The sequence below is a fragment of the Tsuneonella flava genome (assembly GCF_002870965.1).
In the GTDB taxonomy this organism is placed as follows: domain Bacteria; phylum Pseudomonadota; class Alphaproteobacteria; order Sphingomonadales; family Sphingomonadaceae; genus Tsuneonella; species Tsuneonella flava.
Genome location: NZ_PHSO01000006.1, coordinates 227,994 through 285,664, shown reverse-complemented (window position 1 = coordinate 285,664; position 57,671 = coordinate 227,994). Strand labels below are relative to the sequence as shown.

General features: G+C 60.2%; 54 protein-coding genes (2 of these 54 cut by a window edge). 33 read left to right on the top strand and 21 right to left on the bottom strand.

Annotation, left to right across the window (positions count from 1 at the left end; all coding sequences use genetic code 11):
* Positions 1-1,882, top strand: partial view of a DNA topoisomerase (ATP-hydrolyzing) subunit B gene (gene gyrB, locus CV013_RS11165; protein WP_102155961.1) — the 3' portion only. Its footprint begins 659 nt before the window's first position; the window shows 1,882 of its 2,541 coding nt (coding positions 660-2,541); the start codon falls outside the window, past its left edge; it ends in the stop codon at positions 1,880-1,882.
* Between the two features lie 21 nt (positions 1,883-1,903).
* On the opposite strand, the gene CV013_RS11160 is transcribed toward gyrB, so the two are convergent.
* A complete protein-coding gene (locus CV013_RS11160) occupies positions 1,904-3,046 on the bottom strand; it encodes an acyltransferase family protein (RefSeq protein ID WP_123639908.1) in 1,143 nt (380 codons plus the stop codon).
* Positions 3,047-3,193: 147 nt separating this feature from the next.
* On the bottom strand, positions 3,194-3,889 hold the full coding sequence (locus tag CV013_RS15565; protein WP_123639909.1) for a hypothetical protein: 696 nt from the start codon (positions 3,887-3,889) through the stop codon (positions 3,194-3,196).
* Positions 3,890-3,987: 98 nt separating this feature from the next.
* Here CV013_RS15565 and CV013_RS11150 point away from each other — a divergent pair, with 98 nt between their 5' ends.
* Positions 3,988-5,733, top strand: coding sequence for a bifunctional metallophosphatase/5'-nucleotidase (locus CV013_RS11150; protein WP_190276481.1), 1,746 nt, complete (start codon positions 3,988-3,990; stop codon positions 5,731-5,733).
* A gap of 304 nt (positions 5,734-6,037) precedes the next feature.
* On the opposite strand, the gene CV013_RS11145 is transcribed toward CV013_RS11150, so the two are convergent.
* From CV013_RS11145 to CV013_RS11130, 4 genes are read right to left on the bottom strand one after another with little or no spacing between them, the layout of a single operon-like run.
* Positions 6,038-6,703 carry a TetR/AcrR family transcriptional regulator gene (locus tag CV013_RS11145; protein ID WP_123639910.1) on the bottom strand — a complete coding sequence of 222 codons (666 nt, stop codon included), beginning with the start codon at positions 6,701-6,703 and terminating at the stop codon, positions 6,038-6,040.
* Positions 6,704-6,719: 16 nt separating this feature from the next.
* A complete protein-coding gene (locus CV013_RS11140; RefSeq protein ID WP_102155655.1) occupies positions 6,720-7,355 on the bottom strand; it encodes a lysophospholipid acyltransferase family protein in 636 nt (211 codons plus the stop codon).
* A gap of 12 nt (positions 7,356-7,367) precedes the next feature.
* Positions 7,368-8,975 (bottom strand): carboxyl transferase domain-containing protein, encoded by a 1,608-nt coding sequence (locus CV013_RS11135; RefSeq protein WP_102155654.1) that lies wholly within the window; start codon positions 8,973-8,975, stop codon positions 7,368-7,370.
* Positions 8,972-10,138 carry an isovaleryl-CoA dehydrogenase gene (locus tag CV013_RS11130; RefSeq protein WP_102155652.1) on the bottom strand — a complete coding sequence of 389 codons (1,167 nt, stop codon included), beginning with the start codon at positions 10,136-10,138 and terminating at the stop codon, positions 8,972-8,974. Before CV013_RS11130 ends, CV013_RS11135 begins: the two co-directional genes overlap by 4 nt.
* 137 nt (positions 10,139-10,275) lie before the next feature.
* Here CV013_RS11130 and CV013_RS11125 point away from each other — a divergent pair, with 137 nt between their 5' ends.
* Entirely contained in the window at positions 10,276-11,790 is a 1,515-nt protein-coding gene (locus CV013_RS11125) for a PAS domain-containing protein (protein ID WP_223805212.1), read from the top strand.
* Between the two features lie 479 nt (positions 11,791-12,269).
* Here the strand turns inward: CV013_RS11125 and CV013_RS11120 are convergent, their stop codons facing one another.
* A complete protein-coding gene (locus tag CV013_RS11120; protein ID WP_102155649.1) occupies positions 12,270-13,331 on the bottom strand; it encodes a class I SAM-dependent methyltransferase in 1,062 nt (353 codons plus the stop codon).
* Positions 13,328-14,254, bottom strand: a complete 927-nt coding sequence (gene lgt / locus CV013_RS11115) for a prolipoprotein diacylglyceryl transferase (RefSeq protein WP_102155647.1) — start codon at positions 14,252-14,254, stop codon at positions 13,328-13,330. Before lgt ends, CV013_RS11120 begins: the two co-directional genes overlap by 4 nt.
* A gap of 129 nt (positions 14,255-14,383) precedes the next feature.
* Here lgt and CV013_RS11110 point away from each other — a divergent pair, with 129 nt between their 5' ends.
* Positions 14,384-16,075, top strand: coding sequence for a class I adenylate-forming enzyme family protein (locus CV013_RS11110; protein WP_102155645.1), 1,692 nt, complete (start codon positions 14,384-14,386; stop codon positions 16,073-16,075).
* A complete protein-coding gene (locus CV013_RS11105; RefSeq protein WP_102155643.1) occupies positions 16,072-18,834 on the top strand; it encodes a [protein-PII] uridylyltransferase in 2,763 nt (920 codons plus the stop codon). The genes CV013_RS11110 and CV013_RS11105 overlap by 4 nt, the downstream gene beginning before the upstream one ends.
* A gap of 61 nt (positions 18,835-18,895) precedes the next feature.
* Here CV013_RS11105 and CV013_RS11100 read toward each other — a convergent pair whose 3' ends face one another.
* Positions 18,896-19,558: a YggS family pyridoxal phosphate-dependent enzyme gene (locus tag CV013_RS11100; protein ID WP_102155641.1), complete on the bottom strand. Its 663-nt coding sequence runs from the start codon at positions 19,556-19,558 to the stop codon at positions 18,896-18,898.
* A gap of 1 nt (position 19,559) precedes the next feature.
* Between CV013_RS11100 and CV013_RS11095 the strand changes: the two genes are divergently transcribed.
* The 3 genes from CV013_RS11095 (at position 19,560) to CV013_RS11085 (ending at position 25,461) form a co-directional block, all read left to right on the top strand.
* Positions 19,560-20,132 (top strand): thiamine phosphate synthase, encoded by a 573-nt coding sequence (locus tag CV013_RS11095; protein WP_321196972.1) that lies wholly within the window; start codon positions 19,560-19,562, stop codon positions 20,130-20,132.
* A gap of 92 nt (positions 20,133-20,224) precedes the next feature.
* Positions 20,225-22,585, top strand: a complete 2,361-nt coding sequence (locus CV013_RS11090; protein ID WP_102155959.1) for an FtsK/SpoIIIE family DNA translocase — start codon at positions 20,225-20,227, stop codon at positions 22,583-22,585.
* Between the two features lie 164 nt (positions 22,586-22,749).
* Positions 22,750-25,461 carry a TonB-dependent receptor plug domain-containing protein gene (locus CV013_RS11085; protein ID WP_190276483.1) on the top strand — a complete coding sequence of 904 codons (2,712 nt, stop codon included), beginning with the start codon at positions 22,750-22,752 and terminating at the stop codon, positions 25,459-25,461.
* 133 nt (positions 25,462-25,594) lie between these two features.
* On the opposite strand, the gene CV013_RS11080 is transcribed toward CV013_RS11085, so the two are convergent.
* On the bottom strand, positions 25,595-26,638 hold the full coding sequence (locus CV013_RS11080) for a substrate-binding domain-containing protein (RefSeq protein ID WP_102155636.1): 1,044 nt from the start codon (positions 26,636-26,638) through the stop codon (positions 25,595-25,597).
* A gap of 94 nt (positions 26,639-26,732) precedes the next feature.
* Positions 26,733-28,109, bottom strand: coding sequence for a porin (locus CV013_RS11075; RefSeq protein ID WP_223805213.1), 1,377 nt, complete (start codon positions 28,107-28,109; stop codon positions 26,733-26,735).
* Positions 28,110-28,272: 163 nt separating this feature from the next.
* On the opposite strand from CV013_RS11075, the gene ald reads away from it, so the two are divergent.
* Both ald and CV013_RS11065 read left to right on the top strand, forming a co-directional pair.
* Positions 28,273-29,391, top strand: a complete 1,119-nt coding sequence (ald, locus tag CV013_RS11070) for an alanine dehydrogenase (RefSeq protein ID WP_102155629.1) — start codon at positions 28,273-28,275, stop codon at positions 29,389-29,391.
* A gap of 114 nt (positions 29,392-29,505) precedes the next feature.
* Positions 29,506-31,182: a GGDEF domain-containing protein gene (locus CV013_RS11065; RefSeq protein WP_102155627.1), complete on the top strand. Its 1,677-nt coding sequence runs from the start codon at positions 29,506-29,508 to the stop codon at positions 31,180-31,182.
* 19 nt (positions 31,183-31,201) lie between these two features.
* On the opposite strand, the gene CV013_RS11060 is transcribed toward CV013_RS11065, so the two are convergent.
* Positions 31,202-32,080, bottom strand: coding sequence for a zinc-ribbon domain-containing protein (locus tag CV013_RS11060; RefSeq protein WP_102155625.1), 879 nt, complete (start codon positions 32,078-32,080; stop codon positions 31,202-31,204).
* Between the two features lie 166 nt (positions 32,081-32,246).
* Between CV013_RS11060 and ftsE the strand changes: the two genes are divergently transcribed.
* Genes ftsE through CV013_RS11040 form a run of 4 tightly spaced genes read left to right on the top strand, consistent with a single transcriptional unit; the run spans position 32,247 to position 35,134 of the window.
* Entirely contained in the window at positions 32,247-32,969 is a 723-nt protein-coding gene (gene ftsE / locus CV013_RS11055; protein ID WP_102155623.1) for a cell division ATP-binding protein FtsE, read from the top strand.
* 2 nt (positions 32,970-32,971) lie between these two features.
* Positions 32,972-33,907, top strand: a complete 936-nt coding sequence (locus CV013_RS11050) for a cell division protein FtsX (RefSeq protein WP_232806589.1) — start codon at positions 32,972-32,974, stop codon at positions 33,905-33,907.
* Positions 33,904-34,434 carry a YdcF family protein gene (locus tag CV013_RS11045; protein ID WP_102155618.1) on the top strand — a complete coding sequence of 177 codons (531 nt, stop codon included), beginning with the start codon at positions 33,904-33,906 and terminating at the stop codon, positions 34,432-34,434. The genes CV013_RS11050 and CV013_RS11045 overlap by 4 nt, the downstream gene beginning before the upstream one ends.
* A gap of 1 nt (position 34,435) precedes the next feature.
* On the top strand, positions 34,436-35,134 hold the full coding sequence (locus CV013_RS11040; RefSeq protein ID WP_223805214.1) for a lysophospholipid acyltransferase family protein: 699 nt from the start codon (positions 34,436-34,438) through the stop codon (positions 35,132-35,134).
* Here CV013_RS11040 and CV013_RS11035 read toward each other — a convergent pair.
* Both CV013_RS11035 and CV013_RS11030 read right to left on the bottom strand, forming a co-directional pair.
* On the bottom strand, positions 35,128-36,033 hold the full coding sequence (locus tag CV013_RS11035; RefSeq protein WP_102155616.1) for a prephenate/arogenate dehydrogenase family protein: 906 nt from the start codon (positions 36,031-36,033) through the stop codon (positions 35,128-35,130). The two genes, CV013_RS11040 and CV013_RS11035, sit on opposite strands and share 7 nt — an antisense overlap.
* Complete coding sequence (locus CV013_RS11030) at positions 36,033-37,142, bottom strand: pyridoxal phosphate-dependent aminotransferase (protein ID WP_102155957.1); 1,110 nt, start codon at positions 37,140-37,142, stop codon at positions 36,033-36,035. The genes CV013_RS11035 and CV013_RS11030 overlap by 1 nt, the downstream gene beginning before the upstream one ends.
* A gap of 112 nt (positions 37,143-37,254) precedes the next feature.
* Between CV013_RS11030 and metX the strand changes: the two genes are divergently transcribed.
* The 3 genes from metX to gltX are packed head-to-tail and all read left to right on the top strand — an operon-like array spanning position 37,255 to position 40,306.
* Positions 37,255-38,352: a homoserine O-acetyltransferase MetX gene (gene metX / locus CV013_RS11025; protein ID WP_102155614.1), complete on the top strand. Its 1,098-nt coding sequence runs from the start codon at positions 37,255-37,257 to the stop codon at positions 38,350-38,352.
* Positions 38,349-38,939: a methionine biosynthesis protein MetW gene (gene metW, locus CV013_RS11020; RefSeq protein WP_102155613.1), complete on the top strand. Its 591-nt coding sequence runs from the start codon at positions 38,349-38,351 to the stop codon at positions 38,937-38,939. Before metX ends, metW begins: the two co-directional genes overlap by 4 nt.
* On the top strand, positions 38,936-40,306 hold the full coding sequence (gltX, locus tag CV013_RS11015; protein WP_102155611.1) for a glutamate--tRNA ligase: 1,371 nt from the start codon (positions 38,936-38,938) through the stop codon (positions 40,304-40,306). Before metW ends, gltX begins: the two co-directional genes overlap by 4 nt.
* Before the next feature lie 644 nt (positions 40,307-40,950).
* Here gltX and CV013_RS11010 read toward each other — a convergent pair.
* Both CV013_RS11010 and pyk read right to left on the bottom strand, forming a co-directional pair.
* Positions 40,951-41,685, bottom strand: coding sequence for an 8-oxoguanine DNA glycosylase OGG fold protein (locus tag CV013_RS11010; RefSeq protein ID WP_102155609.1), 735 nt, complete (start codon positions 41,683-41,685; stop codon positions 40,951-40,953).
* Entirely contained in the window at positions 41,675-43,144 is a 1,470-nt protein-coding gene (pyk, locus tag CV013_RS11005) for a pyruvate kinase (RefSeq protein WP_102155607.1), read from the bottom strand. Before pyk ends, CV013_RS11010 begins: the two co-directional genes overlap by 11 nt.
* Positions 43,145-43,195: 51 nt before the next feature.
* Between pyk and CV013_RS11000 the strand changes: the two genes are divergently transcribed.
* The 3 genes from CV013_RS11000 (at position 43,196) to CV013_RS10990 (ending at position 44,222) form a co-directional block, all read left to right on the top strand.
* Positions 43,196-43,519 carry a DUF1244 domain-containing protein gene (locus CV013_RS11000; protein ID WP_102155605.1) on the top strand — a complete coding sequence of 108 codons (324 nt, stop codon included), beginning with the start codon at positions 43,196-43,198 and terminating at the stop codon, positions 43,517-43,519.
* Positions 43,520-43,602: 83 nt separating this feature from the next.
* On the top strand, positions 43,603-43,839 hold the full coding sequence (locus tag CV013_RS10995; RefSeq protein WP_102155602.1) for a DUF2312 domain-containing protein: 237 nt from the start codon (positions 43,603-43,605) through the stop codon (positions 43,837-43,839).
* 65 nt (positions 43,840-43,904) lie between these two features.
* A complete protein-coding gene (locus tag CV013_RS10990; protein ID WP_102155956.1) occupies positions 43,905-44,222 on the top strand; it encodes a heavy metal-binding domain-containing protein in 318 nt (105 codons plus the stop codon).
* A gap of 36 nt (positions 44,223-44,258) precedes the next feature.
* Here the strand turns inward: CV013_RS10990 and CV013_RS10985 are convergent, their stop codons facing one another.
* A complete protein-coding gene (locus CV013_RS10985; RefSeq protein ID WP_102155598.1) occupies positions 44,259-45,032 on the bottom strand; it encodes a CPBP family glutamic-type intramembrane protease in 774 nt (257 codons plus the stop codon).
* A 33-nt stretch (positions 45,033-45,065) separates the two neighbouring features.
* On the opposite strand from CV013_RS10985, the gene CV013_RS10980 reads away from it, so the two are divergent.
* From CV013_RS10980 to CV013_RS10940, 10 genes are all read left to right on the top strand, one after another.
* Positions 45,066-45,809 carry a YebC/PmpR family DNA-binding transcriptional regulator gene (locus CV013_RS10980; RefSeq protein WP_102155596.1) on the top strand — a complete coding sequence of 248 codons (744 nt, stop codon included), beginning with the start codon at positions 45,066-45,068 and terminating at the stop codon, positions 45,807-45,809.
* Positions 45,809-46,003: a hypothetical protein gene (locus tag CV013_RS16045; protein ID WP_408057042.1), complete on the top strand. Its 195-nt coding sequence runs from the start codon at positions 45,809-45,811 to the stop codon at positions 46,001-46,003. Before CV013_RS10980 ends, CV013_RS16045 begins: the two co-directional genes overlap by 1 nt.
* Before the next feature lie 21 nt (positions 46,004-46,024).
* Positions 46,025-46,159, top strand: coding sequence for a hypothetical protein (locus tag CV013_RS16040; RefSeq protein WP_408057041.1), 135 nt, complete (start codon positions 46,025-46,027; stop codon positions 46,157-46,159).
* Positions 46,156-46,626 carry a crossover junction endodeoxyribonuclease RuvC gene (gene ruvC, locus CV013_RS10970; RefSeq protein ID WP_102155594.1) on the top strand — a complete coding sequence of 157 codons (471 nt, stop codon included), beginning with the start codon at positions 46,156-46,158 and terminating at the stop codon, positions 46,624-46,626. The genes CV013_RS16040 and ruvC overlap by 4 nt, the downstream gene beginning before the upstream one ends.
* Positions 46,627-46,751: 125 nt before the next feature.
* Entirely contained in the window at positions 46,752-47,066 is a 315-nt protein-coding gene (locus tag CV013_RS10965) for an antibiotic biosynthesis monooxygenase family protein (RefSeq protein ID WP_102155592.1), read from the top strand.
* Positions 47,063-47,410, top strand: a complete 348-nt coding sequence (locus tag CV013_RS10960; protein ID WP_102155590.1) for an ArsC family reductase — start codon at positions 47,063-47,065, stop codon at positions 47,408-47,410. Before CV013_RS10965 ends, CV013_RS10960 begins: the two co-directional genes overlap by 4 nt.
* A gap of 13 nt (positions 47,411-47,423) precedes the next feature.
* Complete coding sequence (gene pnuC / locus CV013_RS10955; protein WP_102155588.1) at positions 47,424-48,014, top strand: nicotinamide riboside transporter PnuC; 591 nt, start codon at positions 47,424-47,426, stop codon at positions 48,012-48,014.
* Entirely contained in the window at positions 48,011-48,520 is a 510-nt protein-coding gene (locus tag CV013_RS10950; RefSeq protein WP_102155585.1) for an AAA family ATPase, read from the top strand. The genes pnuC and CV013_RS10950 overlap by 4 nt, the downstream gene beginning before the upstream one ends.
* A 31-nt stretch (positions 48,521-48,551) precedes the next feature.
* Positions 48,552-49,586, top strand: coding sequence for a glycerophosphodiester phosphodiesterase family protein (locus CV013_RS10945; protein ID WP_102155583.1), 1,035 nt, complete (start codon positions 48,552-48,554; stop codon positions 49,584-49,586).
* Positions 49,583-50,110, top strand: coding sequence for a nucleoside deaminase (locus CV013_RS10940; protein ID WP_223805216.1), 528 nt, complete (start codon positions 49,583-49,585; stop codon positions 50,108-50,110). Before CV013_RS10945 ends, CV013_RS10940 begins: the two co-directional genes overlap by 4 nt.
* Positions 50,111-50,122: 12 nt before the next feature.
* Here the strand turns inward: CV013_RS10940 and ubiG are convergent, their stop codons facing one another.
* Positions 50,123-50,896: a bifunctional 2-polyprenyl-6-hydroxyphenol methylase/3-demethylubiquinol 3-O-methyltransferase UbiG gene (ubiG, locus tag CV013_RS10935; protein ID WP_102155581.1), complete on the bottom strand. Its 774-nt coding sequence runs from the start codon at positions 50,894-50,896 to the stop codon at positions 50,123-50,125.
* Between the two features lie 50 nt (positions 50,897-50,946).
* On the opposite strand from ubiG, the gene CV013_RS10930 reads away from it, so the two are divergent.
* Positions 50,947-52,215, top strand: coding sequence for an aspartate kinase (locus CV013_RS10930; RefSeq protein ID WP_102155579.1), 1,269 nt, complete (start codon positions 50,947-50,949; stop codon positions 52,213-52,215).
* A 147-nt stretch (positions 52,216-52,362) separates the two neighbouring features.
* Here CV013_RS10930 and CV013_RS10925 read toward each other — a convergent pair whose 3' ends face one another.
* On the bottom strand, positions 52,363-54,159 hold the full coding sequence (locus tag CV013_RS10925; RefSeq protein WP_102155577.1) for an SLC13 family permease: 1,797 nt from the start codon (positions 54,157-54,159) through the stop codon (positions 52,363-52,365).
* 124 nt (positions 54,160-54,283) lie between these two features.
* Between CV013_RS10925 and CV013_RS10920 the strand changes: the two genes are divergently transcribed.
* Positions 54,284-55,294: an NAD(P)H-dependent flavin oxidoreductase gene (locus CV013_RS10920; protein WP_102155954.1), complete on the top strand. Its 1,011-nt coding sequence runs from the start codon at positions 54,284-54,286 to the stop codon at positions 55,292-55,294.
* A 48-nt stretch (positions 55,295-55,342) separates the two neighbouring features.
* Here the strand turns inward: CV013_RS10920 and CV013_RS10915 are convergent, their stop codons facing one another.
* Positions 55,343-56,125, bottom strand: coding sequence for a hypothetical protein (locus CV013_RS10915; RefSeq protein ID WP_232806588.1), 783 nt, complete (start codon positions 56,123-56,125; stop codon positions 55,343-55,345).
* Between the two features lie 104 nt (positions 56,126-56,229).
* On the bottom strand, positions 56,230-56,793 hold the full coding sequence (locus CV013_RS10910) for a TMEM165/GDT1 family protein (RefSeq protein WP_102155953.1): 564 nt from the start codon (positions 56,791-56,793) through the stop codon (positions 56,230-56,232).
* 394 nt (positions 56,794-57,187) lie between these two features.
* Here CV013_RS10910 and CV013_RS10905 point away from each other — a divergent pair, with 394 nt between their 5' ends.
* Positions 57,188-57,671, top strand: the 5' portion of a protein-coding gene (locus CV013_RS10905) for a dienelactone hydrolase family protein (protein WP_102155574.1). Its footprint extends 419 nt past the window's final position; the window shows 484 of its 903 coding nt (coding positions 1-484); its start codon is at positions 57,188-57,190; the stop codon falls past the right edge of the window.

Below are 57,671 nucleotides of genomic sequence, written 5' to 3'. Positions count from 1 at the left end.
CGAACTGGCGTTCCTCAATTCGGGTGTTCGCATCCTGCTGCGTGACCGTCGCGGGGAAGAGGCGGTTGAGCACGATCTGTTTTACGAAGGCGGCATCGCGGCATTTGTTAAGTACCTCGACCGCAACAAGGATGCTCTTATTTCGGAACCGATTTCGGTCAGCGCGGAAAAAGACGGGATCGGCATCGATGTCGCATTGGAATGGAACGATTCGTACTATGAAAACGTCCTCTGCTTCACCAACAACATCCCGCAGCGCGACGGCGGCACCCATCTGGCGGCATTCCGCGCTGCGCTGACTCGCACGCTCAACAACTACGCCACCGCTTCGGGCATGATGAAGAAAGAGAAGGTGTCTCTTTCGGGCGAAGATATGCGCGAAGGGCTGACCGCGATCGTTTCGGTCAAACTGCCCGATCCTAAGTTCTCTTCGCAGACCAAGGATAAACTGGTCAGTTCCGAAGTGCGTCAGCCGCTCGAAAGTCTGATGGGCGAAAAGATGACCGAATGGCTGGAAGAAAACCCGGCCGATGCCAAGGCGATCATTCAAAAAGTCATCGATGCCGCTGCCGCGCGCGAGGCCGCCCGCCGTGCCCGCGAAATGAGCCGCAAGGGCGCGATGAGCGTCGCCAGCCTGCCGGGCAAGCTGAGCGATTGCCGCGAACGCGATCCATCGAAGTGCGAACTGTTCCTGGTCGAAGGTGACTCGGCAGGCGGTTCGGCCAAGTCCGGGCGCGACAGCAAGTATCAGGCGATCCTGCCCTTGCGCGGCAAGATTCTGAACGTGGAACGCGCGCGGTTCGACCGGATCATCAGTTCGAAGGAAGTCGGCACACTGATTCAGGCGATGGGCACCGGCCTGCGCGACGAATTCAATCTGGAAAAGCTGCGCTACCACAAGATCGTCATCATGACCGACGCTGACGTGGACGGGGCGCATATTCGCACTCTGTTGCTCACCTTCTTCCACCGGCAGATGCCCGAAATCGTCAAGGCCGGGCACCTGTTCATCGCACAGCCGCCGCTGTTCAAGGTGAGCAAGGGGCGCAGCGAAGTCTATCTGAAGGATCAGGGCGCGCTCGATCGCTATCTGGTCGATGCCGGGCTGGCCGGTCGCATGCTGGAAACGCGCGGTGGCGCGCGTTCGGGTGCGGACTTGCGCGAACTGGTCGATCACGCATTGCGCCTCCGCAATCTGCTCGCCTTCATCCCGCGCAAGTACGATACTGGTGTGATCGAACAGATGGCACTGGCCGGGGCACTCGCCCCCGATCTTGATCGGGCCGGGCGCGAAGCCGCGCTGGCACAGGCCGCTCATCGGCTCGGCATGGGCGACCCGGAAGGCAAATGGTCGGCCGCCATGCTGGATGATGGATCGGTTCATATCGACCGGCTGTGGCGCGGTGTCACCGATGTGCATGAAGTCGATGCGAAGTTCCTCGACAGTGCCGAAGCGCGCAAGCTGCACAAGCTGGCGGGCGAGCAGGTCGATGCCTTCGCCGATCCGGCGCAACTGGTCCGCACCGCTGCCGATGCGGAGCAGGAAGCGGATGTCGACGCAGCAGCGACTGAAGATGGCGAGGAAGAAATCGTCGTCGCGCGCGAAGGTGCGGTCACGCGTCCGTCCGAACTGCTCGATGCGGTGCTGGCCGCAGGTCGCAAAGGCCTGTCGATCAGCCGGTACAAAGGGCTGGGCGAAATGAACGCGGAACAGCTGTGGGAAACCACGCTCGACCCGGAAAATCGGGCGCTGTTGCAGGTGAAGGTCGAAGATGCCGATGTGACGGACGAAATCTTCACCCGCCTGATGGGCGACGTAGTCGAACCGCGCCGCGAATTCATTCAGGACAACGCGCTGAACGTCGCCAATCTCGATATCTGATCGCGCGGCGAATTTACCGGGTCAGCTTTGAGCTGGGGCAACAACGCCCTCTGCCCGCGCCCGGCGATCCTTCGGTTTCACGCCGTTGAACAGATAGAGCAACAGCGGGCTGTGCCGCAGCAAGGCGTGAATGCCGTAGGACAGCACGAGTGTAATCATGCAGATCGCGGCCCATGCGGGAATTGGCGGCAGAGCCATTCCCGCGGTAAGTGCGACCAGCGCGATAATGATCGGGTGGTGGACGAGGTAAATCGTCAGCGAGGCATCGACCAGCTTCCTCACCGTGGCCGATTCGCGATCGAGAAACCGGGCAGCGGCGGCCATCGCGACTTGCACCAGGGCGACCGAAGATATTGCATCGAGTGCATATCCACGCGCGACATCGAAGTGCGATCCGTCGTTCGGCAGCCCGAGGTTCAAAGATAGAGCCAACAGGCCAATAATTGCCATTGCAAGGCTGGGCCGCAGCAACCGGGCAAACGCCTGGGGGTTGCGCCGCACGGCGACGCCCCACGCGAAGAATGGGCCATACATCAGCACGGCTGCCAAATCGATCAGACCACCGAATGGGCGCAAAACGCCGTGATCGTGATTGACTGCGTAAATGATCCCCAGCGTCCACGCGGTATAACCAAGGATCAGCCACCCGACAGCCACATCAGGCACCTTTGCCCGGCGGACAATCGGCCAGCAGACCGCCAGCAGCGCACACATATAGAGCAGCACCGGCAGGAACCACAGGTGCGACAGCAGCCCCTGCGACCAATCGCCATGATCGAGCGGATTGCTGCCTGTCGCATGGTTCAGCACCATGTTTTGCAGTGGAACGATCGTCACCATTCCGGCGATTAGCGGCAGACCGAGACGCTGCACCCGGTTTGCCATCCATTCGCGCGGTGCGCGCCGCTCCAGCAGGAGGGCAGCGAAGAAGCCCGCGATCAAAAAGAAGCCCGGCAAGCGGAATTCACTGAGAGTCAGCGGCACTACCTTCAGCGCATCGCTGTGGCGATCTGCATGGATTACCCACGGCAGCGCCGTGAATGCCAGGGCCGCGTGGAACGGTATTCCGAACATCATGAACATAGCGCGTGCCGCATCCATGAAATGGAAGCGCATCGCTTGCGTCGGCAGGCTTGCTGCGGGCTGGGATGAAGGTGTCGTCACATCCCATTATTACACTTTTGCCCCCGTCATGCGCGGCCAAGATTGTCGCTGTCCGGTTTGGGGACAGTCCTGTGGTAAAAATTACCGTCGCGAGAACTGGTAAGATGGGTGCGCGATGGCTCGGATCGCTCCTGATCGCGGAATCGATCAGTCCGCCAACGCCGCTATTTTCTTTCGGGAAACGGGCGCATTGGCGGCAGCCTCAGCATTGAACGCGACATTTGCATTTCTGTGCCGCAGATTGCTGTCGATCATGTATCCATAGGCGAGCAGTTCTTCGAACAGCACCTCGAAATGGATCATCGCCTGACGCAGATCTCCGGTCGAGGCTTCCCCGCTTGCGTGTTTGAGTACGATATCGTGACCGGCCCGATAATGGCGGGCAACCTCTCTGTGTCTGACAGTCAGTGCTTCGTAACGGGAGTTGAAATCGCCGATCGGATAACCGCACGCAGCCATTGCCGCGCCGATCGCTGCGTCGGCATCGCCAACCGCGAGTCTCGGATTGTCGACGAAGCGACTTTTCGCGGCGATCCATCGATTCGTAAAGTGTCTGCGTTCGCCTGCGTCGAGCGGGCGCAGCACCAGCTTTGCTACGCTCCTTTTACGTGCGACCAGATCGGCCTCTGCACTAGCTCGGGAGCCGCGGTGTTCGAGTATGCGGTCGTATTCGGCATCTCCAAACCGCTCGCGTAGCCCGGTAGTTCGGCGGGACCGATATACAGCAAACAAAATTAGTGCAGCGACAGAAAGTAACAATAATAAAGAAATAACAGTGCCTTGTGTTGGTTCCATGAGGCAATTCCTTTGAATGCCCCGCCCATGCATATTGAAATCAACCAAGTCAGCGGGTGCTGGTTCCCTGAGAGGTCAGCGGCCAAGGGACGGAAGCAGCAGGATTTTGTCTTGAAGCCGCAATCGTAGCGGTGCAGGTGCAGGAAATGCTGCGTCATTTCCTTGCGATTCCGCTCGCGCTTGGCCTCGCCGCCTGCGCCACCGTTCCCACCCATACGGCGACTGCGCCGACGCCTGATGCGCCTGTGACTGTGCGGCTGGTGGGGATCAACGATTTTCACGGCAACCTCGAACCGATCAAGCGGCCGCTCGAACTGGAAGACGGGCACGGTGGCAAGCAGACCGTCTATGCCGGGGGTGCAGCATGGTTTGCCGATGCCGTGGCGAAAACCCGCGCGCAGAACGAATACAGCATGGCGGTTTCGGCAGGCGATATGATCAGCGCCAGCCCGCTGGTCAGCTCGCTGTTTCTCGACGAGCCGACCATTGGCGTGATGAATCGTATCGGCATCGATTTCAACGCCGTCGGCAATCACGAATTCGACCGGGGCTGGCGAGAGCTGAAACGCTTGCAGGCGGGCGGGTGCGAGAAATATACGCTGCGCCAGCCATGCGCGGTCGAAAACCCATACAGAGGCGCGAACTTCCCGTTTCTGGCAGCGAATGTGACGATGCCCGATGGCGATACGCTATTCCCGGCTTACGGGATCAAGCGGTTTGGTTCCGGCGCGCGCGCAGTGGCAGTGGGGGTTATCGGCCTGACGCTGAAAGGTACGCCATCGATTGTCGATCCTTCGGGCGTGAAGGGCCTGACTTTCGGTGATGAAGCCGATGCGATCAACAAGGCGGTCGGTGCGCTGACGGGGCAGGGCGTCGATGCCATCGTCGTGGCAATCCATCAGGGACTGGTGCCCGAACCGGGTGCGAATTTCACAGGCTGCGGTGCTATCTCGGGCGATCTCAAGCCGATCCTCGAGCGGCTGGACCCGCGGGTCAGCATCGTGCTGTCGGGGCATACGCACCGCAGTTACGTCTGCGATTTCGCTACGGTCGATCCCTCGCGCCGCTTTCTGGTGACGCAGGCCGGCTATGGCGGGACCGAAATCACCGATATCGCGCTGAATATCGACCCGGCGACCGATACGGTCGTGAGCGTGAAGGCGAAGAACATTCCGGTGCAGAGCATCAGCCCGGCAGCGGGCGATGGACGCCCGGCGGACCCGGCCTTCACCACTTATACGCCGGACCCTGCTATTGCCGCTTATGTGGCCAAATATGCCGCGGCTGCGAGCGCCGCGACCAATCGCCCGGTGGGCAAATTGTCCGGTGCCGCGCTCAAGCAGGGCGTGGAAAATACGCTGGGCGATCTGATTGCTGACGCACAACTGGCGGCCACGCGCGAAGCAGGGGGGCAGATCGCGTTGATGAACCCCGGCGGCATCCGCGCAGACCTGCGCCCGGCGCCCGATGGCACAGTGACCTTTGGCGATATCTACGCGGTCCAGCCGTTCGGCAATACGCTGGTGACGATGACATATACCGGGCAGCAATTGCTCGACCTGCTCGAACAGCAGTATGGCGACAGCAGCGAAAACAAGGTGTTCTCCGTCTCGCACGGGTTTGCGATGACGCTCGACCCGGCAAAGCCTGTGGGGCAACGGGTGGTGCGCGCCACCCTCGATGGCAAACCGATCGATCCGGCCGCGCATTATCGGGTGACGATGAATTCGTTTCTTTCGACCGGCGGCGATGGCTTCACGCTGTTCAAACAGGGAACCGAACCGACTGTCGGCCCGCTCGATGTCGATGCGATGGAGGCATGGCTGCAACTGCCCGGCGGCGATGTGCGGTCCTTGCCCAAAGGCGGGCGAGTGACAGTCATCGGCAGCTAGGGGATGACTTTGGCTTAGGGACAGAGTTCATCGCCGTCAGCCGTCCCGCACCTGATCCGGGGCCCCGTTAATTTTCGGCCGTGCCACAGCGGAAGCTGGACCCCGGCTCGGGGGCTGGGGTGACGGCAACGGAGGTGGCTCACTGGAGAGGCGAATGAAGTGCACCGGTTCGGTACGTGCATATCGCATCTCCGCACCTACCTATAGCATCGCACAACGTCGCCCCGGATTTGATCCGGGGCCCAGCTATTCTTGTTAAGTGCGATTGTCAGGCGTGCGTTCTCAACGCGCCCTGCGCCCTAAGCTACCCGCTTCGCCCCTGCACAGCGGCGATCCGGGCGATCCCGCTGGCGCCGCGGTTTGCCGCCGACAGGCCAACGAACATCGTATCGACGATAGCGGCGAGCTTTTCCTCGCTCAGCCGGTCGTCCATATAAGTCAGCACTTCCGCCATAGTGTAAGGAAACACCATCTGGTTGATCAGCGACAGCGCCTGATCGATCTCCAGCCCCGGAAATGCCCCATCGGCCTGTGCCTGCGCGATCAGTTCGCACAGGTAATGATCGGCCAGATCAACGTAGCTTTCGACCCGCTCGAAATGCGCCGCGCCCAGTTCGCAATAAACTTCGAACGTCGCCGGATCGGCGCGGTAGCGGCCGCGATGGATACGAAACCGGCGGACGAAGAATTCATACATCTTGCGATTGGGTGGCAGATCGGCGGCCAGCACTTCTTCCATCGCGGCGATATGATCGACGAACCATGTCTCGACGATCGCATCGATCATTTCGTTATCGTCAGCGAAATGCGCCTCTACCCGTGCACGGGGGACACCGGCAGCGCTGGCGACCATGCCCAGCGTGATGCCGTCGCCGTTCTGCTCGACCAGCTTGCGCGCAACTTCCACAAAGCGCGCGCGTTCGGTGCTGTGGCTCGCATCGGGGGAGGGCAAGGATTCGGCTCCGCTCAAATGGTTCTGGCGCAATCTAGAGTGCGTCCGGCCCCGCGTGAAGCCCCGATTGTTCGATAGCCTGACGGGCAAGTTCTTCAAACCGCGGGCAATCGGGGCGGACCGAGCGATAGAATGCGGCGATTTTGGCCAGATCGGCGGCGAAATCGCCGGTCGGCATGATCGGCGGACCCAGCCCGCCGCGCTTCGTTGCATGATCGACCCAGCCGGGCACGATCGGCACCCCGGCGGCATGGGCGATATGGTAGAACCCGCTGCGCCAGCGCCCGTTCGAATTGCGCGATCCTTCCGGTGCTACGACCAGTGCCAGTTCGTCCGCCTCGGCAAAGGCCTGCGCCACCTGCCCGACATAGTTCGACTGCCGCGACCGATCGACCGAAATGCCGCCCATATCGCGCATGAACCGGGTCATCGGCCATTTGAACAGTGTGTGTTTGCCCATGAAACTGGGCTGCATCCCGAAATGGTGCACCCCGCCGAGGAAGAACACGAAATCCCAGTTCGACGTATGCGGCGCGCCGGTGATGACGCATTTGCCAACATCCGGATGGTGCCCTTCGACTTTCCAGCCTTTCCAGCGGTAGAGCGTCAGTAGCGTCCGCCACGCGATGCGTGACAGCCAGTGCGGCTTGCATTGTGTAGCGGTGGGCAAACGAATGGCGGCCTACATCCGGAACACCCCAAACGCGGGGCGTTCGGGGATCGGTGCTTCGAGAGCTGCGGCGAGGCTGAGGGCGAGGACATCCCGTGTCTGCACCGGGTCGATCACGCCATCGTCCCACAGGCGGGCGGTGGCGTAGTAGGGGTTGCCTTCGTCTTCGTATTTCTGGCGGATCGGGGCTTTGAACGCCTCTGCCTCTTCCGTCGACCATTTGTCGGCATCGCGGTGGACAGTGGCCAGCACGCTGGCGGCCTGTTCGCCGCCCATCACGCTGATTCGGGCATTGGGCCATGTGAACAGGAAGCGCGGGGCATAGGCGCGCCCGCACATCCCGTAATTGCCCGCGCCGAAGCTGCCGCCGATCACCACGGTGATCTTGGGCACGGTGGCAGTGGCCACGGCTGTCACCAGCTTGGCACCGTGCTTAGCGATCCCTTCCGCTTCGTATTTCCCGCCAACCATGAAGCCGGAGATATTCTGCAGGAACAGTAAAGGGATGCGCCGCTGGCAGGTCAGTTCGATGAAATGCGCGCCTTTCTGTGCGCTTTCGCTGAACAGTACGCCATTGTTCGCCAGGATCGCCACCGGCATTCCCCAGATATGCGCGAAGCCGCACACCAGCGTGCTGCCGTATTGCGCCTTGAACTCGTGGAACTCGCTGCCGTCGACAAGCCGGGCGATCACTTCGTGGACATCGTATGGCGCGCGCACGTCTTCGGGGATCAACGCATAGAGATCGTCGGTATCGTATCGCGGCGGGCGCGGTTCTTCGATCCGCACGGCAGCGGCGGCCTGCGGATTGTCGCCCAGATGCGACACGATATCGCGCACGATAGTCAGCGCGTGCTCGTCATTCTCCGCCAGATGATCAACCACGCCGCTCTTCTTCGCGTGCAGATCGCCGCCGCCCAGATCCTCGGCACTGATTTCCTCGCCTGTCGCGGCCTTTACCAAAGGCGGCCCGGCGAGGAAGATGGTGCCCTGATTGCGGACGATCACTGTCTCGTCGCTCATCGCCGGGACATAGGCGCCCCCGGCTGTGCAAGAGCCCATCACGCAGGCGATCTGCGGAATGCCCAGCGCGGACATATTCGCCTGATTGAAGAAGATGCGCCCGAAGTGATCGCGGTCGGGGAACACCTCTGCCTGATAGGGCAGGTTGGCCCCGCCGCTATCGACCAGATACACGCACGGCAGCCGGTTTTCCTGCGCGATTTCTTGCGCGCGCAGATGCTTCTTCACCGTCATCGGGTAATAGCTGCCGCCCTTTACCGTGGGATCGTTGCACACGATCATCACCTGACGGCCCGATACCCGCCCGATGCCGCAGATCATCGATGCGCCGCTGACATCGCCTTCGTACATCCCGTTGGCGGCAAGCTGGCCGATCTCAAGGAAGGGCGAACCGGGATCGAGCAACCGCTCCACCCGTTCGCGCGGCAACAGCTTGCCCCGCGCGACATGGCGCTCGCGGTGCTTCTCGCTGCCACCCAGCGCCGCCTCCGCCACTCTGGCGCGCAGGTCTTCGGCCAGCGCCCGGTTATGCGCAAACCGCGCTTTGGCTTCGGGGCTTTCGCGGTCGAGCTTAGTGGGGAGGATGGGGGCGGTCACCCCGCTGCCCCGATCAGTTCGCGGCCGATCAGCATCCGCCGGATTTCGTTCGTCCCCGCGCCGATATCGAGCAGCTTGGCATCGCGCAGATAGCGTTCGACCGGCCAGTCTTTGGTATAACCGGCACCGCCCAGCGCCTGCACCGCCTCTGCCGCGACCTTGAAGGCATTTTCGCTGGCCAGCAGGATCGCGCCCGCTGCGTCGAAGCGGGTGGTCTGCCCCGCGTCGCACGCCTTGGCCACCGCATATGTATAAGCGCGCGCCGATTGCAGGGCGACGTACATATCCGCCACTTTGGCCTGCATCAGCTGGAACGCTCCGATCGGCTTGCCGAATTGTTTGCGCTCGCGGATATAGGGGATCACCGTGTCGAGGCAGGCCTGCATGATGCCGAGCTGCAATCCGGCCAGTACCACGCGTTCATAGTCCAGCCCGCTCATCAGAACGCCGACCCCGCCGTGGAGCGGGCCCATCACGTTCTCTTCGGGAACGAAGCAATCGTCGAACACCAGTTCGGCGGTCGGGCTGCCGCGCATCCCCATCTTGTCGATCTTTTGCCCGATGGAAAAGCCGGGCATGTCCTTCTCGATCAGGAACGCGGTGATGCCCCGGCTGCCGCCTTCGGGCGCGGTCTTGGCATAGACCACCAGCGTATCGGCATATGTTGCGTTGGTGATCCAGAACTTGGTGCCGTTGAGCACATATCCGCCATCGACCGTATCGGCGCGCAGCTTCATCGATACGACATCGGACCCGGCGCTCGCTTCGCTCATCGCCAGCGAGCCGACGTGCTCGCCGCTGATCAGTTTGGGCAGATATTTCGCCTTCTGTTCCTCGTTACCCCAGCGGCGGATCTGGTTGACGCACAGGTTCGAATGCGCGCCATAGCTGAGCCCGACGCTGGCCGATGCGCGGCTGACTTCCTCCACCGCGATCACATGTTCGAGATAGCCCAGGCCAAGCCCGCCCCATTCCGGCTCCACCGTCATGCCGTGCAGGCCCAGTTCACCCATCGCAGGCCACAGGTCGCGCGGAAACCAGTCTTCCCGATCCGCCCGTTCCGCCAGCGGCGCGATCTGCTCGTCCGCGAAACGAGCCGTGGTTTCGCGAATCATTTCCGCATTCTCGCCAAGCTGAAAATCAAACTCCGGGGTCGCGCGCAATGTCTCTCTCCTCTGGCCGACCCGCATAGCCGAGGGATGGTTACAATGGCAATCAGTGCGGTGGGGGCAGTGTGCAGGCGAGTGAAATTGTATTGAAGGTACACGGATTTAGTCTAAAACGACCACCGGATCGATACATGGACAAATTAGCAAAAAACGCATGGCCAACCGGCTTGGCCCCCGACGCGACGATGTGTGGCGAGGGGCAACGCGCAGCCGTTATGGCATCGTATGGCATCGACGTACTGACCGGCGATAGCGAACTGACGGAAATTGTCCGGTTCGCGGCCAGATTGTGCGACGCGCCGATTGCTCTGGTCAGTCTGGTCGAACAGGAACGGCAGCGCTTCGTCGCGCGCGAAGGGCTGGAAGAAACCGAGACTCCGCGCGATGTCAGCTTCTGCGCGCATACCATGCTTCAGGCCGAACAGATGGTTGTCACCGATGCGACAACCGACCCGCGCTTTGCCGACAATGCGCTGGTCACCGGACCGATGCATCTGCGGTTCTATGCCGGGGTGCCGCTGGTATCGGAAGAAGGCGCACCGCTGGGCGCGCTGTGTGTGATCGATCGGGTCGCGCGGCCCGATGGGCTGACCGATCTGCAGGCCGAAGGGATGCAGGTGCTGGCGGCGGCGGTGATGCGCCGCCTGCGCGCGCGGCGTTCCAATTTGGAGTCGCTGCGTCAGTTACAGATCAGCGAAGAGCGTTTTCGCCTGCTGGCGGATTCGATGCCCGACATCGCCTTCACCTGCACGGACGACGGGGCGTTCGATTATTATAATCAGCGATTTTACGAGTATGCCGGGCAGGGGGCCGGATTCTACGACGGCGAGGCGAGCGCACTGGTTCATGAAGACGATCATGACAGCGCCATCGAACATTGGAATCGTGCGCGGGAAATCGGTGAGCCGTATCAACACGAACATCGCCTGCGCCGGGCTGACGGCAAATATCGCTGGATGCTGGTACGGGCCTTGCCGTTGAAGGATGAAAGCGGGCAAATTGTGCGCTGGTCGGGCACAATGACCGATATCGACGACAACCGCCGCCTGTCGGACAATCGCGATCTGCTGGCCCGTGAACTGTCGCATCGGATCAAGAATATCTTTGCGGTGGTTGCAGGGCTGGTGTCGATTCGCGCGCGGCGGCACCCGGAAGCGGCGGCATTTTCGGAAGATTTGATCGCAGCAATTCGTACTCTTGGGCGTGCCCACGATTTCGTGCGCCCGATAGAGGGGGTAAAAGGCGATAGTCTGACCGGGCTGCTGAATGAATTGATGGCACCGTATGCCGACGAAGGTGTCCGGGTGGCGATTGCGGGCGACGACTGCGCGATTGGGCACCGGGCAGCCACTCCGCTGGCGCTGGTGTTTCACGAACTGGCGACCAATTCAGCGAAATACGGATCGTTATCGGCGCCAGAAGGTCGCATCTCGATTCACGTCGATTGCAGCGAAGGCAGCGAAACGACGCAGATTGCCTGGCGCGAATCCGGTGGCCCGGCAACTCAGGCGGGCAGCGAAGGTTTCGGTTCGCGGCTGGTGCAAATGGCTATCGAAGGGCAACTGAACGGTTCGATGGAACGGCGCTTCGAACCGGCGGGGCTGGAAGTCGATCTGACGATCCCCACTGCCTCCATCCACGCCTGAGCGCTGGCTACTTACCTCCTCGCTCGTCATGCGAACGACGGGAAGCATCCGTGGTGTGAGGGTTCTGCCTGTCGCGGGGGCCGAAATGATGAGCGGCATTCCATCATCATCGTCACCCCGGCCACTGAGTCGGGGTCCGGCTTCCTGCAGCGCCGCGCCCGAAGAAAAGCGGGGCCCCGGATCGGGTCCGGGGCGACGTTGGTGCGTGGAGCTGGCGTTGGTGCCGCTTGGGTGACGTTGGTAGCGCCGAGGGGTGCGGGCGCTGGTTGAGAGCGGTGCGGCGGTCTGTGGCGATCTGCGATATGCCCGTCACTCACGCCCCTCCACTCGTCATTGCGAACGCAGTGAAGCAATCCATGAACTGACGGTTCCGCCCATCGCGCCGGTTGTGGTGGGGGAGAGGGCGGTGCATGGATTGCCACGTCGCGATGCTCCTCGCAATGACGAAGGGCGGAACCGGAGCCCGATGCGCCACCCTGTTATCCCTCGAACCCGGCGCCCTCTGGCCAGCCCGATGCGGCAAGGCCCATCACCTTGAACAGATTGCCCATCTGATCTTCCGCGATCAGCCGGTCGCGCGCGGCGCACAGCTCTTCGCGATATTGCGGCGCGCGTTCGGACAGGGCCTGCGTGCGCGCTTCGATCCCTAATGTGCGTAGCCAGTCGCCCTGCGTGGCTGTGCCGAGCCAAGCGATGTCGCGCGATTGCGCCACCCGCGCCAAAGTAGCGAAATCGACCAGAGCCGTCAGATCGGCTTCGCCCGGTGCAGCGAAAGGATTGACCTTCGTGTGCGCGTGGACGGCCTGCAAAGTGCTGCCGTCACGCTCGTCGGAATGGCCGTAGTCGATCAGCAAAGCGGTGCCTTTCTGCTTCGCCAGCCGTCCGGCGATTTCGTAAACCACCGATGCGGCGGCAGGGCACGTTTCGACGATAGTCCCTTCGCCTGCATCCTGCCGGTCGGGGGGCAGGGCGGCGTCCATCGGTCGATCCCCGGCGACGAAAACGAAATCGTCTCCGTCCAGCCCGATCATCCGTTCGCGCCAGCCGTCCGCCGTTCGCACCAGTTGCCGCACCGGCAGGGCATCGAGGAATTCGTTGCCGACGATCAGCAGCGGCCCATCGTCGGGCAATGTGCTCAGATCATCGTGAAACCGCGCATTGGGCACGGAATGCAGCTGAACGTCCCTGAGAAGGGGCGAGGTTTCGACAAAGTGGACAGTGGGCATCAGCCCGTATTGCTTCATCGAACGCAGCGCGTCGCCGGCCAGTGTCCCGCGGCCGGGACCGAGTTCGACATAGTGTACCGGGGCAGGCCGACCGGCGCGCAGCCATATGTCGGCCAGCCACAGCCCGATCAGTTCGCCGAACATCTGGCTGATTTCCGGGGCGGTGATGAAATCGCCGCCGCTGCCGAACGGATCGCGCCCCGCGTAATAGCGCGCGTTGCTTTCCGCCATATAGTGCGCGAGGCTGATCGGGCCGGTCGTGCGGATCAGACGTCGAAATATTTCGGCCTGACTGGTCGGAACCTGCCCGGTCATGCCGCCTCTGTGCTGGTGGCCCCTTCGCCCTTTGCCGCCGGGGTCGTGCCGAGCGGCGGACGGACCAGCGCCCGGATGACCAGCGCGATGCCGATCAGGATCAGCGGCAGCGTGAGCCATTGCCCCATGCTCAGCCCCGTCTGGCGTGCAAATTCGCTGAGCTGTGCGTCTGGCTCACGGAAGAATTCGACAGTGAAACGCGCCGCGGCGATACAGGCGGTGAACACGCCCACCAGCAGGCCGGGTCGCCAGCGCGCGCGCGTCTTCCAGAACAATGGCAGCATGATGATGATGATCAGCAGGCCTTCCAGCGCCGCTTCGTAAAGCTGGCTGGGGTGGCGCGGCAGTTGCAGCGGGTCGGAAGGGAAAATCATCGCCCATGGCACATCGGTGGGGCGGCCCCACAGCTCGCCGTTGACGAAGTTCGCCAGCCGTCCGAACAGCATTCCGAAACCGACGTTGACGGCGATATAATCGGCCACCCGGATGAAGCGCAGTTTGTTGCTGCGGCATACCCATGCAATCGCCAGCAGCACCCCGATGGCGCCGCCGTGGAAGCTCATCCCCCCGTCCCACAGGCGCAGCAGATCCCAACTGGGAAATGCGCCGGGGGTGAAGTGCGTGAACATGCTCGGCTCTGTGCTCGATCCACCGGTATAGAATGCGGCATAGCCGATCCGACCGCCCAGGATGATGCCCAGCGTGCAATAGAAGAACAGATCGTCGACATGGCGCTGTGCCAGCGGGCTGCCGGGAGCCTTGATCATCTTCGAAAGATGCCAGTAACCCAGCACGATTCCGGCCAGATAGGCCAGCGAATAGAACCGTAGTTCGAAAAATCCGAGATCGATTCCCCTACGGAGTCCTAGGTCTTCGAAACGGATTGCCTGAGATGCATCGGCCAGTAGTGACAGCAGCACGATTGGTCCTTAATTATGGGCGCAAGCACAGCGCGCCGGATTCCGCCGCGCTTTTGGCATAGCCCGCGTTCAGGCGAAACCCCGGACAGGTGCCGGATCGGGCAAAACCGCTGGAGAGAGGGAAAATCGTCGATGGCCACAGAGCTCGATAACGCACTGGAAAAAATCATGGACATGATCAGCGGGCCCGGCGGTCCGTTCGAAACGGTCCCGTTCGAGCGGTATGGTATGGCGATTCCGGCCTTCAAGAACGCACCGCCCAGTCTGGCGCATTATTTCGCGGCCTATTGCACACAACACGCCGACAACACGTTCCTCGTCGATGGCAAGACCCGGCTGACTTTCGCGCAGACCTATGCCGCGGCGCAGGCAGTGGCGGCGGGGCTGATCTCCCAACATTCGATCGAGCGGGGCGACCGCGTGGGTCTTGCCGCGCGTAATTCGGCCAACTGGATCATCGCCTATATGGGCATCGTGATGGCAGGTGGCTGTGCCACTTTGCTCAACGGTTTCTGGACCGGGGACGAGCTGGCCTATGGCATCGATCTGGCGGGCTGCAAGATGGTGCTGGCCGATGCCCAGCGGGCCGAGCGGCTTGAGGGAACAGATCACAAAGCGAAGATCGTGGTGTTCGGCCACGGCGGCGAACCGGCGGACGGGCTGGCCCGCGTGTGGGCCGATCCGGCAGGGACCACTCTGCCCGAACTGGGGCCGGACGATCTGGCGACGATCCTCTACACTTCCGGCTCTACCGGCAGTTCGAAAGGGGCATGGTCCGATCATCGCGGCGTTGTTCACGGTACGATGAGCTATGTCGCGCAGTCTGCGATGGCGGCTCTGCTGCTGCAACAACGGGGCGAAGCCTCCGACTCTCAGCCGAGCGCGCTGGTCGCGGTGCCGCTGTTCCATGTTACCGGCGAAGTGCCGCTGTTCCTTCAGTCGTTCGCCATCAACCGCAAGCTGGTGCTGATGCCCAAGTGGAGCGCCGAAGAAGCGATGCGGCTGATGGAAGCGGAAAGCGTCAGCTACTTCGTTGGCGTTCCGCTGATGAGTTACGAGATCGCAACCCATCCCGACCGCGAGAAATACGACCTCTCCGCTTGCAAGAGCTTTGCCGCCGGCGGTGCCCCGCGTCCGGTCGAACACGTCAACAAGATCAAGGAAGCCTTCCCCGGCGGCTTCCCGCTGCTCGGTTATGGTCTGACGGAAACCAACGGCGTCGGCTGCGGCAACTTCAACGAGAACTACATGGCCAAGCCCGGCAGCACCGGCCGCGCCAGCCGACCCATCGTGCAGATCGCCATTCTGGATGACGACGGCAATCAACTCGATCAGGGCAAAGTGGGTGAAGTGTGTTTCCGCTCTGTGGCCAATTTCCGTGGTTATTGGGAAAATGACAAGGCTACAGCGCAGGCTATCAGTAAAGATGGCTGGTTTCGCACAGGCGATCTCGGATATCTCGATGAAGATCAGTACCTTTTCATCGTCGATAGGAAGAAAGACATCATCATTCGCGGTGGTGAAAACATCACCTGCATCGAGGTAGAGCAGGAGATTTACGCGCATCCCGATATCGCGGAATGTTCGGTCTTCGGCTTGCCGGACGAACGCTTTGGCGAAATCCCGGCGGTCGTCTATCTGCCCAAGGAAGGGCGCGACGTTTCGCCCGACGATCTGACTGAATTTCTTACGGAACGTCTGGCGAAGTTCAAGATCCCCGAACGTATGTGGCAGGTCGATAAGCCGCTACCTCGGCTGGGTACGCAGAAAATCGACAAGCGCACTTTGCGCGCCCAATATACTGAAAAAGCAGTCGCCGCTTGATTGCACAGCGCATCCCCGGACAGCGGGCGATCATCGACCGTCGCGCACTTGCCGGAACGATTGCCGAGCATGTCGAAGCGGACGGTGCCGCCAAGGCCCGCCCCGCGATCGTCGCGGCCTTGCGCGATGCACTGGAAAAGGGGCGCGAAGAACTGACCCGGCGGCTGGAGGAGAAGCCATCCGCCGGGCACGAAATCACTGCAGGATATGCCTTTTTAGTCGATCAGATCATCCGCACTATTCACGATCACGTGGTGGCCGATGTCTATCCAGCTGCGAACCGATCTTCGGGCGAGCGGCTGACGATTGTTGCGGTCGGCGGATATGGTCGGGCGGAAATGGCGCCGCACTCGGATGTGGACATCGCGTTTCTCACCCCGACCCGTAACACGCCTTGGTGTGAGCAAGTGATTGAAGCGATGCTCTATTACTTGTGGGATCTGGCGCTGAAGGTTGGCCATTCGAGCCGTTCGATAGACGATATGGTCCGCATGGCCCGCGGGGATCTGTCGATTCGCACGGCCTTGCTCGAAGGCCGCTATGTCTGGGGCGACGAGGCCCTGTATGACGAGGCTTCGCAGCGCTTCGCAGACGATGTCGTCAAAGGGACAGAGCGCCAGTTCGTCGCGGAAAAGCTGGAGGAGCGCAACGCACGGCACAAGCGGATGGGGGATAGCCGCTATGTCGTTGAACCCAATGTGAAAGATGGCAAAGGGGGCTTGCGCGACCTTCAGACATTGTACTGGATCGGCAAGTATATTCATAAAGTCCGCACGGCGGCGGAACTGGTCGATGTCGGCCTGTTCACTACCAACGAATATCGCAGCTTTCGCCGGGCCGAGGGCTTCATGCTGGCGGTGCGGTGTCACCTGCACACGATCACCGGGCGAGCGGAAGACCGTCTGACCTTCGATCTGCAACGGCAAGTCGCCTCGCGGATGAACTTCGCCGACCGCCCCGGCAAAAGCGCCGTCGAACGCTTCATGCAATTCTATTTCCTGCAAGCGAAGCGCGTGGGGAGCCTGACCGGCGTATTCCTTGCCCATATCGACGAGCAGTTCGCCAAAAGCCGTGCACGCAAGGGGCTGCTTGCCAGTTTCCGGCCCAAGCCGCGGATGTTGAAAGGGTATCGCGTGTTCGGTGGCAGTATCGCCGCACCGGGCGATGACTGGTTCCGCCAGGATCCTGTAAGACTGATCGAAATATTCCAACTGGCAGAGGCCAACGGGTTGGAAGTCCACCCCGAAACGATGCGTCAGGCGGCGCGCGACGCCGGGTATATCAAGCACGAAGTGCGCGACGATCCACGTGCCAATGCCCTGTTTCTGGAGCTGTTGGCGGGGCGCAACGATCCCGAAACCGTTTTGCGCTGGATGAACGAAGCAGAAGTGTTCGGCCGGTTCGTGCCCGATTTCGGGCGGGTCAACGCGCAGATGCAGTTCGATATGTACCACCACTATACGGTGGACGAGCACACGATCCGCGCCATCGGGCTGCTTAGCCGGATCGAGAAAGGGCTGCTGGAAGCCGACCACCCCCGTGCCACGCATCTGATCCACGAGGTCGCCAGCCGCCGTTGCGCCTATGTCGCGGCGCTGTTGCACGATATTGCCAAGGGGCGGGGAGGCGATCACTCGATACTGGGTGCAGAGGTGGCCGAGGAACTGTGCCCGCGCTTCGGCCTTGACGATAGCGAGACTGCGCTGGTGGCGTGGCTGGTGCGGCAACATCTGCTGATGAGCCGGATTGCCTTCAAGCGCGACCTGACCGATCCGAAGACAATCGAAGATTTCGTGAAGGAAGTGCAAAGTCTGGAACGATTGCGCCATCTCGCAATCCTGACAGCAATCGATATCCGCGCGGTCGGGCCGGGGACGTGGAATTCGTGGAAAGGCCAGCTCTTGGGTGAGCTATACGATGCAGCGGAAGAACGCTTGCGGCTCGGCCATATGAAGCATGGGCGCGAACAACGGGTCGCCGCCAAGAAGGCTGCTGTTGCCGAACTGTTGGCCGATAAGAAGGGCTTCCTGCGCCTTTATGGCGATCGCTTCGACGATGCCTACTGGATCGCGGAGCCGGAAGACATCATCGCGATTAACATCGTCCACTATACCGCCGCGCACGAAGTAAAGGATAACCTGTCGATCCATTGCGAGGTCGATAAGGCACGCGGGGCGACATTGGTGACGGTGATCGCTGCCGACCATCCCGGCCTGTTCTACCGCATCGCCGGCGGTATCCATCTGGCGGGCGCCAATATCATCGATGCGCGCATTCACACGACGCGCACCGGCTGGGCCGTCGATAATTTTATCGTTCAGGACATTCACGGCCGTCCGTTTTTCGAACCCGATCAATTGCAAAGGATCAAAAGCAGTATCGGCGATGCGCTGGCCAACCGGATCGAACTGGTCCCCCAACTTGCGAAGCGTCCGCTGCCGCACAGCCGGGCCAAAGCATTCGACGTGCGCCCGATTGTCACGTTCGATAATCAGGCCTCTGGCCGTTTTACGGTGATCGAAGTCAACGCGCGCGACCGTGCCGCTCTGCTCAACCGCCTAGCGCGTACGCTGTTCGAATGCAGTCTGGTGGTGCAGTCGGCCCACATCACGCATTATGGTGAACGTGCGGCGGATACGTTTTACGTGACTGACCTCACAGGCGGAAAAGTGATCGCGCCGGGCAAGCTCAAAGCCATCGAAGAGGCGCTGTTGGAAGCTGCCAGCGATGAACGTCAGGCGGAACTCGAAGGGGCATAAAGGCATCGCCCGCCGGCTTGGCGGTGCGCCTTTATATGAGATCGCCGCACACGGGCGTCGATCAGCCTCGATCTCCGAACAATGCCGTGCCTACCCGCACATGCGTTGCGCCGAGCATGATGGCGGTTTCGTAATCGCCGCTCATCCCCATGCTGCGCCCGTCCAGTCCGTTGTCGGCGGCCAGCTTGTCGAGAAAGGCAAAGAACGGTGCCGGTTCGATGTCGTGCGGTGGCACGCACATCAGGCCAATCACCGGGATGCCAGCGGCGCTTGCCTGCGATAGCAAGGCAGGCAGTTCTGCGACCGGGCAGCCGCCTTTTTGTGGCTCCTCCCCGACATCGACCTGCACGAAGCAGGGCACCTGTTTACCCGCCTTGTCGAATGCCTTGGCCAGCGCTTTCACCAGACTGGGCCGGTCGAGCGAATGGATACAATCGAACAGCGCCACGGCATCGTCTGCCTTGTTCGATTGCAACTGACCGACGAGGTGCAGCGACACGTCAGGATATTGCTCCCTTAAGGCAGGCCATTTGGCGTGCGCTTCCTGCACCCGGTTCTCGCCAAAAACGCGCTGACCCGCGTCGAGCAGCGGCACAATTGCCTCTGCCGGATGCGTCTTGCTGACAGCGACGAGAGTGACATCGTCGACCGGACGGCGAGCGATCTTGCATGCATGGGCGATGCGGTCGTGGACGAATTGCAAGGCAGAGGCTGGGTTTTCCATCGTGGTGCGCTATAGCGGTCTGGTGCAGACACGCCAGACCCAGTTGCCCGACTTGTGGCTCTTGTCCGATGCGCGAAACGAGGATTCGCTCGAACGTGCGATTGCGGCGCTGCCGACGCGTTCTGCATTCGTGTACCGCCACTATCACCTCGATCCGCGTTCGCGGCGCGCGCGCTGGGACACGTTGTTGCCTCTGTTGCGCGCCGGCGATCATCTGGCGATCCTGTCGGGCAGCGATGACGAAGCGCAGGCGTGGGGCGCCGACGGTTCCTATGGCCCGCCCGAAGGGCTCGGAGAGCCGCCAAAGTTGTTGCGGATCGCGGCGGTGCACGATGCGCTGGAAATCGCCCATGCCAATGCCGCCGGAGCGGATGCCGTTATGCTCAGTCCGGTATTTTCCACGCGCACCCATCCAGACCGTGCTGCTCTGGGTGCGGAGAAATTTCATGCACTTGCCGCGCTGGCGGAAATGCCTGTGATTGCGCTGGGCGGCATGGACTTTCAGCGGGCGGAAGAAATCGGCTGGAACCGCTGGGCTGCAATCGATGGCCTGGGCCTGATGCAGCGCGGATAGCGGTCCTCGCTCGACGAACGGCATCGCGTCGATTCTTGACGGCGAGTCCCCGGCAGGCGATGATGGCGGCAGACGTAAACGGGATCTCGCAAATGGCTTCACGTGCAATCGGCAAGACTGGCCAGACAGACTGGCGCGCGGCGTTCCGCCGCAGCTTGCGCCGTGCGAGCGAGATGATCGGTGCGGGTCTGTTGTTCGGGACAATGGTATTCCTCGCCCTTGCGATGGCGAGCTACACTCAGACAGACCCAAGTCCATCGACCGCCGCGGCGGGAACGGACATCGCCAACTGGATGGGCGCATGGGGTGCCTGGGCATCGGAACGCATCTTTTTCCTGTTTGGCGTGTCGGGCATCCTGATCCTGCCGCTGCTTTATGTCGGGGCACGTGCCCTGTGGCGCGATGTGGAAGAGGATAGCGTCGATAACGAAACCCGCTGGTGGCGGCCGCTGGGTCTGTTGCTGCTGGCGATGGCGCTGCTCGGCACGGTGCTGGCGCTGACGTTCGATGGCCCACGCGGCACACTGCCGGCATCGATGGGGGGAATTACCGGCTTGCTCGGCGCGGGCGCAATTCACGGCATTGCCGGACGATTTCCCGGTGGAGCACAAGGCTGGATCATTTTCGCTGCGGCGCTGATCGGGCTGATCGCCGGGGTGGCGCTGATCGCACGGGTCTTCGCGCTCGATTGGGCCAGGTTGCTCACGCTGCCGCGCTTCCTGACTCGACTGCCGCGTTTGCCGCGCGGAGGTGAGATCGCTGAAAGCGCGTTGGCATTTGCCCCCGCAGAACGCCCGGCCAAGACAAAGAAGCCGCGTGGGGATGTCGACGAAGTGCCGCAGATCGCCGAACGTCGCGCGCCGCAAATCGTCGATCCATCGTCGCCGCCCGAACGGGCCAAGCCCGCCGGGAAAAAGGCGCAGAAAGACCTGTTCGCGAATTACGAACTGCCTAGTCTGGAACTGTTGGCCGAACCGCCCGCCAACAATGCACCCAAGCTCGACAAGCTGGCGCTGGAACGCAACGCCCGCCTGCTTGAAACCGTGCTCGACGATTTCAATGTGAAGGGCGAAATCACAGCCGTGCGTACCGGCCCGGTGGTGACGATGTACGAACTCGAACCGGCGCCGGGCATCAAGGCCAGTCGCGTGATCGGCCTGGCCGAAGACATCGCCCGCAATATGAGCGCGATCAGCGCGCGCGTTTCGTCGATTCCCGGCAAGACGGTGATGGGCATTGAACTGCCTAATGCCGACCGGCAGATGGTGGCGTTCAAGGAGCTTGCCGCGTGCGATGCCTTCGTAAATGCCAAGGGGACTCTGCCGATCATTCTGGGCAAGGATATCGCAGGTGAACCGATCGTGGCCGATCTTGCCGCGATGCCGCACTTGCTGGTCGCGGGGACGACGGGATCGGGCAAGTCGGTCGGGCTGAACTGTATTCTGCTCAGCTTGCTCTACCGTTTCACGCCGGAAGAATGCCGCCTGATCCTGATCGATCCCAAGGTGCTCGAACTCAAGAGCTACGACGATATCCCACACTTGCTGAGTCAGGTGGTGACCGAGCCGCATAAATCGGTTCGCGCGCTGAAGTGGGCGGTCGAGGAAATGGAGCGCCGCTATCGCATGATGAGCAGCATCGGCGCGCGTAATCTGGGTGGCTTTAACGAACGTGTTCGCAATGCGCGCGCGAAGGGCAAGCCTTTGGGACGTCGGGTACAGACCGGGTTCGATCCCGAGACAGGCGAGGAACTGTTCGAGGAAGAACAGCTCGACTACGAAGTGCTGCCGCAGATCGTGCTGATCGTCGATGAACTGGCCGATCTGATGGTGACGGTGGGCAAGGAAATCGAAGTGCTGATTCAGCGTCTGGCACAGAAAAGCCGTGCTGCGGGCATCCACCTTATTATGGCGACGCAACGGCCCAGCGTTGATGTGATCACCGGCGTTATCAAAGCCAACTTGCCGACACGTATCGCGTTCAATGTTACCAGTCGGATCGACAGCCGTACGATCCTGGGAGAGCAGGGGGCGGAGCAACTGCTGGGCAAGGGTGACATGCTCTATAAGCCGAGTACGGGGGCGCTGCTGCGTGTACACGGCCCGTTCGTGTCCGACGAGGAGGTAGAGGCGGTTGCCGACCACTGGCGTGGTCAGGGGCAGCCCGACTATGTCGATGCCGTAACCGAAGAGCCGGAGGATGGCGGCGGGTTCGGCTTTGACGACGAGCTTACCGCATCAGACAATCCCGACGAGCGCAAGTATCGCCAGGCCTGTCAGATCGTGATCGAGAATCAGAAGGCCTCGGGTTCGTGGCTGCAACGGCAGATGGGTGTTGGTTACAATACTGCCGCAAAATGGATTGAGCGGATGGAGGAGGACGGGCTTGTCGGTCCCGCAAACCATGTTGGGCGTCGCGATATCTATCGCGACAAAGATGGAAACCCATTGTAGACAATATAAATTATTAAAATAGATACTTCATTGATACTTATTGCGTAACGTCTCTGCAACACTATCGGCGATTCTTTAAGTTAATATCTCAATTAATTTCATTAAGCGATGGACTGGCATTTAATTCCTCTGTTCTCTTTATGGGAACTGGGAATATAATATATATGTCACGACGCTCTAATTATCTGCTTGGCGCTGCCATCTCCGTTGTTGCTTCGATAACTGTACCGCACACCGTATTGGCTCAGGATGGCGCGGGTCCGGCCGCCAATTCTGCGGCGCTTGCCGGGGAAGGCCAGATTGTGGTTCTTGGCACACGGCGGGCAGACCGCACCGTTACCGATTCTGCCTCGCCGGTGGATGTGATCGGGGCGCAGGATCTGGTTGGTCAGCCAAGCGCCGATATGGTCGACGCAGTAAAGAACGTGGTTCCATCGTTCTTCGTCGGGCAAAATACCATTTCCGACGCTTCCACGTTCGTTCGCTCGGCTTCGCTCCGTGGTCTTCCCGGGGATCAGGTGCTGGTGATGATCAACGGCAAGCGGTTCAACCGTTCTTCGCTGGTACAGGTCTATGCCGGTGGCGACACCGCGCTTTCATTTGGATCGCAAGGGCCTGATATTTCGTCGATCCCGTCGCTGGCCATCGCAAATTTGCAAGTTTTGCGCGAAGGCGCGACTGCGCAATATGGCTCGGATGCGATCGCGGGCGTGCTGAATTTCCAGCTCCGCAGCAAGCCGGGCTTCGAAATGCAGGCGCGATATGGCCAGTATTACGATAATGGCGGCGATGGCCAGAGCTATCAGGTTTCCGGAAACTACGGGGTGGATTTCGGCTCTCGCGGGTTCATCAATCTGACCGGGGAATATAACGACAACAAGCAGACAAGCCGCGGAGTGCAGGTTCCCTCAGCGGTTTACTTTGCGGACAAAAACCCCACGCTCACCGACCGCCTCCCGAATTACCCGGACCCGGTTCAAAACTGGGGATCGTCCCCCAGCCACGGTTACAAGCTGATGCTGAACGCAGCGTATGACGTGACCGATTGGGCGCAGCTCTATGTGTTTGGCAACTATGCCAACAGCAAAGGTGACCAGAGCTTTCAGTATCGGCCTGTGTCCGATTGGGAAATGGAACGCGACAATGGCACAGACATTGCGCTCGGCGGGGGCAGCGCAAATTCGGTGTTCCGCCACCCGATCTATCTGACCCCGTGCCCTACTGGAAATGCGAGCTGCCCGGAAGGCGGGTTTGTGAAAGATGGCAATGTCTATAACTTTTCGACCTTGTATCCTGCCGGGTTCACGCCCCGGTTTGTCGGCGAAACGACCGAAATATATGGCACAGTCGGTGCGAAGGGTGAAATCGATCAGTTGACGTGGGATCTGTCCGGCACATGGGCGCGTCATAAGCTGGACCTGTCGATGTATAGTTCGATGGCACCGTCTTATGGTCCGTCCAGCCAAACAGAATTCGAATTCGGGCAGTTGAGCCAGACAGAAACGAATGCGAACCTGGACCTGACTTATCCGCTGGAAGTTGGCCTTGCCAGCCCGCTGACCCTGTCGGCAGGCGCGGAATATCGGAATGAAACATACAAGGCGACCGAAGGCGATCTGCAGTCCTATGGGGTTGGACCATATGGGGCTCAGTCACTCTATGTGGAAACCTCTCCCGGCGGTTTCGCGTATGACAGCTCAGTTACGATGTTTTCCGGCGCCAGTGGCTACGCTGGCACCAGCCCTCAGGCAGCAGGGAAGTATTCGCAGAATAGCTATGGTGGTTATGTTGGGATCGAAGGCGATCTGACTGAAAATCTCAGTTTTGGGGCTGCCGGCCGCTACGAGCATTACGATACTTTCGGCGATGCGACAGTGGGCAAGGTCAACGCGATTTATCACCTCTCGCCCGAATTCGCGATCCGCGCGAGTTATGGCACCGGCTTCCACGCGCCATCGCCAGGACAGAACAACGTGCAGGTTCTCACCACAGCCTTCATTGGTGGGAATCAGGTGCAGACCGGAACCTATCCGGTGACGAGCGCAGCGGCACAATATTTCGGCGCAAAATCGTTAAGTCCTGAAAAGGCAACCAATTTCGGCATCGGTTTCGTGATTGATCCGGGCAACGGCTTCACTCTCACAGCCGATGCCTACAGCATCAAGGTCAACAATCGCATCGGACTGTCGCAGTCATTCGACGTGACAGCAGATGATGTCGCGGCGGAACCGATACTTGCCGCAGTCGGTGCAGGTGGGGCAGTTCAATACTTCACCAACGGCTTCGATACCAAAACTGTCGGTGTCGATGTGGTCGCTTCGTATAAGACCTATCTGGCAGGCGGGCCGTTGAACTTCACGCTTGCCTACAACTACAACAAAAGCCGGGTCACCGATTATGATCCGAACGTAGTTGGCAAGACGCAGTTGATCGACATTCAGTATCTCGCCCCCAATCATCGGGCGAACCTTTCAGCCAACTGGCAACTGGGCGACTTCACGTTCAATGTACGCGAATCGTACTACGGCGAATGGCGAAATTCGAATGATTATCCGATCCGCGAAGGCAATCTTGCAAATGGTGCGATTATCGATGGCCAGCATTTTGGTGAGAAGTTCCTGACCGATATCGATGTCAGCTATCGCTTCATGGATCGTTACACACTGACAGTCGGCGCAAACAATGTGTTTAACACATACCCTGACAAGATCATGGCGACTGTGAACAATCCGGTTTACACGGCAACCGGCAGTCTTGCGAATGGTTCGGTCTATCCGCGTTCGGGCGGCCCATTCGGTATCAACGGAGGCATGTGGTACGTCCGCCTCGGCGTAAAATACCGATCCGTTGAGCTTCCATCACAATTCGTGATGTGATGCTTGCTTGTAATACTGAACCGCCCGCATCCATGATGGATGCGGGCGGTTTTTCGTTTCAGGTATCGCGAACGGTTTCAAAAAGGCCTCCCACCGGCGTGGGGCCGATGGGGGGGCTGATAAGGAGCGGGGCTTATTCCAGCCCTTCGCCTGTCATGATCGTGCCATCCTGAACCTTTTTGAGGTTGGCCGCCTGCACATCGTCAGGCGATGCAATAAAGCCAACTTTCGCCAGCTGTCCACCTTTGGTCCAGCTCTTGGTCCACTGGTCGATGAATTCCTTCAGGCCGGGAATGACACCAACGTGCTGCTTCTTGTAGTAAACGTAGAGCGGGCGTGCGCCGGGATATTTGAAGCTGGAGATATTGTCGTAAGTGGCGTCGACGCCATTCATCGGCAGATCCTGCAGCTTGCTCAGATTCTCCTCCAGATACGAATAGCCGAACACGCCGATCGCCTTGCGGTTATTTTCGATCTTCTGAACGATGAGGTTATCCTGCTCACCGGAATCGACGTAAGCGCCGTCGCTGCGTACTTCGGTGCAGACCTGCGCGAATTTGTCCTTGTCGCTCTTTTTCAGGGCCTGCATTTCAGGGTTGCTTTCACAGCCTTTCTCCAGAATCAGCTCTTTCAGCGCATCGCGCGTGCCGGAGGTCGAAGGCGGGCCATACATCAGGATCGGTTCGTTCGGCAGCGAAGGATCGACATCTTTCCAGGTCTTCGTCGTTTGCGCCTTGCCATAGGGTTTTGCTGCCAGCGCTTCATAAACGATTTTTGGAGTCAGGTTCATGGTGATGCCTCCCTTGCTCGATGCAAAAGCGATACCATCGAGACCGACCTGGAGTTCGATCACTTCGGTAACGCCGTTCTTCTGGCAATCTTCGAATTCCGCCTTCTTCATCCGGCGGCTGGCGTCTTCGATATCGGGCGTGTTGGCGCCCAGGCCCGCGCAAAACAGCTTCATGCCGCCACCTGTTCCGGTGGATTCGATCAGCGGGCTCTTAAATTGCGGATGAGTGGCGGTGAAATCTTCGGCAACTTTCTTCGCAAATGGATAGACTGTCGAAGAGCCAACTGCGCGGATCGAATCCCGCGTGCCGGTGCTGCCGCCTGAACCGCAGGCTGTGAGCGCGAGTGCCGAAATAGCGGTGATTGCGAATGTACTGGTCGATTTCATAGCATGAAGGCCTTTCGAAAGTCGGTCGCTTGCGCGATTAGGTCTGTAGTGTGACAGGAAAATGACGCGTGATGCAGGGTCTGCGAGGAGGCGATCAAAAATCGATCTGGGCCCGCGCACCGAATGCATCGACGCTATAATTCCGGCTAGTACCCGGTATAGCATGCAGGGCATCGGTGTAATCGAGCCGGGCGTAGTTGAGCAGGAACCGCACGTAGTCGATCGGTGCCCAAACCACCGATAGCTGATATCCGTTCTGTGTGCCGCCAACAATCCCCGCATCGGTGAGATCAAGGTAGTCGTAGCGCAAGTTGACTTCGACCGATCCAAAGCCGCCGTTGCCAACTGGACTGGATGGCTTTGCCCGATCGAAAACGCCTTTTTTATATCGGCGGGAATCACCAGGCGTCAGGAACATGCCGATTTCAGTGTAGCCGCCGAAAAACGTCGGATCGCTGAGCGCGCCGGGGCGGATCAGATGCTGCCAATATCCTTCCGAGGCGAAGTGGAATGGTCCGTGTATAGCCGCCGCTTCCAATCCATATCCGATCTCGCTTTCGGCATCGAGCGCGCCGGTGTCGATGAACCTGTCTGACGTGAAGTGAACCAATGGGCGATGGCGATAGCGAACAGTGCTCAATTCCTGCAGGGAGGTGTAGTGCAGCGATCCGGCAAGATGCAGCTGAGTATTGCCGATTTTGGGAAGGAAAACCGCGCGACCGTCCAGCCCCCAGTTTTTATTGGACAGATCGTCGTAATTGTCACTGAAGACCCCGCCCTGGAGCAATATGGGACCACTTGAATATTGGAGTGCCAGACCAACGCGGCGTTCGAAATTGAATGCATCGGTAAAGGCTGCGCGTTCCATCATCGATGTGAAGCGACTGCTGGTGAGTTCTTCCAAACCCTGAAAATTGTTTTGTTGGCCAACAGTGACGGTTAGCCCTTTGTCCTGATAGGAGAGGATGGCATCGGTTACCTCTGCCGTGCCGCCCGCAAAATCGAGCTCCATTTTGTAGCCGAACCCGCCGGGAATATCGCCTTCGACACCAAGGCGCGCGCGACGCAATTCACTGCCGAACCCATCTACTCTGCCACTGGAAGAGGGGACCGAGGTGAAGCCGGCATCGTATTGCAATCGCCCACGAGGCTTGAAGGTCCAGCCATCGCTGCTTTCGACTTCCGGAGCACCTTTCCACGCGATTGCGTCAGGTGCCTTGGCATTTTCGGGCATAGATTGGTTCGCAGAAACCGCAATATCACCAACAGAGGCGGTGGTTGCAGCACGTTGCTTTGCCATATCGAGCTGCGTTTCGAGCGAGTCGATACGCGCGGCCATGGCTTTTATTTGTGCCCGCATTTCTGCCAGTTCGGCACGTGTGTCTTCTGATTCCTGCGCTTCGACCGGAGTGATCCATCCGACTGTGGCCGCTATAGCGAGCGCTGAAATCCCGTTCCGAATCTGCCTCACATTACGGTTCCATTGCCAGTTCATTACAGTGACACGACGCCATTATGTGTATTTTATGACGGTTACATGACTATCCATTCGCGCGTAGAGTGGCGCATTTGTGGATCCGCCTTGCCGCCAAATTGTTACAACTGTAACGGGTGGCAATAAAGGAGAATGGTCCATGCGTATCGGCTGCCCCAAAGAGATCAAGGATCACGAGTATCGCGTTGGTTTGACTCCGGAAAGTGCGCGGGAACTTGTCGCGCATGGACACGAGGTCTGGATCGAAAGCGGTGCCGGCGCAGGGATCGGCGCAAGCGATGCAGAGTATGTCGATGCAGGGGCAGTGATCAGAGACGGGCCGACACCTATTTTTGCCGAGTGCGAAATGATCGTGAAGGTCAAGGAGCCGCAAGCCGTTGAGCGTAGCCAATTACGCAAGGGGCAGGTGTTGTATACATATCTTCATCTCGCACCTGACCCTGCCCAGACGGCCGACCTTCTCAAATCTGGCGTCACTGCGATTGCATATGAAACAGTCACGGGCGCGAACAATTCGCTCCCATTGCTTAAGCCTATGAGCCAGGTTGCGGGAAGAATGAGCATTCAGGCAGGGGCCAGCGCACTGGAAAAGGCGCATGGCGGGCGCGGGGTATTGTTGGGCGGGGTTCCTGGGGTGCTTCCCGGCAAAGTGGTGGTGATTGGTGGTGGTGTCGTGGGATTCAATGCCGCCCAGATGGCAGTTGGGCTTGGTGCTGATACGACGATTCTGGATCGCGATCCGGAAGTGCTTGAACGTCTTGGGATTCATTTTGAGAGTCGGGCAAAAACGCGTTTTTCCAATACCGCTAATCTGCAGGAGGCCGTGAACGAAGCCGATCTGGTAATCGGTGCGGTATTGGTGCCCGGAGCGGCGGCACCGCGCTTGGTCACGCGCGAAATGCTCACTGGGATGAAGCCGGGTGCGGTGCTGGTGGATGTCGCGATCGATCAGGGTGGTTGTTTCGAAACCAGCCATCCGACCACCCATTCCGACCCTACTTATATTGTTGAGGGGATCGTCCATTACTGCGTTGCGAATATGCCCGGTGCGGTTGCCCGAACCAGCACCTACGCATTGAACAATGTGACTTTGCCTCATGCACTGAAGATTGCCGACCTGGGCTGGCGGGAAGCCATGCGTCAAAATCCACATCTCGCCGCCGGGCTCAACGTTCAGGCTGGGAACGTGACATATCGGGCCGTCGCTGAAGAACTCGGTTATGACTATGTGCCGGTATCTGAGGTAATCGAAAGTTAACCTCTAGTCTAATGAGCCTTTAAAGAGGATGGCCTTTAGATCATCCTCGTGAATACGAGGGGGATCATTGTAGCTGTTGCGGTATTTGCGGCGTTTTGCGCTGCGTTCGCTGCTATGCATGCACCTTTTTCAGGCCAGTCTCAGGCTGAAGGATCGTATACGCCCGATTGCTTTGCGCCCTCTTCACCGGACGAATCTCTGGTCCGAGTGCTGGCGGATTCTGCCCGCTGGCGTTGCGATTTATCTGCCGCCAGTCTTGTGCCCGACCGCACTGTGATACGTATCCCACTTGATCCTGATGGGGCTGTGCCGCGCTACTTCTCCAGCGTGGCTATCGTCGCAGGCGATATCGTGGTGGCACTTGTCGATAAAGACAGCCGCATTCTGGCGGAAAAACGCGTTACCCCTGCAGAAATCCTTGCTGCACCGCTCGGTAATCGTTTCCTGATTCCGTTGCCAGAAACGACACGAAATAGTGAAGCTGTGATTGTTGCTTTCGATTATCCGATCAATCCCTCTCTGTTCTTGCGTTCTCACCTGTTGGACAAAAACCCGATAAACGAGCCAGGATCCATTCGCTTTATGCTGCTGGTCGCCATTGTTTGCGGGCTGCTTGCGATGCCCATTGCATACAATATCGCGTTCTATCCGGTGCTAAAGGAGCGTTTTGTTCTGTGGCACGTCATTTTGTCTTTCGCGCTGCTCGCCCAATGCTTGCTTTCATCAGGCATTGCGATGCACTTTATCGATCTGTCGGTTGAACAATTATTTCGCGGACTGGTGATTTCGTTTGGGATAGCTGTTGCAGCCATGTGCGCGTTTACCGAAGCGTTTATCGAGCCGGGCAAATTGAACCCGGTGCTGCGTAAGATGATGCGATGGGTTCCATTGTGGATGATCTCGGTTGCGCTGGGGCATGCTTTCTTTCCCACGGTTTTGCGCGCGATTCAGGTGAAGCTGTATTATGCCGCCTTTATTCCGGTTTTGGTGCTGTTGCTTATCTCTCTTATCAATGGTTTATATCGAGGGAGCCGTTCTGCTGAGTTGAAGCTCATCGGGCTGACGCCATTCTTTGCGATGGGCGGCATACGGCTCGTGACGATGCTATTCCCTGGCTTTAGCCCCGAAGAAGCAATGCCGATGCTCTACGTAGCAATTGTCGTCGAAGGGGCGGTCGCGACACTCGGCGTGGCGCACCGGCTTATGAATATAAAGCGCCAACGAGATGATGCCTTGGCAGAAACCCGTATCTTCGAAGACCTTGCAGAGCGTGATCCGCTGACCGGCTTGCTCAATCGGCGCGCTATAGAGCGCAATTTCGAACAATTGCGTGCGGAAGGGTTCAGGGCCTGTGCTCTTATCGATCTCGATTATTTTAAGTCTATCAATGACTCATATGGACATGCGAAGGGTGACGAAGTCCTTCGTTCGGTGGCAGGCGCCCTCAGGGAAGACGAAGATACCTTGGCTATACGCATGGGTGGGGAGGAATTTATGCTGCTTCTGCGAGGTTCCGATGCACGCAATCGAGCGGAAGCGCGCCGTCAGGCAATTACCCGACATGTAGCAATCGATGTTGTTGGATTGGACCGGCCCGTTACCGCGAGCATGGGGCTGCTGGAAATGGCCGAACGGGGACCGCAGAACGTAACATTCGAAACGCTCTATGCGCGCGTTGATCGGCTACTTTACGATGCCAAGGCAGGCGGACGGAACCGCACAATTGGAGAGAAGATGGTCGTGTTTAGCGCGAGAGGCAAAGATCGCCGGACATTAAGGCGTGCCGCTTGATTATCGCTTCGTCTGACAGTTAGCTGGGCTTCCAGCCAATTTCCGCAATTCTGGCCGACTTGGGAACATCCGTCACCGCTTCGTTGATCGTCATCGTTTCGCCGGGGGCCAGTTTGGACTTGGGCGGCGCGACTTCCCAGCTATAAACGATCCGTTCCCGTGCATCGCGCAGAACGATCAGAATAGACGGCACGCGCATTGTTTCGCGACCGACATTTTTAACCGTTCCGCTGGCACCGAAATACTCGGTGCCATTCGGCAATGTCCGCCGTTCCTGTCGGTCGGGTGGGAAGCTGAGTACGAGGTCGGGCTGTCCGGCGGCGAACGTAGGCTGACTGATCGGAACCCAATCGGGTACGCCCCAATAACTCACCGCAACCACCGCCCCCAGCGCACAAGCCGCGAAAAAGGCGGCCGCGGCCGTCCATAATTTCAGCGTATTGCGTCGCGGCCTGAAGGGCGGCTCATAATCGAACTGCGATACGGCATCATCATCGTAAACTGCAACGGGCGGCGGCGGTGATGATTCGACACCCGTTGGTGCCGGTGCCACATTTTCTGGCGCAGGTGTGTCGTCTGCGTCAGATGCTGGCGGACCTTCTGCAGCAATGTCCCCGGATTTTTCGCGCGGTGAGTCGATATCCTGAGGCGTAGGCTGTTCGGTTTGTTGCGGGGTCGGTGCAGGGCGTGCTTCTGCCTGAGGCGGCGTTGCTGATTGTGCCTGCGGTGTAGCCGGAGAACCCTGCGTTTCCGTTGCAATCGCAACGGCTTCCGCAGTTTGCCCTTCCTGAAACCAGCTATGTCTGCATTTCGCGCAACGCACAGTGCGCCCTTCGACACCTATGGCGGTATCGGGCACGACATATCGCGTGGAACAAGCGGGGCAGGCGATAATCATCCTGCCTAATTCCTAGGCAAGCGTCTCGAATACAACAATAGTGGCAACGGCTCAGGAACGTCGTTGATGGCTTTTTTCCACATCGAAGGGCCGCTATAGCCTCCGGGCCGATGTCCTGTGCGCTTCAATCTCCCCCAACCTGCCGGTACACCGGGCAGATACCACGATGACCGACCGTGGGCGCGATATCGTGACGTTTGACAATGTCGGGCTGCGTTATGGGGCCGACCGGGAGGTGTTGAGCGATGTCTCGTTCACGTTGCATCCGGGCAGTTTCTATTTCCTGACGGGGGCAAGTGGCGCAGGGAAAACATCGCTACTGAAATTGCTTTATCTCGCTCAGCGGCCTTCGCGTGGGGTAATCCGTCTGTTCGGTACGGACACGGTCACATTGCCGCGCAAGCGACTGCCCGCCTTCCGGCGCCGTCTGGGCGTTGTGTTTCAGGATTTTCGTCTGGTTCCGCATCTGTCGGCGTATGACAACGTGGCGTTGCCCTTGCGGGTATCCGGTGTGCGGGAAGCGGAGATCGCCAAACCGGTGGACGACATGCTAGAATGGGTGGGCCTGTCGCATCGCAAGGAGGCAAAACCCGCGACGCTTTCGGGGGGCGAGCGGCAGAGGGTCGCTATCGCCCGCGCTGTGATTGGCAGGCCCGATATGCTGCTGGCTGACGAACCCACCGGAAATGTCGATCCGGAAATGGCGCTTAAACTGTTGCGGCTGTTTGAAGCTCTCAATCGACTTGGGACGACAGTCGTCGTCGCAACCCACGATGTACATTTACTTCGTAAGGTTTCAGGGTCGATGATTATGCGCCTCGACAAAGGGCGGCTGTCCGACCCTACTGGCGCGTTGCGTTATCCCCCTCGCCGGGAAAATGCGGGATGAGCGTGAAGAAGCCACCTGTCGTCAAAGGCAACACAGCGAAAGGGATAGCGCGTTTCGGTGGAAACCGCGCCGCTGCTCTCGTGCCTCAGGCGCGTCTGGCTGGGCCGATGCCATGGGTCATTGCGATCATGGTCGCGCTGACAGTTATCGCCGCAGCCGGAGGGATGGCACTGACCAATCTGGCTCGCGGTGCCCAAGGTGAGCTGTCGGGGGCAGTGACAGTTCAGATCCTGGCTGCACAGCCGCAAGAAAAGGTGCGGCAGGCGGATCTGGCAGAGAAGGCTCTGGCCGAATTGCCGCAGGTGACGGGGTTGCGGATTGTGCCGCAGTCCGAACTCGACGAACTTTTGGAACCATGGCTCGGCAAGAGCAGTAGTGGAGATCTGGCAGTACCGATTCCGGCGCTGATCGATGTGCAACTGCGTAGTTCGGCCAGTGAAGAGCAGTTAAGCGCGCTGCGCGCTGCGCTTGCGTCGGTTGCGCCGGATGCACGGGTTGATGCTCAGTCAGGATGGCTGCAACCCGTATTCGGCGCGATAGAGGCGCTGCAGTGGTTGGCTCTCGCATTGGTTGTCATGCTTGCGGCCATCAGTGCCACCGCCGTTTGGCTTGCCGCCCGGAGTGCGCTGGGCAGCAATCGGGATACGATTGAAATCGTGCATCTGCTCGGCGGTACAGATGGTCAGATCGCCCGCATTTTTCAGCGGTCGATAGGCTTTGATGCAGTGGCCGGGGGAGCAGTGGGTCTGGCGATCGGTATGTTGGCGATATCGCTGCTTGGCAGTCGATTCGCGGCACTTGGTTCGGGCCTGATGGCAAGTGGCGGCCTGCGGCCCATCGATTGGTTGGCGATTGCAGCGATTCCGTTCATCGGCGTTGCTATTGCAATGCTGACTGCGCGTCTGACAGTTCTGGCGGCACTGAGGCGAATGCTGTGATTGTGCGCTTCATCGCCTTAATATTGCTCTGCTATATGATCGGCTTCGGCGTGTTTGCGATTGCCTTACCGCAACCGGTCGAGGGCGGGCGTACCAATGCCATTGTTGTTCCCACCGGCTCGGCAGGCCGGATTGAACGTGGGCTGGCAGCGCTCGAAAGCGGTGGCGCGCCAGCGATGCTGGTAACCGGGGTGGATCGCGAAGTAACCCGCCCGGAATTCGCCGCGCAATACTCGGTGCCGGAAAAGACGATGGAGTGTTGTGTTACCCTTGGTTTTAACGCGGTCGATACGCGCAGCAACGCGGCAGAGACGGCTGCATGGGTTGCCCGGCACCGCTATCGCTCTATTCGACTGGTGACGGCTGACTGGCATATGCGCCGTGCGGAAGGCGAATTGAAAGCTGCGCTCCCATCGGGCGTCACGATTATCCGCGATGCCGTGCATACGACCCCTTCGCTCCGCAACCTGTTCCTCGAATATAACAAGTTGATCGCCAGCTATCTGGCGCGGCTCATCGATATCTGAGATGCTGAAGATCATGCGTGTTGTGCGTAGCCTATTGTTCTATATAGCATTTTATGGCGGCTCGGTGTTTGGTGTGCTGGCTGTGTTCCTGGCGCTGCCATTCGGAGCGAAGGCGTTTCGCAAGGCCATTCGGGGATGGTCCGGCTTTCATCGTAGCTGCGCCCGCGTATTGCTGGGCATCGATGTGGCCGTTGAAGGCGATCCGCGGCCGCTGGACGAGCCAGTGCTTTACGCGATGAAACACGAGAGTTTTTACGAAGCGATCGACCTGACCATGTCGCTGCATGAACCGGGGGTTTTCGCTAAAGAAGAGCTGTTTCGTATTCCGGGGTGGGGCCGTCTTGGGATCATCTACGGCCTTGTTCCCGTGGCGCGCGGGCGTGGCGCCAGTACGCTTAGGAAGATGCTATCTGCAGCCCGGCGACTAACGGCGGAGGGCCGCCCACTCGTGATCTTTCCCGAAGGCACCCGTGTTCCACATGGTGCCCGCGCGCCGCTGCAATCGGGTTTTGCGGGGCTGTACAAGCTGGTAGGGCTGCCAGTTGTGCCGGTGGCGGTGAACAGCGGGCCGCTGTATCATCGCCGGTGGAAACGCAGCGGAACGCTGACCTACCGTTTTGGCGAGCCTATCCCGCCGGGTTTGTCTCGCGAAGAGGTGGAGCAGCGGGTTCTGGAAGCGATCAACGCGCTCAATCAGTGATCGCTGCGCCCGAAGTCGGGGCGTGCATCATCCTGACCCTGTTCGATAATCGAGCGGCGGATTGCGCGGGTGCGGGTGAACAGGTCGAACAATGCCTGACCGTCTTCGCGGCGGATCGCGCGCTGTAATGCGGTCAGATCCTCCGTGAAACGGCCCAGCATTTCCAGCACCGCTTCGCGATTAGTCAGAAAAACGTCGCGCCACATCGTTGGGTCGCTTGCAGCGATGCGGGTGAAGTCGCGGAAGCCACCGGCGGAATATTTGATGACTTCGCTGCGGGTTACATCTTCCAGATCGGAGGCTGTACCCACGATGGTATAAGCGATCAGGTGCGGAATATGGCTGGTGACTGCCAGCACCAGATCGTGATGCGCTGCGTCCATCATTTCGACCTTGGCGCCGAGCGCTTCCCAGAATGCCGAAACCTCCGCAATCGCATCGGGATCGGTGCCTTCTGGTGGAGTCAGAATGCACCAGCGCTGGCGGAACAATGCCGGGAAGCCTGCGTCCGGCCCGCTGCGTTCGGTTCCTGCAACCGGGTGAGCGGGCACAATGAAATTGTCGGGCAAAGCGTCCGCCAAGGCTTGCGAAACGGCGGCTTTTGATGACCCGACATCGCTGATGATTGCCTTAGCCGGAATGGCCGCTGCCATCTCGCGCGCAACATCGGCAATCGCGCCGACGGGGACGCAGAAAATCACCAGATCTGCATCGGCAACCGCATCGGCGGCATTATCGTGCACTGTGCCAACCAGACCGCGTTCGGCTGCGCGCTGGCGCGTTGCAGGCGATGCGTCGTAGCCGGTGGTCGCGACTTGCGGCAGGTATTCCGCGATCGCGAGCCCGACAGAGCCGCCAAGCAGCCCCAGACCAATGATTGCAACGCGTTCTATGGTCATCACGCTGCCTCCGCCGCTTGCCGGATTGCGGTTGCCACTGCATCCATATCTTCGCGCTGACCGATGGTAATCCGCAAGGCATGAGGCAAACCTTGACCGGGCAAGTGGCGCACGGCATAGCCCGCTTCGGCGATGGCCGCCAGTGCGGCTTCGGCGGTCAACACGCCTTCGAATAGGACCAGCACGAAGTTCGCCTCGCTCGGCAGCGGGCGAATGCCGTGATTGCCCATCGCTTCCATCGCTTCCACGAAACGCGCGCGTTCGGCTGCGTTTTCCTTACGGCAGCGGGCGATCCACGTGTCGTCGCCCAATGCCGCGAGCGCGGCAACCTGCCCGTGATTGCTGACGTTGAACGCACCGCGCACGCGGTTGATCATATCGATCAGAGGTGGGGCACCAGTCGCCCAGCCAACGCGTTCGCCTGCAATGCCATAGGCTTTGGAGAAGGTCCGCAGGACCAGTACATTTCTGTGCTGAGCGGCCAGTTCGAATGCGCCATCGTCCACGCCCTCTGCCAGAAATTCGGCGTAGGCCTGATCAACGATCAATAAAACGTCTTGCGGCAAACCAGAATGCAGACGGGCAATTTCGTCCGCCGGCAACCAGCATCCGATGGGATTGTTGGGGTTGTCGACGATCACCACTTTGGTCCGCTCGGTAACAGCGGCCAGCAGATTATCGACCGACGCGGCATAGTCCGCATCCTCCGCCATTACAGGCGTGGCACCGACTTTCTGAGCTAGCAACGGATAGAGTGAGAACGAGTAGCGGGAGAACAGAACTTCATCTCCCTGACCCGCGAAAGCCTGAACAGCGCAGTTGAGCAATTCGCCCGATCCGGTGCCGCAAACGATGTGGCCGGGATCGATGTCGTGCTTTGCTCCCAGTTCTTTTCGAAGTGCGCGCGAGTCGGGATCGGGATATCGGTTGGGATGGACGGCAGTGCCCATTGCGGCATGGACCGCCGGGCTGGTTCCCAGCGGATTTTCGTTTGCGGACAGCTTGATAAGCGGCTTCCCGTCCGCATTGGCTGACTTGCCGGGAATATAGGCGTGAATGCCCTCTATCCAGGGCTTCGGTGTGGGGCTGAGATTGGTGCTGTCTGCCATCGTGACGCGGCGCATAGCGCGTGTGCCGCGCAAAACGAACAAATTCTGCCTTTGCCTGCCCCGTTGCTGAGTTGTTGACTTGGGCGCGGCTTCATCCCAAGCGGCCCGCACGATGGCCACTTTGTCCGCATCCAGAGCACTTACATTTGCTGCCCCCCTGCCGCTCGACAGCGGTCAGACACTGGAAGGTGTGCAGATCGCATACGAGACTTATGGCGAACTGGCGGCAGACAAATCGAATGCCATGCTTGTTACGCATGCTCTTACGGGCGATCAGTATCTGGCGAGCACGCATCCCATCACCGGCAAACCTGGCTGGTGGGAACGGATGGTGGGGCCGGGCAAACCCATCGATACCAGTCGCTACTATGTCATTTGTGCCAACGTAATCGGCAGTTGCATGGGCTCGACCGGGCCAGCTAGTATTGCACCGGACGGGCAGCCATATGCCATGCGTTTTCCGGTGATTACAATCCGCGATATGGTGCGCGGATTGGTCGGTCTGCTTGATGGGATGGGCATCGAGCGGCTTCACGCGATTGTGGGTGGATCGATGGGCGGGATGCAGGCGCTCAGCCTCGCCGCCAATTGGCCGGATCGTGCGGAACGGGTGCTGGTGATTGCGTCTACCAGTCGTCATTCGGCGCAGAATATAGCATTTCACGAATTGGGGCGGCAGGCGATCATGGCCGATCCCAACTGGCAAGATGGCGACTATTACGCCAGCGGTGCCTCCCCCGATGCCGGGCTGGCCGTGGCGCGGATGGCGGCGCACATCACTTATCTGTCGGAAGACGGGCTGACCGACAAATTTGGCCGGAATTTACAGGATCGTGACACTAAATCGTTCGGCTTCGACGCTGATTTTCAAGTAGAAAGTTACCTGCGTTATCAGGGTAGCGGCTTTACACGCCGTTTTGATGCTAACAGCTACCTATATATTACTCGTGCGATGGACTATTTTGACCTTGCAGAGGAACATGGTGGAAGGCTGGCAAATGCCTTCGCCGGATCGCAGGCGCGGTTCTGTCTGGTCAGCTTCGATAGCGACTGGCTCTATCCTACAGCGGAAAGCCGCCATGTCGTCCATGCGCTCAACGCGGCAGGGGCAGCGGTCAGTTTCGTGGAGCTCAGCGCGCCGTATGGACACGACAGTTTTCTGCTCGACGTGTCGGCGCTCGACCGGGTGGTGAAGGGGTTTGTCGAATGACGATGCTTCGTCCCGATCTGGCGGTCATCGCAGATAAGGTCGCCGCCGGCTCGCGCGTGCTCGACATCGGTTGCGGGGAAGGCGAGCTGATGGAGGTCTTGCGGACGCAGAAGGGGTGCGATGCGCGCGGGATGGAAATCGATCCGGTGCTGGTTGAACGCTGCGTCGCGCGCGGGTTGAGCGTAGTGCAGGGCGATGCCGACCGCGATCTGGTGGAGTATCCCGACAAGGCGTTCGATTACGCGATCCTGTCGCAAACGTTGCAAACCGCCGCCCGGCCCGACCGGATGCTGGACGAATTGCTGCGGGTGGGGCGTCAGGCGTTCGTCAGTTTCCCCAACTTCGCCCAGTGGCGGATGCGCGCTGCGCTGGCATTTCGCGGGAGGATGCCGGTGACCCGGTACTTGCCCGTCAGTTGGTACGAAACCCAGAACATCCACAATGTCACTATCGACGATTTTCGCGAACTGATCGCGAAGCTGGGCGTCACGTGCGAAAATGCGTGGTTCTTTTCCGGGCAACGCCAGATTGGCCCGCTGTGGGCAAACTTGCGCGCCGAATATGCCGTTTTTGAGTTGAGCCGATGACAGTTACGACCCGTTTCGCCCCTTCGCCCACTGGCACATTGCATGTGGGCAATATCCGTACAGCGCTGCATAACTGGTTGCTGGCGCGCAAGAATGGCGGGCGTTTCCTGCTGCGGATCGACGATACCGATGCCGAGCGCAGCCGCGAAGAATATGTCGATGCGATCCGTGCCGATCTCGCCTGGCTGGGGCTGGATTACGATGGGGAGGAGCGCCAGTCGGCGCGGCTGGCGCAGTACGAGGCGGCATTTGCCGCGCTGAAGGATGCGGGCCGGGTTTATCCGGCATACGAAACCGCGCAGGAGCTGGAGCTGAAGCGCAAGATCGCGCTGGGTCGCGGCCTGCCGCCGATTTACGACCGCGCCGCGCTCGACCTGACCGATGCCGACCGTGCTGCGAAGGAAGCGGAGGGGATTGCCCCGCACTGGCGGTTCAAACTCGACCATGCAGAGCCGATTGTGTGGACAGACGGCATTCGCGGGGAACAGAAATTCGACGCCGCGCAGCTCTCCGACCCGGTGATCCGCCGCGCCGACGGATCGTGGCTCTACATGCTGCCCAGCGCCATCGACGACATCGAGATGGGGGTCACCGATGTTCTGCGCGGGGAAGACCATGTGAGTAACACGGCCGTGCAGATCCAGATGTTCACTGCGCTGCGCGATGCGATGGGTTCGGGTGCCCCGATGCCCCGCTTCGCACACGAGGCGTTGCTGGTCGGCAGCGAAGGTAAGTTGTCCAAACGACTTGGTTCGCTCGGCTGTGCTGCCTTCCGCGAACGGGGGATCGAGCCGCAGGCGATCGTGGCTTTGCTGGCCCGTCTGGGTACCAGTCAGCCGGTCGAACCGATTGCCGATCGCCAGACGCTGATCGACACGTTCGACCTCTCCACTTTTGGCCGTGCGCCAGCCCGGTTCGACGATGCCGAGCTGGAGCGGATCAATACCGCGCTGATCCACCAAATGCCGTTCGCAGAAGTGGCGGACCGCTTGCCTGCCGGGGTCGACGAGGCGGGGTGGCACGCGATCCGGCCCAACCTGACGACTCTGGCCGATGTGGCCGAATGGTGGAATCTGGTGACCGGGCCGATCACGGCGCCGGACTTTTCCGATGAAGACCGCGCCTATCTGGTGCAGGCTGCCGCGGCGCTGGATTTTTCCGGCGATGACCCGTGGCAGGCGCTGACCGGCGCGCTCAAGCAGGCGAGCGGCCGCAAGGGCAAGGCGCTGTTCCTGCCGCTCAGACAAGCGCTGACAGGCATGGATCACGGCCCGGATATGAAAGAACTGCTCCCGCTGATTGGCGAAGCCGAAGCGCGGCGGCGGCTGACGCAATCCGGCGAGGCGGAAGCAAAAAACGCTTTATAGTTCGTAGTCCCCAGAGTGTCGGGTGGCGGGATGTGGGGCGTACCTCCACCAACCCCCCCATCATTGCGAGGAGCATTGCGACGTGGCAATCCATGTCGTGCCCTTCGCCTTCATTACAATCGCTGCGATAGGTAGGACTGTCAGGTCATGGATTGCTTCGCCGTGCTCGTAATGACGAACGGGGAGGTGGACGCTGAAAAATGGCCTCCGCTAGCGGGTGGGGGCGTCGAGGTGGCAGGCGTAGGGAAATGGCCAGACGCAGCTGACAGTGCGGCAAGACTTCGCCATTCCCTCTCCCCGCCTGCAAAATAGAACCTCGTCGCCCCGGACCTGATCCGGGGCCCAGCTTATCCTTTCCGCGCCGCGCCAGCAGAAGCTGGACCCCGGCTCAAGGCCGGGGTGACGATGGCGGAGGAACCACATCTCCCTCGTCATTGCGAGGGGCGCAGCGACGTGGCAATCCATGGGCCGCCCTCGCCTCGGCCACGACCGACGTGATGGGCGGAGCCGTCAGTCCATGGATTGCTTCGTTGCGCTCGCAATGATGAAGCGGGGGGCGAGTGCCAGAAATAGGACGCCGGATTAAGAGCTTAGGCGGTGGCTAGAGATAGTGGGGAAAATAGGGATGCGAACTTAGGCCCGCATCACTGCCTCTTGTAATGTTGGCGAACGTATGTGCGCCACTGACCTTCTGGCGGACCGTTGCGAAATCTTGATCTTCCGCGAGAGAAAAGTGTTTCCTCGGCTATGGCTGGCTCACATTCGAGGTGATTAGCCAAGTCCTCTATGGCGAGACAGAACTCTGTGTAGACTCCCGCGGGATTTTTTTCACAGTTTCCCGATCCAGCGACATATCCTGCTTTTGAAAGTGTCACTAGGTTTCGACCAAGTAGAAGATTGATCGATTTCGCGGTCCACTGATCCATTATGAACCCGGTTTTTTCGGGCCTGCTATGTGTCGCGAAAAATATCAGTTTGGTGAAAAAGGCCGGGCCGATTCCTTTCAGATTTGCAGTATGGAAGTCCTCATATATCTCTGTGCGATCAATATCAGGTTGCATTAGCTTTTCGATAAGTGGAATCCAGGAAGAGCTTTCTTTCCAAGCGGCTTTTCCGTTGTATATCCGCATCCCACCCCAAGACATTGTGCAAATAAAAAGATACCTTGGGTCTTTGTTGTTTCTCCAGATATCGAGCAGGTCTTTTCGACCCAACTTTTCACATGGTAGGTTCTTCGGAATGTCGCGGGCTTTGCAGACCTGCTTGGCCCAGCATGTGGGCTTGCTGCCAAAACTCTCCTGCGTGTCCCCCTGACGATCAATAAGCGCCTCTAAGTGGGAGGCATCGAATTTAAACCCAGAGTCGCCGCTACCCTTCACGATGCTTCTTCAACTCGTCCCCTGTCAGGGTGACGACGTGGAGCAGGTTGGTGCTGCCCGGTGTGCCGAATGGGACACCGGCGAGGGCGATCATCTTGCTGCCCGCTTCCCCGAAGCCGTGGCGCAGGGCCATGCGTTTGCCCTTGGCGATCATTTCTTCGAAGCTGCCGATATCTTTGGTCGAAACGGCGTGGGCCCCCCACAGCAGGCATAGCCGTCGTGCGGTTCTGGCCGATGGAGTCAGTACCAGCATCGGCACACTTGGGCGTTCGCGGGCGACGCGGCGGGCAGTGCTGCCCGATCCGGTGAACACAGTGATGGCGCGGATCGGTACTGTGTCTGCGATAGTCATGCAGGCATGGCTCAGCGCGTCGGCGGTGGTGCGGTCGGGCGGGGTGTCGAGGAAGCGGACGCGGGCGATATAGGCATCGTCGCGTTCCACTTGCGTGGCGATCCGGTCCATGATGCTCACCGCTTCTTCCGGCCAGTCGCCCGCGGCGGTTTCGGCACTGAGCATGACCGCGTCGGCCCCGTCATATACCGCATTGGCCACGTCCGACACTTCGGCGCGGGTCGGGGTCGGGCTTTCGATCATCGATTCGAGCATTTGTGTCGCTACGATCACCGGCTTGCCCGCCATGCGCGCAAGGTTGACGATTTTCTTCTGCAGCGGCGGCACTTCTTCGGGGTCGAGCTCGACACCCAGATCGCCGCGCGCGACCATGATCCCGTCGCTCAGTTCCAGAATTTCGTTGAGACGACGCACCGCCATCGGTTTTTCGATCTTGGCGCAAAGGGCGGGATGTTCCGGCCCGGTGCCGCCGATCAGCTTGCGAGCTTCGGCCAGATCTTCGGGCCGCTGCACGAACGACAGGCCGATCCAGTCCACTCCTTGCGCGACAGCGAACGCCAGATCGCGACGGTCCTTTTCTGTCAGTGCAGGGATCGGAACCTCGGCATCGGGCACATTGACGCCCTTGCGGTCGGAGATAACCCCGCCGACTTCTGCCGAGCAGAGAATTTTATCCGCTCCGGCTTCGATCACTTTCAGGCGGATTTTCCCGTCGTTGATCAGCAGACGCTGCCCCTTGGACAGCACGCCGAACAGTTCGGGGTGGGGCAATTCGACACGGGTTTCGTCGCCCGGTTCGGGATTGCGGTCGAGCGTAAAGTGGCCCGAATGGCGGATTACCGCCTGTCCATCCTTAAATGTGCCGACGCGCAGTTTCGGCCCTTGCAGGTCAGCGAGAATCGCGATGGGGCGATGGAGCGCCTTTTCCAGTTCGCGGATCGCCCTGATCGACGCCTCGTGCGTGGCATGATCGCCGTGGCTCATATTCACGCGAAATGCATCTGCCCCGGCGCGAACGAGTTTTTCCAGCATGGCCGGCTCGCGGCTGGCGGGGCCGACAGTGGCGAGGATCTTGACCTTGCGCTTACGCGGATCGAGTTTTTGCATGGAATTTGCCTATGGCAGGGCGATGCGACAATACAAGGACGTATGGTAACTATGGATACGAATTCGAATGCTGCGGGCGATCCGCTGGAGCAGATCGACGATGCCGTGGCCGCTGCCGCTTTTCGCAGGTTGGTACGCCATTTGCGCCATCGCAGCGATGCCCAGAACATCGACCTGATGGGGTTGTCGGGGTTTTGCCGCAACTGCCTGGCTGACTGGATACGCGATGCCGGTTATGCTGGCAGCAAGGACGAGGCGCGCGCGGTGATTCACGGTATGCCGATGGACGAATGGAAGGCCAAGCATCAGCGCCTCGCCACCGAAGAACAGCTCGCCCGCATGGAAGCGAGCATCGCAAAAAATCGCGCCGAATAACCGATCCGGCGGGTTTCGCACTGCCGCCGCCGCCGCTATCGAGCGGGCAATCTGATTCTTACTATTCCTGACGGAGCATTATAATGGCCGAAGCCACCGACGACCGCCTGCGCCTGCTGATCGAGCGTATCGAACGCCTTGAAGAAGAAAAGAAAGGCGTCGCAGACGATATCCGCGATGTCTATGCAGAAGCGAAGGCCGTCGGCTACGATCCCAAAATCATGCGGCAGGTCGTGCGTTTGCGGAAGATGAAGCCCGACGACCGCAATGAAATGGAAATGGTGCTCGACACTTATAAGGCGGCGCTCGGCCTCGGCTGATCGCTTTAATCAGACGGAGAGATACGATGGCCAGCCCCTGGAACAACGAAACCGACGGAGGAGGCATGATCGTCTCCACTACGACGCTGATCGAAGGGCGGCCTGTGCGCGCATATCGCGGGATCGTGACCGGTGAAGTGATCGTGGGCGCGAATATCGTGCGCGATCTGTTTGCATCGATCACCGATCTGGTTGGCGGGCGTTCGGGCAAGTACGAGGAAGTGCTCGCCCGCGCCCGGAAAGAGGCGATTGCGGAAATGAAGGCCGAAGCGCAGGCGCTGGGCGCCAATGCCGTGATCGGCGTGGATATCGACTACGAAGTGCTGGGCAAAACCGGTTCGATGCTGATGGTATCGGTCAGCGGGACTGCCGTCTCGGTGTAATCGCTGTTCGGTCGGGGGTGAGGGGCGTTTGCGATATCAGGCGCCCACTCCTCCGCCGAACAGGACCAGCGAAATGAACAGCGCGTTATGCAGGGCATGCATCAGCACCGATGCCCATAGCCCGCGATTGACCCGCAGATACCCGAGAAGCAGGCCGAGCGTCAGTTGCGGCAGAACCAGCGGCATCAGATAGAGCGTGTCGGCGCCGACGAAATTCATCAGATGTATTGCGGCAAATGCCAGCGCGCTGAAGTAGTAAAACCAGCGGAAGTGGCGCTGGAACCAGCGCAGAGCCGGGCGGCCCCGCATACGCCACAGCACCGCCGCCATCGCAACCGCAGTCAGCAGCGGAATGCCGAGCGTAACCGGCAGTGCTGCGCTGCCAACCCCCTTGGGGGCGAGAGCTACTGTCAGACCTGCACCTGTTGCCAGCACCAGCAGCGCCAGCCAATGTCCCGCACGACCCGACAGCCATGAACGGAAAATCGTTTCTTCCCCGATCGGTGCCAGTATGACGATAAAGCCTAGCAAAGCCGGGCCGAGTGTCATTTCGCTCAGCAGATGTTCGGGCATTTTGACGCCCGATGCCTTGGCCGCAGCCATCCCCCCGATCAGCACTGCCATCAACAGCATGTCGAGCAGATAGAGCGACAAAAGCGAGCGTATCGCGGCGCTTGGACGGATAGTTGCACGGTCTGGCAGAGCGGGGAATAGCAGGAACTTGCCGAACTGGCGCCATTCGCTGAAAATTACAGAACCGATTACGGCCCTTGTCGGCTGCCCTTCCATGCGGCTAATGCCCCCGTCCATCTATCAGAAAATCAACACGGTCAGAACGAACCCATGGCAGGTCATTCCAAATTCAAAAATATCATGCATCGCAAGGGCGCGCAGGACAAGAAGCGTTCGGCGATGTTCTCCAAGCTGTCCCGTGAAATCACGGTCGCGGCGAAGATGGGCGCACCCGATCCGGATATGAACCCGCGTCTGCGGCTGGCGATCAACAACGCCAAGGCGCAATCGATGCCCAAGGACAATATCCAGCGCGCCATCGATAAGGCGACTGCGAACGAAGGCGACGATTACGAAGAAATCCGCTACGAAGGGTATGGCCCTGGCGGCGTGGCGCTGATCGTCGAAGCGCTGACCGACAACCGCAATCGTACCGCTACCAACGTCCGCACCGCGTTCAGCAAAAACGGCGGCAATCTGGGTGCCAGCGGCGCGGTGAGCCACGGGTTCGAACGCAAAGGTATGATCGAATATCCGGCGAGCGTGGGCGACGAGGAAAAAGTCCTCGAAGCGGCGATCGAATCCGGCGCTGACGATGTCGAAAGCGGTGATGACGGTCACACGATCTGGACCGAAATGGAATCGCTCCACGAAGTCGCCGGTGCGCTGGAGAAGGTGCTGGGCGAAGCGGAAAACGTCAAACTGGCGTGGAAACCCAACATTACGGTCGATGTGGACGAAGGCAGCGCGCAAACGCTGTTCAACCTGATCGACGCGCTCGACGATGATGACGACGTGCAGACGGTGTGGGGCAATTACGAAGTGTCCGACGAAGTGATGGAAAAACTTTCCTGATGAGGTCATCGCTCGCGAAGGCAATCCTCGCGGGCGCAATGATCGCGGCGATTTCGGAAATCGGGCGGCGCTTGCCGGCGACAGCGGCTATCGCCGCGTCGCTGCCGCTCGTTTCCGTGTTGGGGACGATTTTCCTGTGGCATGTCCGGCCCGATGCGGAAAACATGGCGATCCATTCGCAGGCGACGTTCTGATATGTTCTTCCCAGCTTGCCGATGTTCCTCTTGATACCCGCTCTCCTGCGTAATGGCGTGCATTTCTGGCTGGCGCTGCTGGCCGGGTGCGTGCTTACCTTAATGCTGTATCTGGCGATGGCGCACGTCGGATCGCGCTTTGGACTGCGGCTATGATCGTTCTCGGCCTGGACCCTTCGCTCAGTTGTACTGGCTGGGGCGTGATCCGCGCCGAAGGCAGCCGGATTTCGCATATCGCCAACGGTCAGGTGCCGACCGATGCCAAAATGCCGATGGCCGAGCGGCTGCATCATCTGCACGATGCCATCGCCGCCGTGATTGCAACGTATCGGCCGGACCGGGTGGCGGTGGAGGAGGTGTTCAGCAACAAGAACCCGCAATCCACGCTGAAGCTGGCGCAGGCGCGCGGGGCCGTGCTGGCGGCGTGTGGCCAAGCAGGCGTTGCGGTCCGCGAACATGCGGCGCGCGTAGTGAAGAAAGCGGTGGTCGGCACAGGCGGCGCGGAAAAGGCGCAAGTACAGGCGATGCTCAAAATTCTGTTGCCCGGCGCGCAGGTGAGCGGGGCCGATGCGGCCGATGCGCTGGCAGTGGCGATTGCCGACGCCCATCTGAAAAGCGAATGATTTTGCAAGCGATAGCAGATTTGCTGTTGCGTCGCTCCAGCCAACCTCACTAACGCCAAAATCGCCAATCGAAAAAGGCGCTTAGTGCCGGATAATGATTGTGGTGAGAGAGGCGTTAAAGCGCGATGTTTCTGGTCGTTTTTCGAAATCGAAAACGTGTCGATATCGACAGCGCGGCCTATGCGGCCGATGCTGCGGCGATGGAAATGCTGGCCGCGCAACAGCCCGGCTTCCGATCATTCAAGTCCTATACCGCCGACGATGGCGAAGTGGTCGCGATAAGTGAATGGGATAGCGCGGATGATGCCCGCGCGTGGGGACAGGTGAGCGAACATCGGGCGATGCAGGGCAAGGGGCGCGATCGGTATTATGCCAGTTATACCTTGTTTGCGTGTGACAGCCCGCGTGTCCGCGAATTCAGCCAGAGAGGCAGGCAATGACAATCGCGTTTTACGGCATTCCCAACTGCGACACAGTGAAGAAGGCGCGCAAGTGGCTGGACGATGCAGGCATCGCCTACACTTTTCATGATTACAAGAAAGAGGGGGCCGATCCCGCTTTGCTGCGTGCGTGGATCGCGGATGCCGGGTGGGAAGCGCTGCTGAACCGTCGCGGCACCACCTTTCGCAAACTCGAACCCGAACAGAAGGAAGGGATCGACGCGGAAAAGGCCGTGCGACTGATGGAAGCGCAGCCTTCGATGATAAAGCGGCCGGTCGTCGTCTATCCGGATGGTATCCTGATCGGTTTCGACGCCGATCGCTGGGCAGAAGTGCTCGGCTGAGGGAGTTCGGCCTATGAGTCCCCTCGAACTGATCGGCACGGTCTTCGGGTTCATCAATATTTATCTGCTGGTACGCCGCTCGGTGTGGAATTTCCCCGCTGCGCTGGCGATGGTGAGCTGTGTCGGCTTCGTTCTGTTCGAAGCGCGGCTCTATGCCGAAGCGGGGCTGCAGGTATTCTTCTTTGTCGTGAACCTGTGGGGCTGGTGGCTGTGGAGCCGGGTGAAAGACGCGGGCGATCAGGTGCCGGTCGGCTGGATGAGCTGGCCCGCACGCTTCGCCTGGCTGGGGGTGACTGCAATCGCCAGCATCGCACTGGGGCTGGCGATGGACCGCTGGACCGACGCCGCGCTGCCGATGGCCGATAGTGCTGTCGCGGGGATGAGCGTGACGGCGCAGCTGCTGCTGTCTTTCCGGCGCATCGAAAACTGGTTCCTGTGGATCGTGATCGATCTGGTGTCGATCGGCCTGTACGTGATGCGCGACCTGCCTTTGCTGGCGTTGCTCTATGTCGCGTTTCTGGCGATGTCGGTTCTGGGGCAGAGCGAATGGACACGGGCCTATCGGCGGGACCGCCAAATGCGGCGTGAAGAGGCGGCAGTATGATCCGGGTCTGTTTTCACGGGGCCGAAAGTACGGGAAAGTCGGTATTGGCGCGGAAACTGGCGGGGGAATTCGTTTGTCCGCTGGTGCCTGAATTCGGGCGTATCTATGCCGAAAACGTGACCACCGATTTCACGCTGCCGGATTTGCTGGAAATTGCTGGCGAACAGGACCGGTTGATGCGGATTTCGTGCGAAGGGAATCCGCGGCTGGTCCTGCTCGATACCGATCCGCTGATGACAGCGGCATGGGCGCAGATGCTGTTCGGTGAAATCCCCGGCGAACTACTCGAATACGACAAGGCGGAGCTGTATCTGCTTTTCTCGCCCGACGTTCCGTGGGTGGCCGATGGTACGCGATTTTTCGGCACACCTGAACTGCGGGCGCAATTCGCCGCGACGGCGGAGGGTGTCCTCCGGCAGGTGGGGGTGGTTTACGAAACCGTGTCGGGCGACTTCGCGGATCGCGAACGGCAGGCCCGTGCGGCCATTGCGCGGATGTTCGGTTGACCTTCGGGCTGGCAATGCCACAACCGCGGCCATGCGATTCTTTCCCTTCTTTACAGCCGCTTTGATGACCGCTGCGCTTGTCCTTGCGGAGCCTGCGAACGCACAACTGGTTATCGGCCATCGCGGTGCCAGCGGCGAACGGCCCGAGCATACGCTGGGCGCTTATGAAAAGGCGATCGATGACGGGGCCGATTATATCGAAGCCGATCTGGTCGTTACAAAGGATGGGGTGCTGGTCGCCCGACATGAAAACGATCTGACAGAGACGACCGATGTTGCCGATCATTCCGATTTCGCCAGCCGCCGCCGCGCCAAGGAGATCGACGGGCATCTGGTGAATGGCTGGTTCGCGGAAGATTTCACGCTCGCTGAACTGCGTACTTTGCGGGCCAGAGAGCGACTGCCCGGCATCAGAGCGGCCAACACCCGGTTCGACGGGCTGTGGCAAGTGCCCACTTTGGCCGAAATGGTGAAGCTGGTGCGGGCCAAGCAAGCTGAAACCGGGCGCAAGATCGGGATATATCTCGAACTGAAACATCCCACTTTTCTGTTGCAGGAACAGGGCATCGATACAGTCGATTTGCTGTTGCACGAAATGCGGCAACTGGGCCTGAGCGGTAGCGATCCGGTGTTTATCGAATGCTTCGAAGTCGGCGCGTTGCAGCGGCTGAAGCAGCGCAGCGATTTCAAGCTGGTGCAACTGGTCGCCAGAGAAAGCGGCCCTGCGGACGAAGCGGAGATGACATATGCCGCGATGGCCACGCCCAGCGGGCTGAAGGAAATCGCGCAATATGCCGATGCCATCGGCCCCGATCTGACAATGCTGATCGGCCCCGACGGCAAGGCTACCGCGCTGGTGGCCGATGCCCATGCGGCGGGGCTGAAGATTCACGGGTGGACCTTACGCAAGGAAAACGCGTTCCTGCCCAAGCCGCTGCAAAACGGCAGCGATCCCGTCGCCGCTGGCAATTATGCCGCCGCCTTTGCCGCGATTGCGGCAGCGGGCGTGGATGGTGTGTTCACCGATAATCCGGGCGATGCCGTGAAACTGCGCGATGGCAAATGAGCGCGCCCGATAGCCCGCCGAATGGTTTGCCGACAGTGACGGACGCCGGGTGGATGCGACAGGCGATCGCGCTCGCCGTGGCGGAAAAGGGGCGCGATCCGGCCAATACCCCGATTGCCGCGCTGGTGGTGCGCGATGGTGCAATCGTGGGGCAGGGTGTCAATCGCACGGCCGAATGCTGCGATGCCACCGCTCACGCTGAAATCGAGGCATTGCGCCATGCCGGGGCGACGGCGGGCGAAATGCGGATCGAAGGCGCAACGCTGTATTCCACTTTGCAGCCGTGCGGCATGTGCACTTTCGCCAGCATATGGGCCGGGATCGGTCGCATCGTGTTCGGCGCCCGTCGGGAAGATGTGCACGAGATGTATTTCGAAGACCGGCATCTCTCGACGCTCGACTTCATTGCCGATGCGTACAAGGATGATATCGTGCTGCATGGCGGGGTGCTGGCGCAGGAATGCGCGCAGCTATATTTCCGCCCCGGCGATGATGTGCCGGAAGAGATGCAGGCTAACGATTGAATCAGCTCTGCCCTATTCGCGCACTGCACTGACGATGTAGTTCAGCGACAGGTCGCCCGACAGGTGCAGGCCCTTCGCTGGCGAGAAAGCAATGCCTTGCGGTTCCCCCATCGTCAGGCCGGCATCGGCCAGTAAATCGCGCATTTCATCGGGCGTAATGAAATCGTCCCAGTGGTGTGTGCCGCGCGGGATCATCCCCGTCGCCTCTGCCGCGCCGATCAGCAGCAGGCGGCTGGCGGGTGTACGGTTGGGGGTGGACAGGATCATCAGCCCGCCACCCTGATCGCTGTCGGGGGCAAGGCGCGCCGCCAGTGCAGCGACGAAGGCGGGCTTGTCCGCAACGTGTTCGATCACTTCCATCGCAGTGACGAGATCGAATGTGCCGATATCCAGCGCGCCCACTTCACCCGCGATATAGCGGACAGGCAGCCCCATCCCTTCGGCATGGGTGGCAGCAGCAGCGATGTTTTCCGGTGCGGCATCGACCCCGGTCACATCCGCGCCCAGCCGCGCAAGCGGTTCGCACAGCAGGCCCGCGCCGCATCCGACATCGAGCGCGGCCTTGCCTGCCAGCGGCTTTGCGCTGTTGCTTTGCGCGGGCCAGTGGCGGTCGATCGCGGCGCGCACGAATTCCAGCCGCACCGGGTTGAGCCGGTGAAGCATGGCCGAAGATCCCTTTGGATCCCACCATTCGGACGCGAGTCGCCCGAAATGCGCGGCCTCATCCGGTCGGATCGTTTGGCCGTTATTAGAATTCGTATCAGGCTGGCTTATTGCATCGCTCATTCCACACCCCTAACAGCGCGCCGGAGCCTCTTCCAGCGGGAGATAGTTACTTGGCACGCATCGTGATGAAATTCGGCGGCACTTCAATGGCCGGGACCGAGCGAATCCGGCGTGTGGCCAATATAGTCCGCAAGCAGGCCGCCAATGGCGATCAGGTCGCGGTGGTCGTTTCCGCGATGGCGGGCGAAACCGATCGTCTGGTCAATTTCTGCCGCGAGGCGAATCCGCTGTACGATCCGGCGGAATACGATGTGGTGGTCGCCAGCGGCGAACAGGTGACCAGCGGGCTGCTGGCGCTGACGCTGCAGGCACTGGGTTGCAAGGCACGTAGCTGGCTGGGCTGGCAATTGCCTGTCCACACTGTGGAAGCCCATGCCAAGGCGCGGATCGAAGATATCGATTCGGATGCCTTGCTGGCCAGTATGGCGGCAGGCGAAATCGCTGTGATTCCCGGCTTTCAGGGTATCGGCGGCGATGGTCGGGTTACGACGCTGGGGCGTGGCGGATCGGATACGTCCGCTGTCGCCGTCGCGGCGGCGATCGGTGCGGACCGGTGCGACATCTATACCGACGTCGACGGGGTCTATACCACAGACCCGCGCATCGTTGCCAAGGCGCGTAAGCAGAAGGCGGTGACTTACGAGGAAATGCTGGAACTCGCCTCTGTCGGGGCCAAGGTTCTGCAGACCCGTTCGGTCGGCCTTGCGATGAAAGAAGGGGTGCGGGTGCAAGTCCTCTCCAGCTTCACTGGCGACGACGCTGTACCGGCAGACGAACTTCCCGGCACCATGATCGTGTCGGAAGAGGAAATGGAACAAATCCTGGAGGATGGCCACATGGAACGCCAGCACGTTACCGGCATCGCGCATGACAAGAACGAGGCGAAGATCATCCTTACCCGTGTGCCCGACAAGCCGGGGGCAGTGGCCAACATCTTCAGTCCGCTGGCCGATGCCAGCATCAACGTGGATATGATTATCCAAAACGTCGGCCGCGATAAGGGCGAAACCGACGTGACCTTCACTGTGCCGCAGACCGATCTGCCGCGCGCGCAGGCCCTGCTGGAAGATCGCCGGGAGGACATCGGCTTCAACCGTATCATCACCGATAGCCATGTGGCGAAAGTCAGTGTGGTCGGCGTGGGGATGAAGAGCCACGCAGGTGTTGCCTCGACAATGTTCAAGAGCCTGGCAGACCGCGGAATCAACATTCAGGCGATCTCCACCAGCGAGATCAAGGTCAGCGTGATGATCGACGAAGACGAAACCGAACTGGCCGTCCGCGTCCTGCACACTGCCTATGGGCTCGATGCTGACTGATTAAAGCTACGCCCCGATAATCGCTGCCTCAGATGCGATTGGCAGCGACCAGTCGCTTGTTGCGATACCCATTCAACAACCGCTCTTGCCGCAGACGTTGGTAAGGGCGGTTGTCGTTTAAGCTGGCTCCGTGGGTGTCATGACGCTTCACCACATGAAATGTAATGCCGCACAGGTCGCGAGACCGACGGTGGCGTTCATGGGCAGGCCGATTTTCAGGAAGTCGGTAAAGCGATAATTGGCGGCACCATATACCAGCGTGTTGGTCTGGTATCCAATCGGCGTGGCGAAACTGGCGCTGGCGCCGAACATCACCGCGATTACCAGAGGGCGCGGATCGTCCCCCGTTACGCTGGCCAGACCGATGGCAATGGGCGTCATGATGACAGCAACTGCATTGTTGGTGACCACTTCGGTCAGAACCGATGTCACGGCATAGAGCATCAGCAGCAGCACGAATGGCGATGCAGTGGAAAAAGTCGGGCCGAGGGCATCGACGATCATCTGCACCGTGCCGGCATTTTCCAGCCCTTTGCCGAAGGCCAGCATAGCGAAGATCAGCACCAGCGTGTTGCCATCGATAGAGCTCCACGCTTCTTCCGGCTCGATGCAGCGAGTGAGCAGGACCATCGCCACCCCGCCGATGGCGAGCGCCTGTATCGGCATACCGAACAGAGCGGCCAGCAGCACGACTGCGGCCAGCACAGCGATGGCCACCGGCGCTTTCGTCCGCCGGAATGCACGGGCGGGCGCTTCGCTGACGTCGTTCAATCCGACATTGCTTTGTAGCATCTGTGCGCCGTCGCTGCCGACAGCCAGTAACAGGCGATCGCCTGCGCGGCAGCGGACTTCGGCCAGTTCCGGCCCTGCAACATGGCGGGGGCGCGACAGGCCTAGAACGCGCGCCTGAATTTGCGAGAGTAATGGAATTTCAGCCAGTCTCCGCCCGATAATCGGGTGAGAGGGGCCGATCACAGCTTCTACCAGTTTGAGATCGGCGGGGCGTTCGGGACCGGCAGTGGCGATACCGCCCCCGATCCCGGTTAGCCCGGTGCGGAAATCGAATTGCTCCGCAAGCGAGGCCAGTTCTGCCGGACTGGCCGCGATCACCAACTGGTCGCCTTCTCTCAGAACATGGCTTTCAAGGTCGTGCCGTTCGATCTGCTTGCCATGTTTGATGCCGACGACGCGCACTCCGGGGCGTCGAGCAATGGCGGTTGTCCCGACTGGCGAACCGATGAGGCTGCTTTCCGGCTGCAACACCAGATGCGACAGATAGCTATCGCTTTCCGCGTCCTCGTCCATACTGCGTGCAGGGCGCGATGGCAGCAGGCGTGGCGCCAGCACCAGCAGTAACAGAATCCCGGCCACGGAAGAGACGAGGCCAACGGTCGTGATTTCGAAAATGCCGAATGGGGCCAGCCCTTTGTCACGGGCTACGCCGTCCACCAGCAGGTTCGTCGATGTACCGATCAGAGTAAGCGTACCGCCCAGGATCGACAGGTAGGACAACGGGATCAGCAGTCGTGTCGGGGCGATGTTCAAAACGCGGGCAAGTCGCCTGACAATCGGGATCATCACGATCACCACCGGGGTGTTGTTCATGAAAGCCGATGCCAGCACAGTGCCGCCGCCGATCTCGCCCAGCGCCAGACGGGGACGCCGCATTGTGCGGCGGATGACCCAGCCCGAAATTCCCTCCAGCGCGCCGGTGCGGAGCAGTGCCCCGGACAGTACGAACATCGCCGCGATGGTGATCGGGGCCGTATTGGAGAAGACCCCCAGCAGTTCTTTGGAATCGAGATAACCCAGAACTGTCATCGCCAGTGCGCCGACGGTGGCAATGACGACAGGTGGCCTGCGTTCGAGCAGGAAAGCGATGAACAGGGCGATCAGCAGCGCAAGCCCGATCCCGGCGGAATGCGTCTGGAAGAGCGAAATCATGCGCCTCGCCTACTGTAACCGCCGCGATCCGTATATCCGCAATTTCGCAGAAGCTGCCGCATTCCCGGTCCACCGATGCAAAGTCGCTTGCCGCGTGCCGCGCTTGGCCTTAACCGCCCGTGCGATGAACAATTACAGCAAAACCCACGCGCTGATGCAGCGCGGTCGCGAATTTCTGGGCACCGAACACGCGATCCTGTGCGGCGCGATGAGCTGGGTGTCCGAACGCAATCTCGTTTCCGCGATTTCCAACGCGGGCGGTTTCGGGGTGATCGCTTGCGGCGCGATGACGCCCGAATTGCTCGATACCGAGATTGCCGAAACGAAAGCGCGAACGGACAAGCCGTTTGGCGTCAACCTCATCACGATGCACCCGCAGCTGTTCGATCTGATCGCTGTGTGTGGGAAACATGGGGTGAGCCATGTCGTGCTGGCGGGCGGCATTCCGCCTAAGGGCAGTGTCGAAGCGATCAAGGAATTCGGTGCCAAAGTAATCGTTTTCGCGCCCACTTTGGCACTCGCGAAAAAGCTGCTGCGAAGCGGCGGCGATGCGCTGGTGATCGAAGGGATGGAGGCAGGCGGCCATATCGGCCCGGTTTCCACCAGCGTTCTGGCGCAGGAATTCCTCCCTGTTTTGAGCGAAGACCACCTCGTATTCGTCGCGGGCGGTATCGGTCGGGGCGAAGCGATCGCGGGCTATCTGGAAATGGGTGCGGTCGGCGTGCAACTGGGTACTCGCTTTGCCTGCGCCACGGAGTCCATCGCTCATCCCGATTTCAAGAAGGCGTTTTTCCGCGCCGGTGCCCGCGATGCGGTGGCCAGTGTGCAGGTCGATTCGCGTCTGCCGGTGATTCCGGTGCGCGCGCTGAAGAACAAGGGCACGGAAGAATTTACCGCCAAGCAGCGTGAAGTTGCCGGACTGCTCGATAGCGGCGCAGTCGAAATGGCCGAAGCGCAATTGCAGATCGAACATTACTGGGCAGGTGCGCTTCGCCGGGCGGTGATCGATGGCGATATCGAAAATGGCTCGCTGATGGCGGGGCAGTCGGTCGGTATGGTCAAGGAAGAACAGCCGGTTGCAGACATCATGACGCAACTGATGGACGAATGCGAAGCGGCTCTGTTGCGGAGATAAGCCCTCCGGGAGGCGCGCTTGCCGCGTGAGGGGCCGTATGCGGGCGCGCTACCCGCGCTTGTTCTGGTAAGTGATCCGTATCCTCACCCAATCCCCCACTTGCGACACCCCGCCTACACGCGGTGGGCGAACTCTGAACTGCCACGCAGCGGCGAGCACCGCGCGGCCAATTCCAGCTCCGTTCGGCCATTCATCTTCGAGAACGCAGTTCTCAACTCGATAATTGCGCACCGTCTGGCAATTTATCAGCGCCCAGCCCGGGCTGCTGGCGGTGGAGAGGTATCCGTTCAGTTCGTCGGGATATGGCTCGCGATACCATGCCGCCGCGTAGAGCGGCTGTCCACCGGCGGTCGTGCCTACGCGCGGGGTATCGCCTGACGATCCCGTGTTGGGTGGGCCCATCGATCGATCGGGCGGCCCAGTCGGCAGCTTGGGCTTGATGTTCGAGATATTCGACCCTGCCATCTGGTCGCGGGTGAGTGGAATCAGCGCAGCGGGCGGGGTGGTTGGCGCCGGGTTCGGGATGGGGACCGCCTGCGGTTGCGGCGGTGTGGGCTGTGGAACGACGGGCGTGTTGCTGGCTACACGCGGTGCGCTCTTCGCTGCCTTTTCCGGCTCGCGCGGCTTAGGCGTATCCTTCGCCTTATCCGGGCCGAACGCCACGCTGACGAGTGTTTCGCTCATCTCTGCCTGCCGATGGCTGGCGATACCCAGCGTCAGCAACAAGGCGATAATCCCGCATTCGATGGCAAGCGCAAGGCCAAGGCCGGTCGCGCGCCGACGCAGGCCGGGCCAGCGGTCGTCGATCCGTTCACCTATCTCAGCAGTCAATGCGCGCAGGGATCGGGGCATCGAATCTCAAATCGGGGTTGGGCCATGGGTCGCGTTGCGAGGCTATAGCGCCGCAACGCGACCGATACCACGGCGGACTGCAATCAAAGTACTTCGAACAGCATCCACAAACCCACGACGATGAATAGCGCGGCGGCTACCCAGCGAACGACTTTGAGCGATACCCGTTCGACCAGTGCATTGCCCAGCAATACCGCCGGAACATTGGCGATCATCATGCCCAGCGTAGTGCCCGCGGCAACCGCTAGCACCGACTGGAACTGCGCGCCGAGCGCGACAGTGGCGAGCTGCGTCTTGTCCCCCATTTCGACGATGAAGAACGCGACCAATGTTGTGAGAAATGCGCCGTGGCGGGTGACCGGGCTATCGTCTTCGTCGAACTTGTCCGGGATCAGCGTCCACAGGCCCATGACGATGAAGCTGACGGCAACGGCGATGCGGAACCAGTGCGCTTCGAAGAAACCGGCGGCCAGTTCACCCACCCACGCGGCCAGTGCGTGATTGACGATGGTTGCGAAGAATATGCCCGCGATAATTGGCAAAGGTCGGCGGAATCGCGTGGCCAGGACGATGGCCAGCAGCATCGTCTTGTCACCGATTTCCGCCAGCGCGACGAGCGCGGTGGAGGTAGTGAAGGCTTCGAACATCGAAAAGTCTCCAGGCCGGGCGGGTCGCAAGCGCAACAGCATCGCACCCACCCGCCCGGCGTGGCGGGGGCGCAATGCCATTGGTCTCGCCCGGTGCCCGCGGAGCCGATTGCGGCCCGCTGCGCTCCCCCGCCGCCATGGCCTCTCGGCCAAGTATGTTGACGGTCAGGTCCGATCCGGGATGGATCGGCGGCTACTCCCCAAAGGACAGCGCGGGCGTTAGTGTAGCCCGCTCCGCCTGTCCAGCCCTGCAACCTGTGTCCGTTATTCCGATCTCATATCGGTTTTTGTGCGTTTGATGGTGTATTGTCGGACTGCATTTCGTCCGAGGTGGACTGTTTGCAGAGCGCTGTTATCGTTGTGCCGTAAAAGGTCTATCTGAAAGGACTCGCCCATGTGCGATGAAACCGATCTTGCCCGATTTGCCGGACGTGTCCGATCAAATGGTTTCAGTCGACGTAGTTTCGGTGCGGCGGGAATGGCGGTCGGGCTTGCTGCCTGTACCCAGACAGCCACCAATGGCGCGACGGGTGCGAGCGGGTCGGCGGCGACCACTGGCGGTCTGGCAGAAACAATGGTGAGCATCCCGACCGCGGATGGGACGATGGATGCGTTCTTCGTCCATCCGGCGGAGCCTGCGGCAGCAGTGATCGTGTGGCCCGATATTGCCGGTTTGCGCGATGCATTCAAGGCGATGGCACGGCGGCTTGCGGGCGAAGGTTATGCCGTACTTGTCGCTAACCCATATTACCGAGACGTAGCCGCGCCGCAATTTGCCGACTTTGCCGGTTTTATGGCCGTTGATGGGTTTCAGAAAGTGAGTTCGTGGCGCGCGAAGATGGATGCCGATGCAGTCATGCGCGATACCAGATCGCTGG

Coding starts and splice junctions, on each gene's coding strand:
- CV013_RS11150 (WP_190276481.1), top strand. CDS start 3,988: ATGCTGCGTCATTTCCTTGCGATTCCGCTCGCGCTTGGCCTCGCCGCC.
- CV013_RS11125 (WP_223805212.1), top strand. CDS start 10,276: ATGGACAAATTAGCAAAAAACGCATGGCCAACCGGCTTGGCCCCCGAC.
- CV013_RS11120 (WP_102155649.1), bottom strand. CDS start 13,331: ATGACCGGGCAGGTTCCGACCAGTCAGGCCGAAATATTTCGACGTCTG.
- CV013_RS11110 (WP_102155645.1), top strand. CDS start 14,384: ATGGCCACAGAGCTCGATAACGCACTGGAAAAAATCATGGACATGATC.
- CV013_RS11100 (WP_102155641.1), bottom strand. CDS start 19,558: ATGGAAAACCCAGCCTCTGCCTTGCAATTCGTCCACGACCGCATCGCC.
- CV013_RS11090 (WP_102155959.1), top strand. CDS start 20,225: ATGGCTTCACGTGCAATCGGCAAGACTGGCCAGACAGACTGGCGCGCG.
- CV013_RS11085 (WP_190276483.1), top strand. CDS start 22,750: ATGTCACGACGCTCTAATTATCTGCTTGGCGCTGCCATCTCCGTTGTT.
- CV013_RS11080 (WP_102155636.1), bottom strand. CDS start 26,638: ATGAAATCGACCAGTACATTCGCAATCACCGCTATTTCGGCACTCGCG.
- ald (WP_102155629.1), top strand. CDS start 28,273: ATGCGTATCGGCTGCCCCAAAGAGATCAAGGATCACGAGTATCGCGTT.
- CV013_RS11065 (WP_102155627.1), top strand. CDS start 29,506: ATGCATGCACCTTTTTCAGGCCAGTCTCAGGCTGAAGGATCGTATACG.
- CV013_RS11060 (WP_102155625.1), bottom strand. CDS start 32,080: ATGATTATCGCCTGCCCCGCTTGTTCCACGCGATATGTCGTGCCCGAT.
- ftsE (WP_102155623.1), top strand. CDS start 32,247: ATGACCGACCGTGGGCGCGATATCGTGACGTTTGACAATGTCGGGCTG.
- CV013_RS11040 (WP_223805214.1), top strand. CDS start 34,436: ATGCTGAAGATCATGCGTGTTGTGCGTAGCCTATTGTTCTATATAGCA.
- CV013_RS11035 (WP_102155616.1), bottom strand. CDS start 36,033: ATGACCATAGAACGCGTTGCAATCATTGGTCTGGGGCTGCTTGGCGGC.
- CV013_RS11030 (WP_102155957.1), bottom strand. CDS start 37,142: ATGGCAGACAGCACCAATCTCAGCCCCACACCGAAGCCCTGGATAGAG.
- metX (WP_102155614.1), top strand. CDS start 37,255: ATGGCCACTTTGTCCGCATCCAGAGCACTTACATTTGCTGCCCCCCTG.
- metW (WP_102155613.1), top strand. CDS start 38,349: ATGACGATGCTTCGTCCCGATCTGGCGGTCATCGCAGATAAGGTCGCC.
- gltX (WP_102155611.1), top strand. CDS start 38,936: ATGACAGTTACGACCCGTTTCGCCCCTTCGCCCACTGGCACATTGCAT.
- pyk (WP_102155607.1), bottom strand. CDS start 43,144: ATGCAAAAACTCGATCCGCGTAAGCGCAAGGTCAAGATCCTCGCCACT.
- CV013_RS11000 (WP_102155605.1), top strand. CDS start 43,196: ATGGATACGAATTCGAATGCTGCGGGCGATCCGCTGGAGCAGATCGAC.
- CV013_RS10995 (WP_102155602.1), top strand. CDS start 43,603: ATGGCCGAAGCCACCGACGACCGCCTGCGCCTGCTGATCGAGCGTATC.
- CV013_RS10990 (WP_102155956.1), top strand. CDS start 43,905: ATGATCGTCTCCACTACGACGCTGATCGAAGGGCGGCCTGTGCGCGCA.
- CV013_RS10985 (WP_102155598.1), bottom strand. CDS start 45,032: ATGGACGGGGGCATTAGCCGCATGGAAGGGCAGCCGACAAGGGCCGTA.
- CV013_RS10980 (WP_102155596.1), top strand. CDS start 45,066: ATGGCAGGTCATTCCAAATTCAAAAATATCATGCATCGCAAGGGCGCG.
- CV013_RS16045 (WP_408057042.1), top strand. CDS start 45,809: ATGAGGTCATCGCTCGCGAAGGCAATCCTCGCGGGCGCAATGATCGCG.
- CV013_RS16040 (WP_408057041.1), top strand. CDS start 46,025: ATGTTCCTCTTGATACCCGCTCTCCTGCGTAATGGCGTGCATTTCTGG.
- ruvC (WP_102155594.1), top strand. CDS start 46,156: ATGATCGTTCTCGGCCTGGACCCTTCGCTCAGTTGTACTGGCTGGGGC.
- CV013_RS10965 (WP_102155592.1), top strand. CDS start 46,752: ATGTTTCTGGTCGTTTTTCGAAATCGAAAACGTGTCGATATCGACAGC.
- CV013_RS10960 (WP_102155590.1), top strand. CDS start 47,063: ATGACAATCGCGTTTTACGGCATTCCCAACTGCGACACAGTGAAGAAG.
- pnuC (WP_102155588.1), top strand. CDS start 47,424: ATGAGTCCCCTCGAACTGATCGGCACGGTCTTCGGGTTCATCAATATT.
- CV013_RS10950 (WP_102155585.1), top strand. CDS start 48,011: ATGATCCGGGTCTGTTTTCACGGGGCCGAAAGTACGGGAAAGTCGGTA.
- CV013_RS10945 (WP_102155583.1), top strand. CDS start 48,552: ATGCGATTCTTTCCCTTCTTTACAGCCGCTTTGATGACCGCTGCGCTT.
- CV013_RS10940 (WP_223805216.1), top strand. CDS start 49,583: ATGAGCGCGCCCGATAGCCCGCCGAATGGTTTGCCGACAGTGACGGAC.
- ubiG (WP_102155581.1), bottom strand. CDS start 50,896: ATGAGCGATGCAATAAGCCAGCCTGATACGAATTCTAATAACGGCCAA.
- CV013_RS10925 (WP_102155577.1), bottom strand. CDS start 54,159: ATGATTTCGCTCTTCCAGACGCATTCCGCCGGGATCGGGCTTGCGCTG.
- CV013_RS10920 (WP_102155954.1), top strand. CDS start 54,284: ATGAACAATTACAGCAAAACCCACGCGCTGATGCAGCGCGGTCGCGAA.
- CV013_RS10910 (WP_102155953.1), bottom strand. CDS start 56,793: ATGTTCGAAGCCTTCACTACCTCCACCGCGCTCGTCGCGCTGGCGGAA.